Source organism: Hyphomonas johnsonii MHS-2, assembly GCF_000685275.1.
GTDB classification, from domain to species: Bacteria; Pseudomonadota; Alphaproteobacteria; order Caulobacterales; family Hyphomonadaceae; genus Hyphomonas; species Hyphomonas johnsonii.
This window is the reverse complement of the sequence record NZ_ARYK01000006.1, coordinates 169,242-226,181: the sequence shown is the minus strand read 5'-3', so window position 1 is coordinate 226,181 and position 56,940 is coordinate 169,242. Positions and strand designations below refer to the sequence as shown.

General features: G+C 63.4%; 53 protein-coding genes (2 of these 53 running past the window's edge). 26 read left to right on the top strand and 27 right to left on the bottom strand.

What is annotated here, in order from left to right:
• A protein-coding gene (glyS, locus tag HJO_RS13270) for a glycine--tRNA ligase subunit beta (RefSeq protein WP_035617613.1) crosses the window boundary here: on the bottom strand, positions 1-809 show its 5' portion. It extends 1,402 nt beyond the left edge of the window; only the first 809 of its 2,211 coding nucleotides appear in the window; the start codon lies at positions 807-809; the stop codon falls past the left edge of the window.
• A gap of 171 nt (positions 810-980) precedes the next feature.
• Between glyS and HJO_RS13265 the strand changes: the two genes are divergently transcribed.
• Complete coding sequence (locus HJO_RS13265) at positions 981-1,466, top strand: hypothetical protein (protein ID WP_035617611.1); 486 nt, start codon at positions 981-983, stop codon at positions 1,464-1,466.
• A 9-nt stretch (positions 1,467-1,475) separates the two neighbouring features.
• Here the strand turns inward: HJO_RS13265 and HJO_RS13260 are convergent, their stop codons facing one another.
• The 6 genes from HJO_RS13260 to HJO_RS13240 form a co-directional block, all read right to left on the bottom strand.
• Positions 1,476-1,718 (bottom strand): CDGSH iron-sulfur domain-containing protein, encoded by a 243-nt coding sequence (locus tag HJO_RS13260; protein ID WP_035617608.1) that lies wholly within the window; start codon positions 1,716-1,718, stop codon positions 1,476-1,478.
• Between the two features lie 164 nt (positions 1,719-1,882).
• Entirely contained in the window at positions 1,883-2,785 is a 903-nt protein-coding gene (locus HJO_RS13255; protein ID WP_035617606.1) for a glycine--tRNA ligase subunit alpha, read from the bottom strand.
• Between the two features lie 62 nt (positions 2,786-2,847).
• Complete coding sequence (locus tag HJO_RS18450; RefSeq protein ID WP_156945644.1) at positions 2,848-2,985, bottom strand: hypothetical protein; 138 nt, start codon at positions 2,983-2,985, stop codon at positions 2,848-2,850.
• Between the two features lie 120 nt (positions 2,986-3,105).
• The gene (locus tag HJO_RS13250; RefSeq protein ID WP_035617604.1) at positions 3,106-3,834 is read right to left on the bottom strand and encodes a tRNA1(Val) (adenine(37)-N6)-methyltransferase; all 729 of its coding nucleotides are present in this window, start codon (positions 3,832-3,834) and stop codon (positions 3,106-3,108) included.
• Positions 3,831-4,037 (bottom strand): putative signal transducing protein, encoded by a 207-nt coding sequence (locus HJO_RS13245; protein WP_035617602.1) that lies wholly within the window; start codon positions 4,035-4,037, stop codon positions 3,831-3,833. The genes HJO_RS13250 and HJO_RS13245 overlap by 4 nt, the downstream gene beginning before the upstream one ends.
• Positions 4,037-4,519 (bottom strand): CC0125/CC1285 family lipoprotein, encoded by a 483-nt coding sequence (locus HJO_RS13240; protein ID WP_035617600.1) that lies wholly within the window; start codon positions 4,517-4,519, stop codon positions 4,037-4,039. The genes HJO_RS13245 and HJO_RS13240 overlap by 1 nt, the downstream gene beginning before the upstream one ends.
• A 229-nt stretch (positions 4,520-4,748) precedes the next feature.
• Between HJO_RS13240 and HJO_RS13235 the strand changes: the two genes are divergently transcribed.
• Positions 4,749-5,705, top strand: a complete 957-nt coding sequence (locus HJO_RS13235; protein WP_164473941.1) for a polyprenyl synthetase family protein — start codon at positions 4,749-4,751, stop codon at positions 5,703-5,705.
• On the opposite strand, the gene HJO_RS13230 is transcribed toward HJO_RS13235, so the two are convergent.
• The 4 genes from HJO_RS13230 to HJO_RS17865 form a co-directional block, all read right to left on the bottom strand.
• Positions 5,702-6,748, bottom strand: coding sequence for a glycosyltransferase family 4 protein (locus tag HJO_RS13230; protein WP_035617595.1), 1,047 nt, complete (start codon positions 6,746-6,748; stop codon positions 5,702-5,704). The genes HJO_RS13235 and HJO_RS13230 overlap by 4 nt on opposite strands.
• The gene (locus tag HJO_RS13225) at positions 6,745-7,614 is read right to left on the bottom strand and encodes a 4-(cytidine 5'-diphospho)-2-C-methyl-D-erythritol kinase (protein WP_035617804.1); all 870 of its coding nucleotides are present in this window, start codon (positions 7,612-7,614) and stop codon (positions 6,745-6,747) included. Before HJO_RS13225 ends, HJO_RS13230 begins: the two co-directional genes overlap by 4 nt.
• A 15-nt stretch (positions 7,615-7,629) precedes the next feature.
• Positions 7,630-9,390, bottom strand: coding sequence for a tetratricopeptide repeat protein (locus HJO_RS13220; protein ID WP_035617593.1), 1,761 nt, complete (start codon positions 9,388-9,390; stop codon positions 7,630-7,632).
• A 62-nt stretch (positions 9,391-9,452) separates the two neighbouring features.
• Positions 9,453-10,655 carry an N-acetylmuramoyl-L-alanine amidase family protein gene (locus tag HJO_RS17865; protein ID WP_051618603.1) on the bottom strand — a complete coding sequence of 401 codons (1,203 nt, stop codon included), beginning with the start codon at positions 10,653-10,655 and terminating at the stop codon, positions 9,453-9,455.
• Between the two features lie 429 nt (positions 10,656-11,084).
• Here HJO_RS17865 and HJO_RS13210 point away from each other — a divergent pair, with 429 nt between their 5' ends.
• Positions 11,085-13,685: an Rne/Rng family ribonuclease gene (locus tag HJO_RS13210; protein ID WP_084141999.1), complete on the top strand. Its 2,601-nt coding sequence runs from the start codon at positions 11,085-11,087 to the stop codon at positions 13,683-13,685.
• A 76-nt stretch (positions 13,686-13,761) separates the two neighbouring features.
• Here the strand turns inward: HJO_RS13210 and HJO_RS13205 are convergent, their stop codons facing one another.
• The 5 genes from HJO_RS13205 to HJO_RS13185 all read right to left on the bottom strand — a co-directional run bounded on the left by HJO_RS13205 (position 13,762) and on the right by HJO_RS13185 (position 19,360).
• Positions 13,762-14,001: a hypothetical protein gene (locus HJO_RS13205; RefSeq protein WP_162173832.1), complete on the bottom strand. Its 240-nt coding sequence runs from the start codon at positions 13,999-14,001 to the stop codon at positions 13,762-13,764.
• 262 nt (positions 14,002-14,263) lie between these two features.
• Positions 14,264-16,498, bottom strand: a complete 2,235-nt coding sequence (locus HJO_RS13200) for a 3-hydroxyacyl-CoA dehydrogenase NAD-binding domain-containing protein (protein ID WP_035617588.1) — start codon at positions 16,496-16,498, stop codon at positions 14,264-14,266.
• A 28-nt stretch (positions 16,499-16,526) separates the two neighbouring features.
• Entirely contained in the window at positions 16,527-17,732 is a 1,206-nt protein-coding gene (locus HJO_RS13195; protein WP_035617585.1) for an acetyl-CoA C-acetyltransferase, read from the bottom strand.
• Positions 17,733-17,758: 26 nt separating this feature from the next.
• Positions 17,759-18,187 (bottom strand): PaaI family thioesterase, encoded by a 429-nt coding sequence (locus HJO_RS13190; protein ID WP_051618600.1) that lies wholly within the window; start codon positions 18,185-18,187, stop codon positions 17,759-17,761.
• A gap of 6 nt (positions 18,188-18,193) precedes the next feature.
• Complete coding sequence (locus tag HJO_RS13185; RefSeq protein WP_035617583.1) at positions 18,194-19,360, bottom strand: acyl-CoA dehydrogenase family protein; 1,167 nt, start codon at positions 19,358-19,360, stop codon at positions 18,194-18,196.
• 184 nt (positions 19,361-19,544) lie between these two features.
• Between HJO_RS13185 and HJO_RS13180 the strand changes: the two genes are divergently transcribed.
• Positions 19,545-20,141: a hypothetical protein gene (locus tag HJO_RS13180; protein WP_035617580.1), complete on the top strand. Its 597-nt coding sequence runs from the start codon at positions 19,545-19,547 to the stop codon at positions 20,139-20,141.
• A gap of 7 nt (positions 20,142-20,148) precedes the next feature.
• Here the strand turns inward: HJO_RS13180 and HJO_RS13175 are convergent, their stop codons facing one another.
• Positions 20,149-21,933, bottom strand: coding sequence for an acyl-CoA dehydrogenase C-terminal domain-containing protein (locus tag HJO_RS13175; protein ID WP_035617577.1), 1,785 nt, complete (start codon positions 21,931-21,933; stop codon positions 20,149-20,151).
• Between the two features lie 101 nt (positions 21,934-22,034).
• On the bottom strand, positions 22,035-22,514 hold the full coding sequence (locus HJO_RS13170; protein ID WP_051618599.1) for a MerR family transcriptional regulator: 480 nt from the start codon (positions 22,512-22,514) through the stop codon (positions 22,035-22,037).
• 227 nt (positions 22,515-22,741) lie between these two features.
• On the opposite strand from HJO_RS13170, the gene HJO_RS13165 reads away from it, so the two are divergent.
• The 6 genes from HJO_RS13165 (at position 22,742) to truA (ending at position 30,637) form a co-directional block, all read left to right on the top strand.
• A complete protein-coding gene (locus HJO_RS13165) occupies positions 22,742-26,296 on the top strand; it encodes a peptidoglycan-binding protein (RefSeq protein ID WP_035617576.1) in 3,555 nt (1,184 codons plus the stop codon).
• 77 nt (positions 26,297-26,373) lie between these two features.
• A complete protein-coding gene (locus HJO_RS13160; RefSeq protein WP_035617574.1) occupies positions 26,374-27,705 on the top strand; it encodes a DNA recombination protein RmuC in 1,332 nt (443 codons plus the stop codon).
• A 45-nt stretch (positions 27,706-27,750) separates the two neighbouring features.
• Positions 27,751-28,281: a peptide deformylase gene (gene def, locus HJO_RS13155; protein WP_035617572.1), complete on the top strand. Its 531-nt coding sequence runs from the start codon at positions 27,751-27,753 to the stop codon at positions 28,279-28,281.
• A 170-nt stretch (positions 28,282-28,451) separates the two neighbouring features.
• Positions 28,452-29,408, top strand: coding sequence for a methionyl-tRNA formyltransferase (fmt, locus tag HJO_RS13150; RefSeq protein ID WP_035617570.1), 957 nt, complete (start codon positions 28,452-28,454; stop codon positions 29,406-29,408).
• Entirely contained in the window at positions 29,405-29,890 is a 486-nt protein-coding gene (locus HJO_RS13145; protein ID WP_035617568.1) for a GNAT family N-acetyltransferase, read from the top strand. The genes fmt and HJO_RS13145 overlap by 4 nt, the downstream gene beginning before the upstream one ends.
• Positions 29,891-29,899: 9 nt before the next feature.
• Entirely contained in the window at positions 29,900-30,637 is a 738-nt protein-coding gene (gene truA, locus HJO_RS13140; RefSeq protein WP_035617566.1) for a tRNA pseudouridine(38-40) synthase TruA, read from the top strand.
• 68 nt (positions 30,638-30,705) lie between these two features.
• Here the strand turns inward: truA and HJO_RS13135 are convergent, their stop codons facing one another.
• Positions 30,706-31,059 carry a hypothetical protein gene (locus HJO_RS13135; RefSeq protein WP_035617564.1) on the bottom strand — a complete coding sequence of 118 codons (354 nt, stop codon included), beginning with the start codon at positions 31,057-31,059 and terminating at the stop codon, positions 30,706-30,708.
• Between the two features lie 137 nt (positions 31,060-31,196).
• Between HJO_RS13135 and HJO_RS18445 the strand changes: the two genes are divergently transcribed.
• Positions 31,197-32,786: a hypothetical protein gene (locus HJO_RS18445; RefSeq protein ID WP_156945641.1), complete on the top strand. Its 1,590-nt coding sequence runs from the start codon at positions 31,197-31,199 to the stop codon at positions 32,784-32,786.
• A gap of 103 nt (positions 32,787-32,889) precedes the next feature.
• Here HJO_RS18445 and HJO_RS13125 read toward each other — a convergent pair whose 3' ends face one another.
• Positions 32,890-33,384 (bottom strand): SRPBCC family protein, encoded by a 495-nt coding sequence (locus tag HJO_RS13125; protein WP_035617560.1) that lies wholly within the window; start codon positions 33,382-33,384, stop codon positions 32,890-32,892.
• A gap of 173 nt (positions 33,385-33,557) precedes the next feature.
• On the opposite strand from HJO_RS13125, the gene HJO_RS13120 reads away from it, so the two are divergent.
• Positions 33,558-34,793, top strand: a complete 1,236-nt coding sequence (locus HJO_RS13120; RefSeq protein ID WP_035617558.1) for an acyl-CoA dehydrogenase family protein — start codon at positions 33,558-33,560, stop codon at positions 34,791-34,793.
• Between the two features lie 3 nt (positions 34,794-34,796).
• Here the strand turns inward: HJO_RS13120 and HJO_RS17860 are convergent, their stop codons facing one another.
• Together HJO_RS17860 and HJO_RS13110 are read right to left on the bottom strand one after the other, a co-directional pair.
• Positions 34,797-36,647 carry a hypothetical protein gene (locus HJO_RS17860; protein ID WP_156945638.1) on the bottom strand — a complete coding sequence of 617 codons (1,851 nt, stop codon included), beginning with the start codon at positions 36,645-36,647 and terminating at the stop codon, positions 34,797-34,799.
• A 72-nt stretch (positions 36,648-36,719) separates the two neighbouring features.
• Positions 36,720-37,922 carry a methionine gamma-lyase gene (locus tag HJO_RS13110; protein WP_035617556.1) on the bottom strand — a complete coding sequence of 401 codons (1,203 nt, stop codon included), beginning with the start codon at positions 37,920-37,922 and terminating at the stop codon, positions 36,720-36,722.
• A gap of 110 nt (positions 37,923-38,032) precedes the next feature.
• On the opposite strand from HJO_RS13110, the gene HJO_RS13105 reads away from it, so the two are divergent.
• The 11 genes from HJO_RS13105 to HJO_RS13055 all read left to right on the top strand — a co-directional run bounded on the left by HJO_RS13105 (position 38,033) and on the right by HJO_RS13055 (position 48,687).
• Positions 38,033-38,503 carry an Lrp/AsnC family transcriptional regulator gene (locus tag HJO_RS13105; protein ID WP_035617554.1) on the top strand — a complete coding sequence of 157 codons (471 nt, stop codon included), beginning with the start codon at positions 38,033-38,035 and terminating at the stop codon, positions 38,501-38,503.
• A gap of 31 nt (positions 38,504-38,534) precedes the next feature.
• A complete protein-coding gene (locus tag HJO_RS13100) occupies positions 38,535-41,384 on the top strand; it encodes a [protein-PII] uridylyltransferase (protein WP_084141997.1) in 2,850 nt (949 codons plus the stop codon).
• A gap of 22 nt (positions 41,385-41,406) precedes the next feature.
• Entirely contained in the window at positions 41,407-42,963 is a 1,557-nt protein-coding gene (gene murJ, locus HJO_RS13095) for a murein biosynthesis integral membrane protein MurJ (protein WP_035617550.1), read from the top strand.
• A gap of 24 nt (positions 42,964-42,987) precedes the next feature.
• Positions 42,988-44,025, top strand: a complete 1,038-nt coding sequence (gene trpS / locus HJO_RS13090) for a tryptophan--tRNA ligase (RefSeq protein ID WP_035617548.1) — start codon at positions 42,988-42,990, stop codon at positions 44,023-44,025.
• Positions 44,026-44,116: 91 nt separating this feature from the next.
• A complete protein-coding gene (locus tag HJO_RS17855; protein WP_051618596.1) occupies positions 44,117-44,584 on the top strand; it encodes a copper chaperone PCu(A)C in 468 nt (155 codons plus the stop codon).
• Between the two features lie 173 nt (positions 44,585-44,757).
• Positions 44,758-45,816 carry a hypothetical protein gene (locus tag HJO_RS13080; protein WP_035617546.1) on the top strand — a complete coding sequence of 353 codons (1,059 nt, stop codon included), beginning with the start codon at positions 44,758-44,760 and terminating at the stop codon, positions 45,814-45,816.
• An 83-nt stretch (positions 45,817-45,899) separates the two neighbouring features.
• The gene (locus HJO_RS18865) at positions 45,900-46,481 is read left to right on the top strand and encodes a NifU family protein (protein ID WP_035617544.1); all 582 of its coding nucleotides are present in this window, start codon (positions 45,900-45,902) and stop codon (positions 46,479-46,481) included.
• Positions 46,482-46,517: 36 nt separating this feature from the next.
• Positions 46,518-47,117 (top strand): malonic semialdehyde reductase, encoded by a 600-nt coding sequence (locus HJO_RS13070; RefSeq protein WP_035617542.1) that lies wholly within the window; start codon positions 46,518-46,520, stop codon positions 47,115-47,117.
• The gene (gene tsaB, locus HJO_RS17850; protein WP_162173831.1) at positions 47,092-47,772 is read left to right on the top strand and encodes a tRNA (adenosine(37)-N6)-threonylcarbamoyltransferase complex dimerization subunit type 1 TsaB; all 681 of its coding nucleotides are present in this window, start codon (positions 47,092-47,094) and stop codon (positions 47,770-47,772) included. The genes HJO_RS13070 and tsaB overlap by 26 nt, the downstream gene beginning before the upstream one ends.
• On the top strand, positions 47,769-48,224 hold the full coding sequence (gene rimI, locus HJO_RS13060; RefSeq protein ID WP_051618594.1) for a ribosomal protein S18-alanine N-acetyltransferase: 456 nt from the start codon (positions 47,769-47,771) through the stop codon (positions 48,222-48,224). Before tsaB ends, rimI begins: the two co-directional genes overlap by 4 nt.
• A 49-nt stretch (positions 48,225-48,273) precedes the next feature.
• Positions 48,274-48,687 carry a Fur family transcriptional regulator gene (locus HJO_RS13055; protein ID WP_035617540.1) on the top strand — a complete coding sequence of 138 codons (414 nt, stop codon included), beginning with the start codon at positions 48,274-48,276 and terminating at the stop codon, positions 48,685-48,687.
• A gap of 60 nt (positions 48,688-48,747) precedes the next feature.
• Here HJO_RS13055 and HJO_RS13050 read toward each other — a convergent pair whose 3' ends face one another.
• Positions 48,748-49,725 (bottom strand): NAD(P)H-dependent flavin oxidoreductase, encoded by a 978-nt coding sequence (locus HJO_RS13050; RefSeq protein ID WP_035617537.1) that lies wholly within the window; start codon positions 49,723-49,725, stop codon positions 48,748-48,750.
• 95 nt (positions 49,726-49,820) lie between these two features.
• Positions 49,821-51,236, bottom strand: coding sequence for a DEAD/DEAH box helicase (locus tag HJO_RS13045; protein ID WP_051618593.1), 1,416 nt, complete (start codon positions 51,234-51,236; stop codon positions 49,821-49,823).
• A 379-nt stretch (positions 51,237-51,615) separates the two neighbouring features.
• Here HJO_RS13045 and HJO_RS13040 point away from each other — a divergent pair, with 379 nt between their 5' ends.
• A complete protein-coding gene (locus HJO_RS13040; RefSeq protein ID WP_035617534.1) occupies positions 51,616-53,121 on the top strand; it encodes a flavin-containing monooxygenase in 1,506 nt (501 codons plus the stop codon).
• 18 nt (positions 53,122-53,139) lie between these two features.
• On the opposite strand, the gene HJO_RS17845 is transcribed toward HJO_RS13040, so the two are convergent.
• Together HJO_RS17845 and HJO_RS13030 are read right to left on the bottom strand one after the other, a co-directional pair.
• The gene (locus tag HJO_RS17845; RefSeq protein ID WP_051618592.1) at positions 53,140-53,580 is read right to left on the bottom strand and encodes a c-type cytochrome; all 441 of its coding nucleotides are present in this window, start codon (positions 53,578-53,580) and stop codon (positions 53,140-53,142) included.
• 59 nt (positions 53,581-53,639) lie between these two features.
• Entirely contained in the window at positions 53,640-54,557 is a 918-nt protein-coding gene (locus tag HJO_RS13030; protein ID WP_035617780.1) for a fatty acid desaturase family protein, read from the bottom strand.
• A 72-nt stretch (positions 54,558-54,629) separates the two neighbouring features.
• Here HJO_RS13030 and HJO_RS13025 point away from each other — a divergent pair, with 72 nt between their 5' ends.
• Both HJO_RS13025 and HJO_RS13020 read left to right on the top strand, forming a co-directional pair.
• Complete coding sequence (locus tag HJO_RS13025; protein ID WP_035617533.1) at positions 54,630-55,439, top strand: hypothetical protein; 810 nt, start codon at positions 54,630-54,632, stop codon at positions 55,437-55,439.
• A gap of 144 nt (positions 55,440-55,583) precedes the next feature.
• On the top strand, positions 55,584-56,327 hold the full coding sequence (locus tag HJO_RS13020; RefSeq protein WP_035617531.1) for an alpha/beta fold hydrolase: 744 nt from the start codon (positions 55,584-55,586) through the stop codon (positions 56,325-56,327).
• A gap of 6 nt (positions 56,328-56,333) precedes the next feature.
• On the opposite strand, the gene HJO_RS13015 is transcribed toward HJO_RS13020, so the two are convergent.
• Positions 56,334-56,940: the 3' end of a response regulator gene (locus HJO_RS13015; RefSeq protein ID WP_084141990.1), read on the bottom strand. Its footprint extends 1,985 nt past the window's final position; 607 of the gene's 2,592 nt are visible here — the last part of the coding sequence; its start codon lies off the right edge, out of view — the gene reads right to left on this strand; the stop codon is at positions 56,334-56,336.

Sequence of the window (56,940 nt, the reverse complement as noted above, 5' to 3'; positions counted from 1 at the left end):
ATCACTTCCGGCGGCAGGTCCAGGAAGGCCGGGTCCATGTCACCCAGCACCACGACCGGCCATTCGGCGAGGCCCGTAACCTCTTCCAGCAGGCCTGCGTCTTCCACCCATTCCAGGCCCGCCCTGGCGCACACGTCCGCAATGCCCTTGGCAATCACGTCGCGCCGCGCAGCGCGCGTCAGCCGCACATGGCCCTTGCCTTCCAGCTGCTTTGAATAATCGGCCCAGCCCGTCACCGTGAACGGCCCGCGCCCGTGCACCCGGTGCCCCTCGGTCTGGTTGCCGCTGGCAAGGCCATCGACCTCGAACGGCACGACCTTGCCGTCCAGGACGCACACAATCCCCTGCAGCGGACGCACCCAGTGCAGCTCGCCCGTGCCCCAGCGCATGCTCTTCGGCCAATGGAACCCGCGAATGATCGCCGGCACGGCCTCGGCCACCACGTCCGCCGTCAGGCGGCCAGGCTTGTCCAGCATGGCAACGTAGAAGTCGCCCTTCTTCGGGTCCGTGCGCACTTCGGCCTGGTCAATCGATGTCAGCCCGGCGCCCTTCAGGAAGCCTGCAATCGCCTGCTCCGGCGAGCCGACCTTCGGGCCCTTGCGTTCTTCCGACACGTCCGCCGATTTCACCGGCAGGCCCGTCACGTTGACCGACAGGCGGCGCGGCCCGCTGGCCGTTTCCAGCGCATCAAAGGCCAGGCCCGCCCCGGTCAGCGCATCGCCCAGCGCCTTGCCGAGATCGGCCTCGGCCTTGGCCTGCATGCGTGCAGGGATTTCCTCGGAAAATATCTCGAGCAGTAGGTCAGCCATAGGGAGTCCAGCCGTTGGGAATTGAACCTGCACGGCATAGACGCGCCTGCGCCGGGGTCAAGTCTGGGGCGCCCATCGGCCCTGCCGGCAAAACCCATTGATCGCGCCAAGGCTTGGCAAAGCCAGCAGGAATCCTGCAAGGTCCGGGCGATACTCAGGGGAAACATCACCATGCTCGAACAGATCGCCTACGCGGCTCAAATCGTTGGCGTCGTCGCAGTCGTCGCGACACTTATTTATGTCGCCATTCAGGTCAGGCAGGGCACCGCGCTGTTGCGCTCGGAATCGCGGCAGGCCCAGTTGGCGAACGACCAGAGCGGCGTCTACAAATTCGTCGAACACCCCGACTTGGGGCGCATCTTCTCGCAGACGGAAACGCCCAGTTTTGAAGAGAAGACCAGGCTGATCTTCTGGATGATCGGCCAGATGCGCGCCCGCGAATTCGAATGGCTCCAGTACAAGAGCGGCGCCATGGACAAGGAAGCCTGGGAATCCTATCGCGGCGTCATCTATTTTGTACTCGGCACCGAGCGCGCCCGGAACCTATGGGCCCTGTGTCGCTCTTACTTCAATGTCGGCTTCGTGCAGATGGTCAACGACATGATGGAAGGCGTCCCCCCCACCGATTATTGGGATAATCTGGCAAAAATCGATTAAGCGCGCAGCCTAGAGGCCGTTATGCGTTCCGTCGCAGAGCGGCACCTTCCCTGTGCGCTTGCAGGCACAGAAGAACGCGTTGCCCGATTTTTCGGCTGTCCAGCTGACCGGCTCGAACGCGGTGCCCTTGTGGCTGCCGTCGCAAAAAGGCTGGTTCTTGGACTGGCCGCACGCACACCACCAATAGGTCTTGCCTGCCACCACCGCGACCGGAATCGGTTGCTTGCCAGCGATTTTGGGTTGTTCGGCCATTCATCAGTCCTCCGCAGCTTTCGCATCGACTGTGCATCCGATCGCCTTCTACTGCAACAGGATCGGGGTCATATCACCAAAACGTCAATTAGCATGAAGGCCGGGAAATTCGCCCCCTCGTGGTCATTCAGCAGGTGAACGGCCCGCTCCGGCATGGCACTGCCTCAGCTTGCTGCCCGCGCCTCTTCCTGTTCCGCCCACTGGGCGGCCGCGCCGCGGGCGAGGTCGCGCACACGGGCAATATAGGCCTGGCGTTCAGTCGGGCTGATCGCGCCGCGCGCGTCGATCAGGTTGAACGTGTGGCTGGCCTTGAGGGCGTAGTCATAGGCCGGCAGCGGCTTGCCCGCATCGCGCAGCGCGTTCGACTGGCTCTCGCAATCGGCAAACCAGCGTTTCAGCATCTCGACATCAGAGTGTTCGAAATTGAAGGCCGATTGCTGGCGCTCGTTCTCGAGGAACACATCGCCATAGGTCAGCGGCACGGCAGAGTCCGGGTCGTTGAAGGGCAGGTCGTAGACATTGTCCACGCCGAAGACATACATGGCGAGGCGTTCCAGCCCGTAGGTCAGTTCGCCCGAAACCGGGAACACGTCGAGCCCGCCGACCTGCTGGAAATAGGTGTACTGGCTGACTTCCATCCCGTCGCACCAGACTTCCCAGCCAAGGCCCCATGCGCCGACGGTCGGGTTTTCCCAATCGTCTTCCACGAAGCGGATATCGTGCACCATCGGATCGATGCCGATCTTGTAAAGGCTTGTCAGGTACAGGTCCTGCAGGTTCGCCGGGTTCGGCTTCAGGATCACCTGGAACTGGTAATAGTGGCCCAGCCGGTTCGGGTTTTCGCCATACCGCGCATCCTTGGGTCGCCGCGACGGCTGCACATAGGCCGCCCGCCAGTTCTTCGGCCCCAGCGCCCGCAGCACGGTGCCCGGGTGCAGCGTCCCGGCGCCGACTTCCATGTCGTAGGGCTGCAGGATCGCGCAGCCCTGATCGGCCCAATAGGCCTGCAGGATCAGGATCAGGTCCTGGAAGGATTTCGGTTTCGGCTGGGCTTTGGGCGCAGGCATGGGAAATGTCCGGAAATTGACGTCCGGCCCGGACTACAAGGCAGCGCCGTGCGGCGCAAGCACTAGAGGCCCTTGGAGTCGGGGTGGTCGGCAGACCCGCTCTTGCGCCCGGTCAGCGCGCGGTAGAATGCCGGATGCCCGAGCAAGGCAATGGCCAGCCCGAAAATGGCAAATCCGAAGAAGACGACACCGAATACCACGTAACAGGTCCTCCTGAAGATTCCTGTCGTCGGTTTGAGGTGGGTGGCCCGTGAATGAATTCAAGGCAGAACCGGGTCCGGCCCCACCTCACCCACACCTCACCCATGCCGCGCCCTGCCCTACCATTGCAGTGCCCGTCCCGCCGCCACATCATGCCCTACGGTCGACCGCTCCCCGCCCCTGTCATGCGTGTAGATCGGTGCCAGCAACCTGACCGGCCCCCGCTTCAAGCCCTTGCGCCCCCTTACCAGCACCCGCCGCGCCTCCTCGCCAGGCTTGGAGGCAACCGGCAGGACGGTGATGTCCCCGGTCTGCCTGTCCATCGCCGTCAGGATGCGCGCCAGTTCGGCCGCCCGGTGGACAAGCACCACGGGCGCGCGCGGCCTGGCGGCGAACACCATGGCCTTCACCCAGCCGGAAACATCAAGCGATTCAAGGTAGGCCGTCTCCTTTCCCTCGCCCGGTGGCGAGATCCGGCCCGGCTCGAAATAGGGAGGATTGGCGAACACGGTGTCGAACCGGTTCTCATGTGCCTTGACCCAGTCGGACGCCTCGCCCGCCTGCACGGACACACGGGTCTCGAACCCGTTCGCCACCGTACCGGCCTGCGCCAGCGCCACCATGTCCGCATCGATCTCCACGCCGGTGAACCGCACCTCCGGCAATCGGAACGCCGCCGGCAACAGCGCGCCGCCACACCCGCATCCAAGCTCGAGGAACGCGCCATTTTCCCGGCTTTCCAGGGCAGCGGCCAGCAGCAGGGAATCGCTTCCCGCGCGGAATCCCTTCAATGGCTGCAACAGTTTCACGCGGCCCTGGTAAACCGTGTCTTCGCTGTGGGTGATCACCCCGGCTCGACCTCGGACAGCGCCGTAACGGCTCTCGCGGCGAGGTCTTCGCGAACCATCACCCGGCGCGGAAACGCACCGATATTGCCTTCAACGGCCGAGATGTGCTGGTCGGCGACGAAGTAAGCGATGCCCGCCTCCCGCAGCAAATGCTCGACATAGGACAGCTTCACCGGATCATTGGTACGGAATATCTCTTCCATCAGGGCGCATTGCCACGCAGGTTGATGTCGACAGAGCGCGCGTCATAGACGGTCGGCCGGTCCGGCTTGGCCCCTTCGCCGATGACGAAATCCAGCACTTCAGTCACTTTTCCGCTACTGCCGCCGATCGGAAAGCCGATGCCGACCCCGACGCCAACGCCGCTATAGCCGCGCGACCCGGACGACCCGCCGACACTGACAGACGTTCCGCCGCCGCGTCCCGCCGGGCTGGCGTCGGTATATCCGCCTGTCACCTCGAACCAGTCGTTGCCTTCCTGAAGCGTGATCTCGGCTGCGCGAAGCAGCGCCATGTCCCGTGCACGCTGGGGATCCTTGTCTGTGTAGGATACCCGGTAGCGGCCGGTTTCGATTTTCTGTGAGGTATATCCCGCTGCCGAGCTGGACGCGGCCGGTCCGTAAGGAACGTGGCTTGCGCAGGCAGAAACGAGACCAAGGGCGGCGACGGCGATGAGTGTTTTCATACTGTGTATAAACCCCAAAACACGGAGGCGTTCCAGCCCCTGAATATGGACGCTCTAGCATCGGCGCCAGACTTGGCCCATATAGCTGCGGCCCGGTGCCGCGTCGTTCTTTGGACTCTCGTGGCATAAACATAGATAATAAGCATTGCCGCACCCAACAGGAGTTCGCTTCTTGACCCTCGCGCCAAGACCCAAGACCAAGGCGGCCATCGAGTCGGTTGTCGAGCGGATGCAGGACCTCGTTGCCGACGATTTGGCAGCCGTGGAAGTCCTCCTCGCCACACGGGCGGCAAGCCCCGTCGCGATCATTCCCGACCTGTCCGGCTATATCGTTTCTGCTGGCGGCAAGCGCCTCCGGCCAATGATCACGCTGATTGCAGCTGCCGCTGTGGGCAAGGCGAACGAACAGACTCACGCGCTGGCTGCGGCCGTCGAATTCATCCACACCGCCACCTTGCTGCACGACGATGTCGTCGATGAAAGCGACCTGCGGCGCGGCAAGCCCGCGGCCAAGGCGATATGGGGCAACAAGGCTTCGATCCTGGTTGGCGATTTCCTGTTTGCCCGTGCGTTCAACCTGCTGGTCGAGACCAACAATCTCGAAATCCTGAACCGCCTTGCCACTGCATCCACGACGATTGCCGAGGGCGAAGTCCGCCAGCTCGCCGCCATGCAGAAGCGCGACCTGCCCACCGAAGACTACCTGGCCATCGTCGAGGCCAAGACGGGTGCACTGTTCGAAGCCGCCGCCGAAACCGGCGCCATGTCGGCCGATGGGGCCGAACACGCCGCTGCTCTGGCAACCTACGGCAAGAATCTCGGCCTCGCCTTCCAGATCATTGACGATGTGCTTGATTATGGCGGCACCACCACGGTCATCGGAAAGTCGGTCGGCGACGATTTCCGGGAATGCAAGATCACCCTGCCCGTGATCATCGCGCGTCGGCGCGGTTCTGATGAAGATCGCGAATTCTGGGAGACGGCGCTCGATCCCGAAACCCAGTCCGAACAGGACCTCGCGCACGCCGTTCACCTGATCCGGGCGACTGGCGCAGCCGAAGCCACCGTGCAGGAAGCGGAAGCCTATGCGGCACTCGCCAAGGGCGCCCTCCGCACGCTTCCGGCCAGCATCTATCGCGACGCTCTCGAAGACCTTGCGGATTTCTGCGTCAGTCGGGCCTACTAAAGGCCTTCGCGTTTCAGGCGCCCGCCGATTACGGCGCGTTGCCAGAACCACAGGGCAGAACCGGTCGTGCACAACGTGATGAATATCCAGAACGCCGTCGCGTCCGACGGTGTCGAGGCGTCGATTGCGACCACCGGCGCCACGCCGCACACGATGCAAAAGCCCCACCAGAGAAGTGCGACACACCAGTGCGGCCAGCCTGCCCGCAGGAACAGCTGGTAGGCATGGTCGCGGTGCGGGTGGAACAGGTTGCCGCCCTGCCGGGCACGCCAGGCCATCGTCAGCAGAATGTCCACCAGGAACGGCAGGGTCAGGGTCGCCGGCACCCAGACGGAATAGGTGCGCGCCAGGACGAGGCCGGATACCGCGATGACCGCACCGGCGCCGAGCGCCCCGACATCACCGGCATAGAGCTTGCCGCGCAGGTTCCAGAACAGGAACCCGAGAATGGCCTGCGCTGTCAGGACAGACAGCACGACCATCGTGCCAGGAAGGGCAGAATCGGCGCTGAACCAGGCATGAGGAAACAGCATCAGCGCGGTTGGATAGAGCATGCTGGCCGCGCTGCCCATGGCCAGGCCGTTCGCGCCGTCCATGAAATTCGTGCCGTTGATGATGACGAACAACCAGAGCGCTGCCCCGAGGATCGCGATCCAGGCAGGCAGGGGCCAGCCACCGTCCGGCCCGCCGGGAAGGTAGAAGGTTTCAAGGTGCGGGCCATAGGCCGCCGCCAGCACGCACATCAGGCCTGACAGGCCGAACTTGTAGCGCGCCTGCAAGCCCCGGACATCATCGACAAGGCCGACCAGGGCGGCCGCGGCGACGAGGAGGATGAGAGGCACGAAGCCGGCTACATTAGGGGACGCCAGGGCGAAGTAGAAGGCAAGTGCGGTGGCGAGGACGGCGAGGCCGCCCGCGCTGGGCACGGGCGCAGCCTGCGTCTTGCGGCCGCCATCGGGGGCATCCTTGATTCCCAGCCGCATGACCACAAGGCACAGGACGAATGACACCAGCGTCGGACCGAAAAGGGCGATGGAAATCACAGGACAGGCTCTCCGAGCAGGGTGGCACGCACCCACCAATCGGGATGGGTTTGCGACAGGCTGTGGCCCGCATCGCGGGCAGCCGCAAGCGTCGGAAACAGAACCCAGAACGTGGCGCCCGATCCACTCATGCGCGCCAGGCCGGCGGCGGGAAGGGCCGCCAGGGTTGCCGCCACGCCGGCCAGCGCCGGAAGAAGGCTGCACGCCGGGGCTTCAAGGTCATTGCGCTGCCCGGAAAGCCAGGCTGACAACTGGTTGACGGTGTCGAAAGTCGGCAAGGCCGTCTCGGCAAAGTGTTCGCCGCCGCCCGCGTCATCGAAGGCGGCAAAGACAGGACCGGTCGGGCACGGCAGGCCCGGATTGACCAGCAAGGCCGGCAAGGCGCCCGGCAGGGCCGCAGGCACCACACGCTCCCCTTCCCCGCGCATCAACGCCGATCCACCGTGCAGCGCGACCGGGACATCCCCGCCAAGCGCCGGTGCGACGGCCCGGGCGTGGAGCGGATCAAGGTTCCAGAGCCGGGTCAGCACGCGCAATGCTGCAGCTGCATCCGCCGAGCCGCCGCCAATACCGGCAGCAACCGGCAAATGCTTCTCAAGCGTAAGCGCCGCCCCGCTGGTGACGCCGGCGGCCTGCTGCAGCGCACGTGCGGCCTGCAGCACAAGATTATCCCCGCCGACGCCCAGCGTTGACGCTGCCGGGCCCGTGATGGTGAGGGAAAGGGTGTTGGCAGGGCGCGCGCTGACCTGGTCCGCAGCATCCGCGCCTGCAAACACGACCAGCGAGTCGAGCGGGTGCCGGCCGTTCGCCTTTGCACGCGCGACATGCAGGAACAGATTCACCTTGGCCGGGGCGGGCTCAGTCAGCATCAGGCCTGGCGATCAGGGCCGCTGGACGAGCGGCACGGGCGGAGCGGCGTCTGTCTCGGCCTTTTTCAGAACCAGCGTCTCCGGTCCTGCCTCCATCTTGGCCTCGATCCGTTCGCGCTCGCTGTCCGAGGGATCAAGCTTCAGCGCGCGTTGCCACTGGAAACGGGCTTCGGTCTTGCGGCCAACCTGCCAGTAGGCGTCGCCGAGGTGGTCGTTGAGCAGGGCTTCGCCAGGTGACAGCTCCACCGCACGTTCAAGGAAACGGGTGGCAAGTTCATAATGGCCCATCCGGTAGTGCGCCCAGCCGAGACTGTCGACGATATAGCCGGACTTGGGGTCCAGTTCGACGGCACGGCGGATCATCTCCAGCGCCGGTTCGAGATTCAGGCCCCGGTCAATGTAGGAATAGCCGAGATAATTGAGGACCGACGCATCATCCGGCTGCAGCGCGAGTGCCGCCTTGAGGTCTGATTCAGCTTCGGGCCACATGCCGAGCTGTTCGCGGGTGGCACCCCGCGCGAACAGGATCCGCCAGTCGGTTCGGCCGACCTTGGCGTCCTCCGCGATGACCTCACTGAGAAGCCGGTCGGCGTCGGCAAACTGGTCGAGCGAGCGGAACAGGTCCGCCAGCTGGACCTTCAGGCCCCGGTCAGGCGAATGGTCGAGCGCATCTCCCGCAATCGCGATGGCTTCCTGGTTGCGCCCTTCGCGGCGCAGGGCCCAGGCCATCTGGCCGCGGGCCGTGGCATAGAATTCGGAAGAATCCGGGATGCGCGACAGGACCGAGATCGCCTCCTGGCGGCGGTCAGCATTGTCGAGCGACTGGCCCCAGAGCGAGCGGGCGACCTGGAGGTGCGGATCGAGCGCCAGGGCCAGAACGAAATAGACGCCTGAGAGGTCGTCGTCTGTCTGCATCATCAGCGCCGCTGCGGGCACGTATACCGCCAATGCCGCGCCTTCACGTGTCGACAGGCGCTCCGGGCGGATCCTCTTGCCGGCAAGGATGTCGGCCCGCAAACCCTCAAGCGCGGCGTTCTGGCCGATTTCCTCACGGAATCCCTGCAGGATGTCCAAGGCCCGCTGTTTCTGGCCATTGGCCGCCAGAAGCTCGGCATGTGCGTGCACACCGACAGCCAGCCGGGCCCCTGAATCCCACAGCTGGTCGAAGGTTTCGAGCGCGGCAGCATCTTTCTTGTCGGCGGCCTGGATCAGGCCCAGCATGTAGAGCGTGGCGCTGTCGAGGCTCGGGTCACCGGTCAGGCCCGCGCGCAGGTAGGTTTCCGCCTTGTCGGCGCCATGCCGGTCTGCGATGCGCCAGGCCGACAGGCCCCGTGCGACCATGCGATTGAACGGGCCGTAATCGGTCTCGTCGAGATAAACGGCCGCTTCGTCCTCCCGCCCGCGCACCATGGCATCGACACCGAGCGTCAGGCGGACGAGCGTCGCTTCGCTGCCGACTTCATTCGCCCGGCGGGCAAGCCGGACGCCGGTGTCATAATCACCTGCCAGCAGCGCTGAAAAGACAGCCCGCTCGGCTATACCGGACTTTTCCGGTGCCGTGTCGATTGCCGCCGCATAATATTCCGCCGCCGTTTCCGGGTCGTTCGTCATCGCGGCAAAGCGCGCGACGAGGAAATCGCCGTAAGCGCGGGCATCCGGCGGGCGACCGTCGGCGAGCATGGCGTCGCGCAGGCCCTGGGTCGCATTCGAGTTCACGCACGAGCCCGCGAGCAGGACGGCAGCAAGCGCAGACAGGGACCGGACAATGTTCATCTTGGCAATCTCTCAGTAACCGTCGCCTGCGGCAAGCCCAATACACCCGTTATGACTGGCACTCAGTCGGATGCGACAATCACTTCCTGGCGGTCGAAGAACTTGTCGATGCCGCGCTTGACCGCCTGCATGGTTCTTGCCCGTCCTGCGGTGGACTGCAGGCGCTTGGCATCCGCGGTGTTGGTCAGGAATCCCATCTCGAGCAGCACGGCCGGCACATCCGGTGCCAGCAGCACGTAGAACCCGGCATTCCGGTGCGTCCCGCGCAGGACCGGGCCCGCCGCCGCCAGTTCCGGCAACAGGAGCTCGGCAAAGGCCGCCGAGTGCGACTTGGTCTCGCGTTTGACGAGATCGACCAGGATGCCGCTGATGGCCTTGGAGGCGCCGGTCTCGACCGGGATTTTCCAGTCGTTCTTGTCGGCTTCCTTGTCGATGCGGCGTTCACCGCGCTCGGAAATGGTGTAGACCGAAGCACCTGCCACGTCAGGCGATCCCGCCGCGTCGGCATGCAGTGAAATGAACAGGTCTGCACCCCAGTTGCGCGCCAGCGTGACGCGGTCCTCGAGTTCGATGAACGTGTCGTCGTCACGCGTCAGGCGGACCACATAACGATCATCCTTTTCCAGAATGTCCTTGAGATAGAGCGCCGCCTTCAAAGTGACGTCCCGCTCAAGCAGGCCGCGGGCAGACTGCGTACCCGGATCCTTGCCGCCATGGCCGGCATCAACCACGATGACGTACTTGTGGTCACCCTTGCGCTCGCTTGGCCGCAGCGGACCGGGCGGGGTGATTTCTGCCGCCGCAAGCGCGTAGGTGGCCTTGCGACTGTCGGATTCGGCCCGTGCCAGGCGCTGCATGTCGCGTTTTGCCGTGCTGGCGAACCGTGCAGGCGAAACTGTCTCGAGGTCGATGATGACCCGGTAGGATGTCGCGCTACCTGTCGGCGGAAGGTTGAGGACGCGCGAAACCATCAGCGGTCGATCGAGCGCAAAACTGAGGCGACCACTGGAAAGCGCCCAGGTTTCAACACCGCCCGCGCCCTTGCCGACGCGGGGTGAAATTTCACCCTCAAGTGGCACAATCAGGCTGCGCTGGCCGCCGGATTGTGCCAGGAAGGCACCCGCATCCTGGGCCGTATCGCTCCAGACGGTGATCCGGGTTGGCTCGCCATTCCCCACGATCCGGACGTCACTGATTTCAGCCTGTGCGAAAAAACCCGTACAAATACAGGCTAATGTCAGCAGAATCAGGCGAAACAGGGTCATCGGCTCAATGCGGCGGGGTCAAATTGGCAGGGGTCAGCATCATCACCCTCTTCCCCTAACAGGAGGAAGATTAACCCAGCATTGACCGGACTTATGCGAGTCAACTGTGCTGTAAAGAATTTCGCCCTTTCAATTCGCGGTGAAATTGGGCACTATCCACGCCGTAGCCGGAATAAAGGCTATCCAACAAGTTTCCTAATGACGCGTCAGCGATCGCGCTTCACCGAAAAGGCAAGCGGGCGCCGCGCTCCGGAAAGCAAAGCAATATGTGCACGGGTGCCGTGGCCATCGTCAGTATTCCATTATCGCCTCACGGCGCGTGGTACCGGCATGGCCGCACCCTCCCCCAACCAACACAGACCGGCCTGACCGCTCGCTCGAGGCGCACCGCGCCCGTGGCGGCGGCGCCGGATCATAAGGTCATGTTCCATGAGCAAACTCATGCTAATCGATGCCGCCCACCCGGAAGAGACCCGTGTGGCCATAGTCAATGGCGGCCAGGTCGATGATTTCGACTTCGAGACAACCGGCAACGAACAACTCCGCGGCAATATCTACCTCGCGAAGGTAACGCGGGTCGAGCCGTCGCTGCAGGCGGCATTTGTCGAGTATGGCGGCAACCGCCACGGATTCCTCGCCTTCAGCGAAATCCACCCCGATTATTACCAGCTTCCCGCCGAAGACCGCGAAGCCCTCCTCAAGGAAGCCGCCGAAGAGGCCGCTGCCGCGATCGAGGATGAAGACGACGACGAGCCGGACGAGGCCGATGAGGTCCACGCCGACGACGATTCCGACGATGATGACGAATCTTCGGACGACGATGATGATGACGACGACGATGACGAGACCGGTGACTCCAAGGCGGCTGCCAAGCCGGCCCGCGGTCGGCGCCCGGCACGCAAGGAATCACCCCGCTCGTCGATCTCCAAGCGCTACAAGATCCAGGAAGTGATCCGGCGCCGGCAAGTGATGCTGGTGCAGGTCGTCAAGGAAGAACGCGGCAACAAGGGCGCGGCCCTGACCACGTTCCTGTCGCTGGCCGGCCGGTATTCGGTCCTGATGCCGAACACGCCTCGCGGTGGCGGCATTTCCCGCAAGATTGCCAACGGTGCCGATCGCAAGCGCCTGAAATCGATCATCGGCGAACTGGATGTGCCGGACGGCATGGGCCTGATCGTGCGCACGGCCGGTGCCAAGCGCACCAAGGCCGAGATCAAGCGCGACTATGACTACCTCTCGAAACTCTGGGAAACCATTGTCGAGAAGACGCTGACCTCCGAAGCACCGATGCTGATCAATGCCGAAGGCGGCCTTGTACACCGCGCCATGCGCGACATGTTCGACAAGGACATCGAGGAAGTCTGGGTGCAGGGCGAAGAGGCTTACCGCGAGGCGAAAGACCTCGCCAAGCTGATCATGCCGAGCCAGTCGAAAAAGGTTCAGCAGTGGAAGGACGACGATCCGCTGTTCGTCGCCGAGGCTGTCGAAGGCCAGCTCGATTCGATCTACTCGCCGACCGTGCAGCTCAAGTCCGGCGGCTACCTGGTGATCAACCAGACCGAAGCCCTCGTCGCGATCGACGTGAACTCGGGCAAGTCGACCAAGGAACGCAATATCGAGCAGACCGCGGTGCGCACCAACCTGGAAGCGGCCGAAGAAGCCTGCCGCCAGATGCGTTTGCGTGATCTTGCCGGCCTCGTCGTGATCGACTTCATCGACATGGACGAGAACAAGAACAACCGCGCCGTCGAGAAAAAGCTGAAGGAATGCCTGAAGGTTGACCGCGCCCGCGTCCAGCATGGCCGCATCTCGCAGTTCGGCCTGATGGAAATCTCGCGCCAGCGGCGCCGTCAGGGCGTTCTGCAGGCAACGTCCGACCCGTGTGAAGCGTGCAATGGCACAGGCCGTCGCCGTTCCATTCCGTCGGCTGCACTGCAGCTGATCCGGGCAATCGAGGCCCGCGCCTCGACCGGCGGGCTGAAAAGCATTTCCGTCAAGGCGCCGACAGATGTCGCGCTGTATATCCTCAACAACAAGCGCGAGGCGCTGATCGAGATCGAGCGGCTCGCAGGCTTTGCCGTGTCGATCCATTCCTCGGAAGACCTGTTGCCCGGCGACTTCATGATCGACGCCGAACGCGACCCGAACCAGAAGCCGAAGAAAAAGTCGCCGCCACGGTCGCTGTCCAAGGCATCGAAGCCGGCTGTCTCCGATGACGACGACGAGGACATTGACGACGAGGACGACGACGAGGAAATCGCCGCTGAATCCGACGACTCTTCCGACGCCAGGTCGGACGATAGCCAGGACAAGCCGCGCAAGCGCCGGCGTCGCCGGGGCGGACGCGGACGCAACCGCGACGGCCGCGATACCGGATTGGAAGTCATCGATGGCGACACCGCACCCACAGAGGCGGATGCCGGTGCCAACGCCGAAGACGATAATGGCGATGACGCGGACGAACCGGGCGGTGCCCCTGAGACCAGCGCCGATGACAGCGAAGACGGTGCCCGCAAGCGCCGCCGGCGTGGTCGTAGAGGCGGACGTCGCCGGCGGCGGCCTGCAGGTGAAGAGCGTGCCGAAGGTGCGGACGAGAACGCCCCGACCGATGGCGGCGCCTATCTCGACGGCCTGTCGGCCAGTGCACCGGAAATGCTCGATGATGTTCCGCCTAGCGAAGCGGCCGCAGAATCCGAACCGGAGCCTGTTGCAGCTGTCGTCGCAACCGAAGCGGACGCAGACGCCGAAGCGCCGGTTGAGAAGCCGAAACGCGCGCGTCGGTCTCGTGCCAAGCCGAAGGCGGACGCTGCAGTCACAGACGCGCCGGTCGAAACCAGGGCCGAACCTGAAGCCGAGCCGGTCGCCGAAGCGGCGCCTGAACCGAAACCGGAGCCTGAGGCCAAGCCTGCCAAAGAGCCGGCCATGGCCGCCGCCCCCGAACCGAAGCCAGAGCCCAAGCCGGAACCGGCCAAGACCGCAGACACCGGTGCGAAGCGCAAGGGCTGGTGGGCCCGCGCCCGCGGCGAATAGACCGCTGACCAGACAAGAAAAAGGCCGGAGCAGAAATGCCCCGGCCTTTTTGTTTGGACCTGCGCTGCGCGCCAGCCTACCCGGCTGTAACAGCCGCGCCGTCGCAGTTCTTGTCCTCGTAAATCCCCATCAGGTGAGTGCGCCGCTTGTCCACCAGGTCCTGCGCCTTGTCGGCATCCATGTAGTTGCCGACGGCTGCTGGCCAGAAGAGAACAACCGCCGCGACATTGGCGGTGTTCACCCCCTTGTTGTCGTCAGCCTCGTTCATGACATTATCAAGAGCCACGAACTCGCTCTCGAGTTGTGAGCAGGACATCTTCTGATCTCCCGGCTGCATTGTACTGACTTTCGTTGTCGACGTGCAGGCCGACGCAAGCAAAGCGGCAATTGCCGCCCCGAAGAGCGCAACATTCTTCATAATTTTTCCTTTTGTCCCCACGATCAAAATCGATCGATGCACAGACAAATCCACTAACGGGGGAAGGCCGTCAAGCCCAAACGAAAGTGGCCGGAGCAATCGCCCCGGCCACAAAACAGCATGTATTCAAGCGTTCCGCCCGAAATTATCAGCAGGCTGATCAGGCAGCAGCCTTCGCTTTCACGTCAGCTGGCGGGAAGCGATCATAGAAGCCTTCACCCTTGGCGGCCATGTCACGGAGCAGCTTGCCCGGCCGGAAGCGATCGCCATATTTGTCGGCGAGGCGGTCAGCCTCTTCGACGAAAGGCTTGATGCCCCAGATCAGGTCGACATAGCTGGCGCAGCCGCCGGTATAGGGTGCAAAGCCCCAAGCAAGGATCGAGCCGATGTCGGCATCGCGCGCATCAGTGATGACGCCTTCCTCAAAGCAGCGGGCGACTTCAATCGCCTGGCGCACGAGGAAGCGACTGGTCAGCTCCTTCTTCATGGCGGGTGGGCACTCGTCGACCTTGACGTCGATCTGGGTGTTCAGCTCAGGCCACAGGCGCTCCGGCTTGCCCTTCTCATTGTAGTCGTAGAAGCCTTTGCCAGCCTTGCGGCCAACGCGGCCCTGGTCTTCGACCAGCCAGGCCATCATCTGGCCCCGGGCGTCATTGGTGTAGTCCACGCCCATGGCCTGGGCCATCTGACGCCCCACCTTGAGCGCGGTATCGAGGCCGACGCTGTCAGACACTTCCAGCGGCCCCATCGGCATGCCGGACTGGCGCCCGACATTCTCGATGATTGCCGGCTTGATGCCTTCGCCGAGCATTTCGAGCCCTTCCTGCGTATAGGTGCCGAAGCAGCGCGAGGTGTAGAAGCCGCGGCTGTCATTGACCACGATGGGCGTCTTGCGGATCTTCAGGACATAGTCGATCGCCTTGGCGAGCGTCTCTTCACTGGTCTTCTTGCCGCTGATGATTTCCACCAGTCCCATCCGCTCGACCGGCGAGAAGAAGTGGATGCCAATGAAGTTTTCCGGACGGACCGATGCTTCGGCAAGGCCGGTGATCGGCAGTGTGGACGTGTTGGAACCCATCACGGCCGTTTCAGACAGCTGTGCCTCGGCCTGCTTGGTGATCTGCGCCTTGAGTTCCGGATTTTCGAACACGGCTTCGACGACGAGGTCAGCCCCCTTGAAGTCATCATAGTTGGCTGTCGGCTTGATCAGGGCGAGCAGTGCGTCGCCCTTCTCCTGGGTCATCTTTCCGCGCGACACGTTCTTCTCGACGAGCTTGCGGGAATAGTCTTTCCCCTTCTCGGCATTCTCGACCGAGACGTCGACGAGGATCGTCTCGATTCCGGCACGGGCCTGTTCATAGGCAATGCCGGCGCCCATCAGGCCAGCGCCGATGACGGCGACCTTGTTGAGCTCGTACTTCGGATAGCCAGCCGGACGGTTGGCACCCTTGGACAGGGCCTGCGTCGACAGGAACAGCGAACGGATCATCGCTTTTGCTTCCGGGCGCTGCTGGGTGTTGATGAAGTAGCGCGTCTCGATGCGCAGGCCGGCATCGATTGGCACCATGATGCCTTCATAGATGCAGGACAGGATATTCTTCTGGGCCGGATAGTTGCCATAGGTCTTGGCGTGCAACATGGCGTTCGCCATCGTCATGACCTGGCCGGCGCCCGGACTGCGGTGCGGTACGCCGCCGGGAACCTTGAAGCCTTTGACATCCCAAGGGGCCTTGGCGGTCGGGTTGGCCTTGACCCATGCGGTGGCTTTCGCCTCGGTTTCGGATGATGGGGCGAGTTCGTTGACGACGCCCATGGCAAGGGCTTTCTCGGCGTTGAAGCTTTCCCCCTGGAGGATCAGCGGCAAGGCTGCCTGGACGCCGATCAGGCGTGGCAGGCGCTGCGTGCCGCCTGCGCCGGGCAGGAGGCCGATCTTGGCTTCCGGCAGGCCGAACTGAAGCTTGGGATTGTCATTGGCCGCAACGCGGTAATGGCCGGCGAGCGCCACTTCGAGGCCGCCGCCAAGGGCGAGGCCGTTAAGCGCGACTGCGACTGGCTTGCCGCAGGTTTCGAGCTGGCGAAGCGTCTTGTTCAGCGAGAAGCCCGCATCGAACTGCTCCTGCTTGAGTTCCGCTTCGGTCTTCTTCGCCTTGTCGCCTGCACTGCCTGCGCGGCTGCCCATCTCGCCAAGGTCTGCCCCGGCGCAAAAGCCGCTCGGTTTGCCGGACGAGAGCACGAGGCCCTTGATCTTGTCGTTGGTGGCGACTTCCTTGGTGATCGCAATGATGTCAGCGACGGCCTTGCCGGTCAGCGTGTTCATGCTGCGGCCGGGCACGTCGAACACGGCATGGGCGATGCCGTCCGCGTCGATGTCGAATGAGAATGTGTCGAGTTTCATGGTCGTATTCCAGTAATTCGTATGATGATTAAACGCGTTCGATGATCGTCGCCGTGCCCATGCCGGCACCGACGCAGAGCGTGATCAGCGCGGTTTCCTTGCCGGACCGCTCAAGCTCGTCGATCATGGTGCCCATCAGCATGCCGCCCGTGGCGCCCAGCGGGTGGCCCATGGCGATGGCGCCGCCGTTCACGTTCATCTTCTCGTGCGGGATGTTGAGGTTCTGCATCATCAGGAGGACGACCGAGGCGAAGGCTTCGTTCAGTTCATAGAGGTCGATGTCTTCGGGGTTCATGCCGGCCTTTTTCAGCGCCTTGCGCGATACATCGGTCGGGCCGGTCAGCATGATGCCGGGCTCTGAGCCGATCGAGGCCATGGCGCGGATACGGGCACGGGGTTTCATGCCGAAACGCTCGCCCATTTCCTTCGTGCCGAAGAGAACCGCCGATGCCCCATCGACAATGCCCGACGAGTTGCCAGCATGGTGGACGTGGTTGATCTTCTCGACTTCCGGATACCGCTGCTTGATGACTTCATCAAAGCCCATGGCGCCAAGGCCAAGGAAGGATGGCTGCAGCGCGGCAAGCGACTGCATGTTGGCGTCCGGGCGCATATGCTCGTCATGGTCGAGGCGGATGCCGCCCATCTGGTCTTTCACCGGAACGATGGATTTGGCGAAACGGCCTTCTTTCCAGGCGCGTGCAGCACGCTTCTGGCTTTCGACCGCGAAAGCGTCGACGTCATCGCGCGAGAAGCCCCACTTGGTGGCAATCGTGTCGGCACCCACGCCTTGTGGCGAGAAGTAGGACTTGATGGCGATCTGCGGGTCGGTCGACCAGGCACCGCCGGCCGCACCCATGGGCACGCGGCTCATGGATTCGACGCCGCCACCAATGGCCATGTCGGCCTCGCCGGTCATGACTTTCGAGACAGCCATGTTGCAGGCTTCGAGGCCCGAAGCGCAGAAGCGGTCGACCTGGACGCCGGCGGTGGTGTCGGCATAGTCGGCGTTGAGCACCGCGATGCGGGCAATGTCGCCGCCCTGCTCGCCGACCGGTGAGACACAGCCGAAAACGACATCATCCACGCAGGCCGTGTCGATATTATTCCGGTCACGGATCGCCTGCAGCACTTGCGTGCCAAGGCTGAGCGCGGTGATTTCGTGCAGGGAGCCGGACGACTTCCCCTTGCCGCGCGGCGTGCGGACGGCGTCATACAGATAGGCTTCATTCATGGGAGGACTCCTTTGGGACTTTATGATCAGGTTGCCGGTGAATTCACCGGATTGAGGGTCAGGCTCGCGGTGGAACGGGCAGCTTCCTTGCCGCGGGAATCGTAGAGTTCGGCCTCGGCAAAAACCATCGCGCGGCCAATATTGCGCAGGCGGGCCACCACTTCGATGGCGCCCTTGCGGACGGGGCGCAGGAAATGTGTGTGCAGGTCCACCGTGGAGGGCAGCTTTGACTTGCCCGCCTTCATCCCGGCGAGCATGCCAATCGTATCATCCATCATGGCGACGAGATAGCCGCCCTGGATCACACCTGCGGGATTGCAGAATTCCGGACGGCCATCGAACCGCACCCGCGTCTCCCACTTCTTCAGGTCGAGCGACATAAGCTCGAAGCCGAGCGACGTCGAGGACGGGCTGGGGCTGGGGAAGACTTCAAGGATGCGCTTGCTGTCGGGCATGCCTGCTTAAAGCGTCCTTGCGATGAGCATTTTCATCACCTCGTTGGCGCCGCCATAGATGCGCTGGACGCGGGCGTCGGCATACATCTGGGCGATGGGATATTCATCCATATAACCAAAGCCGCCATGCAGCTGAAGGCACTCGTCGATGATCTTGCATTGCAGATCGGAGATCCAGTATTTCGACATGGAGGCCGTTGCCGCATCAAGTTCGCCCTTCAGCAGCAATTCCGTACAGTGATCTGCAAACACTTTTGCGACAGTCGCCTCGGTCTTGGCTTCGGCAAGCTTGAACTGGGTATTCTGGAAATCGAAGATCGTCTTGCCGAACGCCTTGCGGCCTTTGACATATTCGACCGTCTCGTGGATTGCGCGCTCGATCATGCCAACGCCCTGCAGGCCGATGACGTGGCGTTCCTGCGGCAGTTTCTGCATCAGCTGGATAAAGCCCTTGCCGGCCTCACCGCCGAGCAGGGCCGAGGCAGGCACCTTCACGTCATTGAAGAACAGCTCTGACGTATCGGCGGCGTGCTGGCCGACCTTTTCGAGGTTGCGGCCGCGCTCGAAGCCGTCAACTTCCTCGGTTTCGACGCAGAGGATCGAGATGCCCTTGGCGCCCTGGCTCGGGTCTGTCTTGGCGCAGACAAGGACCAGGTTGGCTGTCTGGCCGTTGGAGATGAAGGTCTTCGACCCGTTGATGACGTAACCATCGCCATCCTTGATCGCGGTCGTCTTGATGTTCTGGAGGTCGGAACCGGCGCCCGGCTCGGTCATCGCGATGGCGGTGACAAGTTCGCCCGACGCCATGCGCGGCAGCCAGCGGCGCTTCTGCTCCTCGGTGCCGAAGGCGGTAATGTAGGGCGCGATGATCGCATTGTGCAGCGTGATGCCGAACCCGTCGACGCCCTTCCACTGCTGCTGCTCGATGATGATGGCCTCGTGGCGGAAGTCGCCCCCTGCCCCGCCATATTCTTCCGGAACGGACGCACAGAGCAGGCCCATCTCGCCGGCCTTGGACCATATCTCGCGCGGCACGATGCCTGCCTTGCGCCAGGCCGGGACATGCGGCGCGCATTCCTTTTCGAAGAACTGACCCACAGCATCGGAGAAGATGTCCATCTCCTCGTCATTGCGCCAATTGGATTTCGGTACGTTCAACGGGCTCTCGCGCATGGGCGGGTCTCTCCTGTCCTGTCTGGCGGCAATTGCCGCTTACGTTCACGTAAACACATATAGGATGGGGGCATCTGCATGTCTCCCTCTGTCGTTGCGTCACGCTGACCTTTCAGCAGCCCTTTTTGCGCCTGTACCTGTATCGGATCGCATTCGCGCGGCACGACACCAAAGGGGATGCGCCATGAAGACCATACTCACCATGCTAACCGCCTGCCTGATGCCGCTTGTGGCCCAGGCGGAAGCGATCAGCTGGGCCGACCTCACTCTGCCCGTTCGTGCCAACCAATGGCACCAGATCGATGAAGACGGCCGCATCGGTTACGTCATCGGGGCGTTGCAGGCTGCCGCCTACCTCAACGCCAAGGGCGATGAGCAGATCGGCTGCGTCGTCGGACTCGCTGAAAACCTGACCGCGGAGATGTCAGCTCCCGCGTTTTCCGACATGGTCGTGACGACCATAGCCGACCGTGCGCTGACTGAATGCGCCGAGGGGGCGTCCGGCACGGGCGTCCTGATCAGTTCCCGGCAACTCTCGGAAGCGTTCACCGCCAGCGATACCAACAATGCCAGGATCGGCTTTGTCGTCGGAATGACCGAATTCTTCTACTTCCAGACCTATGCCAAGCTGGACGACGAGACGGCCGATTGCGTGCAGTCCGAGGCGCTGGGCCTGCTGACTCTCAAGGATGCCGACTTCATCACCTGGACCGAGACGCCGGACGATCCGTTCGTCGAGGACGCGCTGATGCTTGTCCTCGACAATTGCGACGTGAGCTGACGCCTGATCAGAACGCGTCGGCGGGCAACGCCATCATCGCCTTGGCGCCGGTCTTGACCTTGGCCAGGTGTGCGCCGGCATCCGGCAGCATCCGGTCGAGGAAATACTGCCCGGTGATCAGCTTCTGGTCATAGAACGGGTCGCCTGCGCCGCGTTTCTCGACCGCCACCTTGGCCATCCGCGCCCACATGTAGGCGAGCGCCGTCAGGCCGAACAGGTGCAGGTAGTCATGGCTGGAGGCGCCGGCATTGTTGAAGTCGGACATGCCGTTCTGCATCAGCCAGGTCGTGCCTTCCTGCAGCTGGTTCTTGGCCGTCTTCAGGCCCTCGACGAAAGGCTGCAATGCGGGGTCGTCGCCGGCCGTGCCGATGAAATCGTCGAGTTCGGCAAAGAAGCTGAACACGGCGCGGCCGCCATTGCTGGCCAGCTTGCGGCCAACCAGGTCGAGCGCCTGGATGCCGTTCGTGCCTTCATAGATCAGCGTGATGCGCACATCGCGCACGTATTGTTCCAGGCCCCACTCGCGGGTGAAGCCCGAGCCGCCATGCACCTGCAGGCCGAGATTGGCGCTCTCGAACCCCTTGTGGGTGAGATAGGCTTTCACGACCGGCGTCAGCAGCGCCATGTAGTCACCGGCGCGTTCGCGCACCTTTTCGTCGGCCGACTTGTGCTGCAGGTCGCCATGGAAGGCGGTCCAGTAGGCAAATGCCCGGGCGCCTTCGATGAAGGCTTTCTGGTCGAGCAGCATGCGCCGGACGTCGGGATGCACGATGATCGGGTCAGCGACTTTTTCCGGTGCCTTGGCGCCGTTGAGCGAGCGGCCCTGCACGCGGTCATGCGCGAAGTCGACGGCGTTCTGGTAGGCGATCTCTGCCTGGGCCAGGCCCTGCAGGCCGACACCGAGGCGCGCCTCGTTCATCATCACGAACATGGTGCGCATGCCCTTGTGCTCTTCGCCGACAAGCCAGCCGGTTGCGCCGTCATAGTTCATGACGCAGGTCGCGTTGCCGTGGATGCCCATCTTTTCTTCGAGGCCGCCGCAGGAACAGGCATTGCGCTCGCCGAGCGAACCATCTTCATTGACGATGTATTTCGGCACAACGAACAGGGAGATGCCCTTGATACCTTCCGGGCCGCCCTCGATCCGGGCAAGCACAAGGTGAATGATGTTTTCGGTGAGGTCCTGCTCGCCGCCCGAAATCCAGATCTTCTGGCCGGTGATCTTGTAGCTGCCGTCAGCCTGCGGCACGGCCTTGGTCTTGATCAGGCCAAGGTCGGTGCCGCATTGCGGCTCGGTCAGGTTCATCGTGCCGGCCCATTCGGCGCGGGCCATCTTCGGACCATACATCTGCTTCTGCTCTTCAGAGCCACCCGCCATCAGCGCCTCGTAGGCACCAGAGGTCAGGCCCGGATACATGCCGAACGCCATGTTCGAGGACGAAATCATCTCGCCCCAGGCCAGGTTCACGACCGCAGGCAGTCCCTGGCCGCCCATCGCAGGATCCTTGGCCAGCAGCGGCCAGCCATTCTCGACCAGCTTGTTGTAGGCTTCCGGGAACCCGTCAGGGGTCTTCACGCTGGCATCGTCATTCCGCTTGCAGCCCTGCACATCGCCAACATGGTTCAGCGGAAACAGGACTTCCTTGGCAAACTTGCCGCCCTCTTCCAGGATCGCATCGATCAGGTCAGGCGTCGCTTCCTCGAATCCGGGAAGGTTCGAATAGTTCTGCAGTTGCAGCACTTCGTGCAGGATGAACTTCATGTCGCGAACCGGGGCGTCGTAACGGGGCATTTCAGACCTCTTCCTTCAGGGATGGATTACGACTGCCACGCCGCCCAGAGACTATCTCCAGAACGGGCGCTCCAGTCGCGGATTTTTCGGCGAATGCCGGTTCAGACTTCGTCGAGTTGGCGGCGCGCAACCGCTTCATAGGCCGCGACCTGGCGCTTGCCTTCTTCGTTCGGGCCGACTTTCTGGATCAGTTCCTCGAGCCAGATGATGCCCTTGCGCAGTTCGGTCAGCGCCGTGTCGATGTCTTCGCGCTGGACTTCCAGCTCTTTGACCTGCTTGCGGAACTTGTCGAGCATCATGTATTTCTGTGCCCGTTCGCCGTCATCCAGCACGTAGAGGTCAAGAATTTCACGAATGTCCGCCAGTGGCAGGCCGAGGCGCTTCAGGCGGACAATGATCGTGAGGCGTGCACGATCCCGGTTCGAATAGACCCGGGTCATGCCGTCGCGCGCCGGGTGGAGCATGTCCTTGTCCTCGTAAAAACGGAGGGCACGGGGCGTCACGCCAAATTCCCGGGCGAGCTCGGAAATCGTGAACGTGCGGCTGTCGGCGGCGGAAATGTGTGATGTCTTGTGATGCATGGGGGAATATTAGACCAAGCTTTCCGCGAACGTCAACGTCAAGTTTCCCCTGACGTTCGCGGAAACTTCCCCCTTGGTAAACGCGGTACTTCACGAAGTTACCAAAACTGACGAAAAAATTTACCTTTAACTTCGCTTTAAGACCACGCCTGCCATCAAGTAAGCAGAACGTGAACGATTCTGGCTGCAGCGTTAATATTTTGCGAGCCGTGTGAGGAGAATCCGGGATGAACCAGACAGGGCCCTGGAGCGTCAAAGGCATTGACCAGCGGGCGCGCGATGCCGCCCGTGAAGCCGCAAGTGCGGAAGGCCTGACGCTGGGCGAATACCTGAACCGTCTCCTCATGTCCGAGGATGGTCCGCAGCACAACGAGATCTCGTCGCTGTTCCAGCCCCACCACCGGCCCCAGCCCGACGCCGCCTCGAACGCGCTCGACCGCCTGACGCGCCGCATCGAGGCTGCCGAAGCCCGGTCGACGCTCGCCATTACGGGCATGGACCATACTGTTCTCGGCCTGGTTGCCCGGCTCGAGAGCGCCGAACAGGGCAGCGCCGCCATTGGCGGCCATGTCGAAGGCCTGATCGAGGAATTGCGCGAGACCCACGAAGCGCTGCAGGCCAAGGTCCGCAGGCTTGAACAGGATGAATCGGCCAAGCAGAACCTCGAGGCCCTGAAATCGCTGGAGCATGCGCTCGGCAAGCTGGCCAGCCACGTCTACGAGGAAAGCGAACTCGCCCAGAACGACACCCAGGCCATCAAGGGCCGCGTCGAATCCGGGTTTTCCGAGCTGACCGAACGCGTCGACGGCATGGAAGCCAAGGTCGAGACGACCCTGTCGGATGCCGCCGCCCGGGTCGAACGCGCCGTTGAACAGGCCGAGCTGCGCGCGGAAGGCACGGCGCGCCACCTGTCGACACGCATGTCGACGCTCGAAAGCCATGTCCACGAACGCCTTGCCAGCGTCGGCGACACCGATGAGCGCCTCAATGCCGTCGAAGCCGATGTGTCCGGCGCGCTGGAATCCATGGAAAGCACGCTCCTGCGCATCCAGGACCGCCTGAACCGCGCTGAAAACACCACCGACGCGGCCCTGCAGGGCCTCGAAACCACGTTCAGCAATCTCGACAGCCGCATCGAAGCGGTCGCCAGCAGCATCGATCCCCTGCTGGCCAACCGGCTGCGCGCCGAATTCGAGGCCCGGTTCGAGGACATGAGCCGTTCGGTGCGCGAAACCGTCGACCATGCCCGGCTTGAACTGGCTGACGAGATCACCCGCGCCGCCACCGGCCAGGACAGCACGCTGGTCAGCACGTTGAAATCCGACATCAGCGAGGTCCAGCAACGGCTTGAGGCAGCCGAAATGCGCCAGTCCCAGGCCATCGAAACGGTGTCTGGCCAGGTCAGTGACATGTCCGCCAGTTTCCTGGAGCGCATCAGCCAGGTCGAAGCACGCGACGGCGCTGCCGCCAGCGAGGCCATGCGCGAGGAAATGGAGCGGCTCGGCGAAACCGTCGGGGCGCGCATCGATACGCTGGCCGACCAGATCGACCAGCGGGTCAGCGAAAGCGAAAACCGCAATGCCGGGGCGATTGAACAGATCGGCGACCAGGTCGCGACGGTCGCGACCCGCCTGCAACGCCGCCAGGAAGAGGCCCTGAAGGCCATCGCGGTACATGTCGAGGAAACCCGCAAGCGCACCGATACGCGCCTGTCGGACGCCCTCGCAAACGTGTCCGATCGCCTCGAACAGATGCGGGCGCAGTCAACCGCGTCGCTGTCGCCCGTGCAGCGCGCCATCGCCTCGCTGGCGACACGGCTGGAAAGCCTGGAAGAATTCAATGCACCGCCCTTCACCGCGCCGGGTGGCGATACCCCCGATGCACACGAATCTGACGCCGGGCACGCCGAGCAGACAGAAGCCTCGGCTGTCGACACGGACGTTCCGTTCGAACCCGGCCTGACGCCAGAAATGCTCGAAACCGACTTCGTCCCCGGGATCGAAACCGGTACCGACCCGTTCGGTGACGCCGCCGAAGACCGTGAGTTCTTCGAAGCCGGGATTGCCGGCTGGGATGCCGTCCTGGACAAGAAGGGCACCCCCTATGAATCCGACTTCGAAACCTCGCCGGAGCTGGACGAGGACAGGCCCGCACAGCCGCAGGCAGACCCGGCCGGTTTCACGGCCGTGAGCGACGCACCGGGCACCGAGGCCTATTTTGATCCGCTCTCCGAACTCGAAGGCATAGACGGGCCGCACGACAGTCATACAGAAGCACGGGAGTCGGACATTTTCGACGAGAGCGACGAGGACGATTACCTGGAGGCCCGCTTGCGCGATGACGTGTTTCCGGATCTGCCGGACGACTTTGCCGACGATGGTGTCCTTGCTGCCGATGAAAAACCGATTGCGATCCGGGAAGGCGACACGAGTGACTATATCGCCCGCGCCCGCCGCGCTGCGATCGCCGCGGCGGGGCCGACACCCGAGAATGCACGCCGTGACCGCCGCCGCACCGACAAGGCGCCCCACGTGGCACACAGGAGCCAGTCCGGCGTCGGCAAGATCCCGCTCTATGCTGCGGCCTCTGCGGTCGTGATCACTGGCGCTGCAGTCGGCGGCTACCTCTATATTCGCGGCAAGCAGTCCCCACCGGTCGTCACCTCGGCCATCGACACCTATGTCGACCCGGGCCTGTCGTCCGAGGCGCTGGCATCGACAACAGGCGAACCCGCCCTGACACTTGCAGCAGCCGAGAGCGACTTGTTCGAGACACCAGCAGCGACGCAGGATGCAGCCCTGAACGAGACCGCACCCGAATTGCCGGCGGAGCCGGTCGCCGCCGCCCCCGTTATGCCGGAACCTGCCGCCGTTGCGGCGCCCGTGCCTACACCGGCCGCAGCCCCTGCCCCCACGCCTGCCCCGGCACCGCAGCAAATCGCTGCGACTGCAAGCTTCCCGCCGATCTCGCCGTTTGTGTCGATCGAGAGCGCCGCCGCATCGGGCAATCACATCGCGCAATTCCAGCTAGCGCAGGATCGCATCGCTGCCGGCGATTTCCAGAACGGCGCGGCGCTGATGCGCAAGTCGGCTGCCAAGGGCCTGCCGATCGCCCAGTATGGCCTCGCCAAGCTGCATGAACGCGGAACGGGCGTGCCGAAAGACCTGGCACTGGCGCGCGAGTGGACGGAAAAGGCGGCTGAAGGCGGCAATGTCAAAGCCATGCACGATCTTGCCGTGTTCATGGCCGAAGGCGATGGCGGCCCGCAGACCTATGCCGGCGCCGTCGAATGGTTTCGCAAGGCGGCCGAATTCGGCATCGTCGACAGCCAGTACAATCTCGGCGTGCTCTATGAACAGGGCCTCGGCATCAGCCCCAACCTGACCGAAGCGCTGTTCTGGTTCGAAGTCGCCGCCCGCAATGGCGATGCCGGCGCCCCCGCCCGTATCGCGGACCTGAAGACCCGCGTGTCGCCGACGGCTGCCGCACAGGCCGCCACCCGCGCCGCCAGCTGGGAAGCGGCCCGCGACAATGCGATCAGCAATGGCCGGTTCGGGGCGCAGACCTGGAACACGGGCAATCCGTTGCAGGTCCAGGGCATCCAGGTGGCGCTGTCTGCGCTTGGCTACCAGATCGGCGTGCCCGACGGCGTGGTCGGCCCCTCGACGACGGCTGCGATCCGCGCCTACGAGAAGGCAAACGGGCTGGAGGTCACCGGCACGATTACCGAAGACCTCATCGACAGCCTGAATTCCCGGTCGGACAGCACTGCGAACGGCTGACCTGCGGCGCATCGGCGGCGTGGACACGCCTGCCCGTTCTAGATATGTTCCGATGAGAATCGTGGCAGGATCAGCGCATGAAACCTATTGTGACCATTGGAGACGCCGGACTTGACGGCGTGCACCTTGCCTTGCTGGCCGGCGTCATCCTGTTGGCGGGGCTGGGCTGGTGGCTGTACAGCCGTGCCGGGCTGGTGCGACGCGATCTGGCGCGGGCAGAGCAGGACCTCAGCGAGACCAAACAGGCATTGCGGACCCAGCAGGAAGTGGCCCGGCAGGCCGAAATCAAGCTGGCCGAAGCACAGGCGCGCAGCGCCGAGGATGAACGCAAGTTCGCCGAGATGGCGCAGGGCGTGCTGCAACGGGCGAATACGCAGTTCCTCCAGTTGGCGAACGAGACCTTCGAGAAGCACAAGGAAGGCGCCAAGGGCCAGTTGCAGGAACTGATGAAGCCGATCGGCGACAATTTCGATGCGTTCAAGAAGCGCGTTGATGACCTCGAAAAGGTCCGTACCGAGGACAAGTCGCTGCTGTCGGAACAGGTCAAGGCCATCAGCGAGAGCCTGCACCGCAACACCGCCGAGACCGGCAAGCTGGTCAATGCCCTGACCGCGCCAAAGGGCGGCGGGCGCTGGGGCGAGATGACCCTGCGCAACGTGATGGAGCAGGCAGGCCTGTCGGCCCATTGCGACTTCAGCGAACAGGTCCATGACGCAACCGAGGAAGGGCGCCAGCGCCCGGATGCGATCATCCGCCTGCCGGGTGACCGACAGATCGTGATCGATTCCAAGGTTTCGCTCGCCTCCTACATGGCGGCAGTGGAGACTGAAGACCCGGCCCAGAAGATCCTTCACCTGAAGGCGCACGCGACCAGCGTGCAGCGGCACGTGAACACGCTGGCCTCCAAGGACTACCAGTCGAACCTCGGCAACCGGTTCGATTATATCGCCATGTTCATACCGGGGGAGAACTTCTTCGCCGCTGCGCTGCAGGAAGCGCCCGATCTGATCGAAAGGGCGATGTCAAAGCAGGTGATTGTCACCACGCCGACGACATTGATCGCCCTGGCCAAGACGGTGGCGCACCTTTGGCGCCAGCATCACCAGAACGAAAACGCCATGGCGGCGGCGGAACTCGGCGCCGAGCTGTATGGCCGGATGGGTGTCATGCTCGGGCATATCGAGAAGCTCGGAAAGTCGCTGAATGGCTCGGTCGACCATTTCAATTCGGCCATGGGATCGTTCGACAAGCGCGTGTTGCCTACCCTGCGCAAGTTCGAGGACATGGAAATCGCGCCGCCGAACAAACCGTTGGCAGAGCCCAAACAGATCGAAAACCGGACCAATGCGCCAGAACCGATGGGCGAACTGGATTTCGGTGACAGGAAGAAAGCGCTTCCGGCGGAATGAGCCGCAGCAGTTGACCAAACGCCCTTCCCTTCATATCTGACGCTTATGGCTATTCGCGAGATCCTCACCGTACCCGACCCGCGCCTCAAGGAGGTGTCGAAACCTGTTGAAGGTGGCGTCACCGACGAGATCCGCGCGCTGATGGATGACATGCTGGAAACCATGTATGACGCGCCGGGCATTGGCCTTGCCGCAATACAGATCGGCGTGCCCTTGCGGGTGATCGTGATGGACCTGGCGCGCGAAGGCGAAGAGCCCCAGCCGCGCTATTTCGTGAACCCGGAAATCCTCGAAACGGTCGAGGAAACCCAGCCCTATGAAGAGGGCTGCCTGTCAGTCCCGGATATTTACGACGAGATCGAACGCCCGGTCCGCTGCCGGATCCGCTACCTGGACTATCACGGCAAGCCGGTCGAGGAATGGACCGATGACCTCTACGCGGTCTGCATCCAGCACGAGATGGACCATCTCGAAGGTACGCTGTTCATCGACTATCTCTCGCGCCTGAAACGCCAGCGCGCCGTCGACAAGGTGAAGAAGGCCAAGCTGCGCAACTTGCGCGAGGACGCCGCCTGATGTTCCGCAAGGCCTGGATGCGGTGGCTGGTCGCCATCCTTCTGGCCGGCGCATTGGCAATCTGGCTCGGTTATTACGGCGTGGGCGGTATCGGCGGACGCCTTTTGCGATAGCCGAACGCACCATCCTTTGCCTTTCTTCCACAGCAGCATCAGGCTAGAGCCGAGTCCATGACTGATCGCCTCCGCATTGCCTTCATGGGCAGCCCTCAAATTGCCGTTGACGTGCTCGCCGCACTGGTTGCGGCCGGCCACGAGATTGCCGGTGTCTATTCCCAGCCGCCGCGCCCGTCGGGCCGGGGAAAGAAGCTGACCCCGACGCCGGTGCAGGCCTGGGCGGAAGCCCACGGGCTGAAGGTGCGCACGCCGAAATCGCTGAAGAAGGCGCCGGAGCAGGAGGCGTTTGCTGCCCTCGGGCTGGATGCGGCGGTTGTCGTCGCCTACGGGCTGATCCTGCCGCAGGCCATTCTCGATGCGCCGCGCCTTGGCTGTCTCAACATGCATGCCTCGATCCTGCCGCGCTGGCGGGGCGCCGCACCGATCCAGCGGGCGATCATGGCGGGCGACCATGAGACCGGGGTCGACGCGATGCTGATGGATGCGGGCCTCGATACCGGACCCGTGCTGATGTCGGCGCGCACGCCGATCACGCTGGCGACGACAGCCGGCACGTTGCACGACCGGCTGGCGGAACTCGCCGCCGACCTCGCGCCGGTTGCATTGGCGCGCTGGGCCGAAGGGGCGATCGCACCACAGGCCCAACCGGAAGACGGCATTACATATGCCCACAAGCTCAGCGCCGACGACCAGCCGGTCGACTGGTCGAAACCCGCCGCCGAGGTGGATTGCCAGATCAGGGGCCTCGCCCCCTTCCCTGGCGCCATCTGTCATTGGACGCCGGACGGCGAAGACACGCCTGTGCGCCTGAAACTGCTGATGAGCGAAGTGGCCGGACCCTCTGGCGGGGCCGCGCCGGGCACCGTTCTGGACGACAAGCTGCTGGTCGCCTGCGGCGATGGCGGCGCAGTGCGGATCACCACCTTGCAGCGGCCGGGCAAGGGGCCGATGACCGCGAACGTCTTTCTCAATGGCACACCGATTGCGCCCGGCACGCGGCTGACATCATGAGCACCTGGATCCGGCCTGCCCATGCCGAAGACATTGACGAGATTGCCAAGCTGAATGACGCCGCTTTCGGGCAGTCGGGGGAAGGCAAGATCGTCCGCAAGCTGAAGCGGGATGGCGACAGCCTCCTGTCGCTAATTGCACATGATGACAGCCGGATTGTCGGACATATCGAATTCTTTCGTATCCTCGTGGACGGCACGCCGCGGGCGGTGGGGCTCGGGCCAGTATCGGCCCTACCGGGACGGCAAAGACAAGGGATTGGCAGCGGCTTGATCCGCACCGGCCTTCTGGCCCTCGAAGGCGCAGGCGAAAGCCTTGTCTTCGTTCTGGGGCATGCAGACTATTATCCGCGATTCGGCTTTTCGGCTGAAACGGCCGCGCCGTTCCGGGCGCCGTGGAGCGGGCCAGCCTTCATGGCGAGGGTGATAAATACCGGCGCGCCTGAAGCGGGCGAATTGACGTATCCGCCCGCCTTCGGCTAGGGCGCTGCCATGGCCCGTTACAAACTGCTGATCGAATACCATGGCGGGCCCTATCAGGGCTGGATGCGGTTGCCGGACACGCCGACGGTGCAGGGCGCACTGGAGGAAGCGGCGGCAGCGCTGGATGGCGCGCCGGTCGAGGTCTACGGCGCGGGGCGCACCGACAGCGGCGTGCATGCGATGGGCCAGGTGGCGCACCTGGACCTTGCGATCGACCGGCCCGGCAAGGTGGCCGACGCCCTCAACGCACACCTGAGGCCGCACCCGATTGCCGTGCTGAAGGCGGAAAGGGTGGACGCGGATTTCCATGCCCGTTTCAGCGCCAAGGCGCGCCACTATCGCTTTGTCATCATCAACCGGCGCGCCGACCTGACCGTCGAGCGGGGCCTGGCCTGGCGGATTTCGCCGAAGCTGGATGCACGCAAGATGCACGAAGCCGCGCAGGGCCTGCTTGGCACGCACGACTTCACCACGTTCCGCGATGTCGAGTGCCAGGCAAAAAGCCCGGTCAAGACGCTCGATAAGTTCGACATTGCCCGCTATGGCGACCGGATCGAATGCACGCTGTCGGCGCAGAGCTTCCTGCACCGACAGGTGCGCTCGATGGTCGGCTCGCTGGTGGAGGTCGGCCGGGGCAAGCGCGATGCCCGCTGGCTGATGGATATCCTGGCGGCGACGGACCGCACGGCCTGTGGCCCGGTCTCACCGCCGGACGGCCTGTTCCTGGAAAAAGTGGACTACGACTGAGCCTGCACGTGCGGCGCCTGTGAGGGCGCTTGGGGGTGGGTTTGAGGGTGTCTGTGGCTGGGCGCGGGTCACGTGTCCGGCAGGGGCAGCGCACACATGTGAGCGCGGTCCTGGCACAGGCCGGCAGGCCGCGCGGAGAGGCCGGACAGGCTGGCGGGCGGCCCCGGCCTGCGCCAGGGACACGGAGCGGGGCACACGGCGAGCGCCAGCCGGGCCGAGACGGGCGCGCGGAAGGCCTGTGCCCCCTGCCCCGGCGCATCGGACATGCAGCGGATATAGATATTGCCCCGCCGGTCGACACTGACCAGCAGGCGCCGCCCGGTCGCCTTCATCCAGCGGTTCAGGTTCCACAATTGCAGCCACAGCCATGGCCAGAACAGGACATGGACGTGCGCGTAGAGATGGGCGTGCCGCGGGTTCATGGCGCGCAGTATACCGGCGGTGCGGTGGGGGTTGGATAAGTGCGGGTGTTCCGTTCATAGCGCTCCGCGAAATTTAACTTTGCGCGCTTCGATTGGAATTCCGATATAAAGGATCAACCAAATGAGGAGCAGCTGACTTGGTCAGAAAACCACGAGGGGCCCAAGAAGGAGCTACGCCTCTTCGCGCCGCGGTCATCCGTGGCAAAGGAATCACGGCCACGGAGCAGGAACTTGTTGTACTAGCAGAACGAAGTTTCTTGGACCTTTGGTCATATCCAAACCCCTATCGTGATCAAAAGGTCGGCGGAACCGGAGATGGCAAAGAACTCTGCGATCTGCTTGTTGTGTGTGACCCTTATGTTTTGATTTTCAGCGAAAGAAATGCGGCATGGCCGAATCGGCCGCTCGAAATATCTTGGTCGCAATGGTTCAATAACGCTGTCTTTCATTCAGCTAAACAAACCAAAGGAGCTGAGCGCTGGCTCGCTGATTATCCCGATCGTGTATTTTTAGATCGACAATGCACTCGCACATTGCCGATAGACTTACCTCCTCTCGATCGGCGAGTAGTGCATCGCATAGTAGTCGCCCGTGGAGCAGGAAATGCCTGCCGAGAGTACTTCAATGGCGGAACTGGCAGCTTGGTAGTGCGCCCGGACATTATAGGTGATCGACATTGGAATCGATTTAAGTACGGAACAGTGGAGCCATTTTGCGTCGGGGATATCGACCCCGAAGGATCGTTTGTACACGTATTCGACGATGGATCGCTAAGCTTTGTAATGTCGGAACTGGACACGATCACCGACTTCACGGCATATCTTGATCGAAAGTCCGAATTCGTTCGGTCAGGCAAGCTGGCTGTAGCAGAAAGCGAAGAAGACCTCGTAGCTTACTATGCCGTGAGAATCAACGAATACGGCGACCACGATTTCACGCATCCCGACGAGCGCCCATGGAGCGAAGGTGAGCGCATTGCCATATCCAAAACCTTCATCAACTTCATTCAAAACCCTCAGTATACTGCCAAAAAACGGGCGGATGAAATTTCCTATGTTTGGGACGAATTAATCAAAAAATTTTCGGGTCATATGCTGGATGGCACTTCACTAGTGCCAGACGGTCATTCGTATGACCTAAAACAGAGCGAGACCGCGCTTCGTTACATGGCGAAAGAAAATCGCTTTCAAAGACGAATTCATGGCCAAGCCGTCGTGGGGGCAATAAACATTGGTCGTAGCGCAGAGCATTTTTTCTTCCGAAGCATGATTGGAGCGCCCGGATCCAAGGGCAATGAGACCGGATTCTTTGTGCTGGTGTTTCCCTATTTGGACTGGATGGAAGACCAAGGAGGATATCAGCATTATCGAAAAAAACGGGCGGAGATAGCCGTCACGTACGGCGAAGCAATGCTCTTACAATGCAGCCATTTGAAGCGGATGGTAGGCGTATCGTTGGAGCCACCCAGCAAAGACCGGGGCAGCTCCGAGGACTTACTTCAAATTGAGCAGCGAGATTGGACACCAGAAGAGCAACGCGAAATCAAAGATGCCTGCAAAGCAATGGGCATAGCCCAAAATTTTACGGAGAACCAAATCTCTGACCAAGAATTTCCTGAACTTGAATACGCCCCTGATGCTACCAAACAGCGGGAATTGGGGCCGAACAGGAAAGAGCGACGCAAAGCCAAGGCTCAATCGCTCAAGCGAAACCAAAAAAAGCGCTAAGCTCGTTACACGCGCATCTTGATTTCACATTCCGCAATGCAGAGTGCTCCCGTCTGGAGTGCGGCGCTCGCAATCAAACACGCCAAGGCGACGATGCCCCCCCCTAGAGGCCGAAGCGGGCCGGGTCGCTGGCGATCAGGGCTTCGAGCTTGGGCAGGCCTGACTTGATGCCGGACGCGAGCTGGCGGTTGACCAGCCAGCCGAGCGGGAACGGGGCGCTGGCCCGGGCTGTCCACTGCAGTTCGCAGCCGCCGGGCGCATCAACAATCACATAATCCTCGACACCGGCCCGGAGCGGCAGGTTGGACTTGTCGAAGCGGAACGCCATGCGACGGCCTTCCTGCCAGGCGAAGAAGACTTCCTCGATGCCGCGCGAGCCGACCTCGACCGTGCGTGTGGTGCCGATGCGGAACGGCTGGGGACTGGTCCATGTGACCTTGGTGATGGGCAGCCATTCGGTCCAGGCGTCGGCATCGAGCAGCGCGGCCCAGACGGCGCTGGCCGGGAACGGGAACGTGTGGCGGGCGGCAGGCCGGGGTTTCGCGGCGGAGAGATAGGGCTCGCCGACTTCATCATGCTTCTTCAGTGCTTTGGCCATGGCCGGTCAGTCCCTCTTGAAATGTGCCCAGCGGGGTTATGGCGGCGTTGCGCGGCCCCTGTCAAAGGAATGCGGGGGTGACGCGGCGAGAGGGGCGCCCTGCCCCCGATCCGCTCTGGGCAAGCGGGGCCATCGGCCATAGGCTGGGCGCCAGAAAATGGGAGCAAACGCCAATGGCCATCGATTTCACAATTCCGGATGATGCAAAAGAAGTGCGCGAGCGCGTGCGCCAGTGGGTGCAGGACGAATGCCTGCCCGCGGAAAAGGAAATGGAGGCCGGCAAGGCCTACAAGACCGTGCTGGCCGAGCTGCGCAAGAAGGCGCGGGCGCAGGGCCTGTGGCTGCCGTTCATTCCGGTCGAGCATGGCGGCATGGGCCTTGGCCCGCTGGCCAATGCGCTGGTGCAGATGGAACTGGGGCAGAGCCATCTGGGCGCCCTGTCGATGAACTCGCAGGGGCCGGATGACGCGACCATGCTGACCCTGCTGGCGCACGGTACGGACTTCCAGAAGGAGAAATACCTGAAGCCCCTGCTGAATGGCGACAAGCGCATCTGCTATTCGATGACCGAGAAGGCCGCCGGCGCCGACGCGACGGGCATGCAGACCGCCGCCGTGAAGGACGGCAAGGGCAATTACGTGCTGAACGGCGAGAAATGGTTCTCCAGCGCCGCCAGCGCCGCCGACATTGCGGTCGTCATGGCCAAGACCAATCCGGACGCGCCGCGCCACCAGCAATATTCCACCTTCATCGTCGAACTGCCCAATCCCGGCTACCGGATCATCCGCGATATCCCGACCATGGCCGTGCACGGCGCACATTATGAAGAGATGGGCGGCGGCCATGCCGAAGTGCGCATCGAGAACCTGGTCGTACCGGAAGAAAACCTGCTCGGCGGCGAAGGCGGCGGATTCTCGATGGGGCAGCACCGGCTGGCCTATGGGCGCCTGCGCCACGGCATGCACAATGTGTCGATGGCCCAGCGGGCGCTGGACCTTGCCACCGAGCATGTCACCAAGCGCACGACGTTCGGCAAGGGTCTGGAAGACCGCCAGGGCGTGCAGTTCATGCTGGCCGAGTGTGCCAGCGAACTCTACATCGCGCGCCTGATGCTGATGCATATCGCCTACAAGGCGGAGAACGGCCTGGACCTGCGCCAGGAGAACGGCATCGCGAAAGTGTACCTGGCCAACATGGTGCACAAGGTGGTCGACACCGCGATCCAGCTGCACGGCGCGCTGGGCTACAGCCTCGATACGCCGCTGGCGGCCTGGTACACGCACATCCGCTCGCAGCGCCTGGTGGACGGGCCGGACGAGGTGCACAAGTGGATCACCGGCAAGAACGTGATCCGCGCGTTCAAGAAGGATGGCACGACGGCGGCAGCGGCGGGCGGCGACCTGCTCTAGGCGTCAGCCGCGCGTGCACTCGAAATCGTCGGCACCCACTGGCTTGCACCAGCTGGGAAAACCGCGTGACTTCCAGAGGGCGAGGATGCCTTGCTTTCGGACCTCCTCCTTCCAGCGCGGGTGCTGGTAGACTTCGTTCGAGCCGAGCAGGAAGAGGGCGGGTTCCACCTGGTAGTCCTGTTTCCAGACGGGTTCGAGGCTGGCAATCGTCAGGTCGGCGTCTTGCAACAGCATGTTGATCGCCAGCGAGACCTGCGCACCGGACTTTGGCAACAGGGCGCGAAGGGCCGGCTTGCCCTGCCGGGCTGCCGCGATCATTTCGTCCACTTTCTCCATGGCCTGTTGCGGTATAAGGCCTGCGTCGATGGCGGCCTTGAACATGGCCCGCGCCTCGTCGAGTTTGCCGGCCCTCAGATAGGCCAGATAGGCATTGGTGTAGCCGTACTGCAGGTCGGGGCCATATTCCCGTGCCTTCGCGAGTTCCTCAAGGGCCGCGGCCTGCGCATCAGCCATCCCGACAAGTTCGCCGCTGTCGTCGGTCGTGTAGCCGAGCGTATTGTGGTAGATCGCGACCAGCGGGTCAGCCGCGACAGCGCGGCGCGCCAGCATGATCGCTTCATCACCATACCCCATGGTGACGAGTTCCTGCGCTGCCGCGTCGAGGACATTCGGGTTCTCCGGTGCGAGTTCGACGGCCTTGTCGATGGCGGCGACCCCCGCAATCAGATCGCCTTCAAAGACCAGCAATGCGCCAAGATAGACATGTGCCTCGGCATTGTCCGGATCGAGCACGATGGCACGCCTTGCCGCCGCCTGCCCGGTCGCGCGCCATTGATGGTAGTTGCCCTGGGGCGGATAGACCGGCTGGTAGGACTCGTAGACGGTATAGATTCCGGCGATCGTTGACCAGCCTGGCGCAAAATCCGGATCGCGCGCCGTCACTTCGTACAACAGCAACAGGGCGGTATCGAGATTGTCGAGGCCGCGGGCAAAATAGAGCTGGCGGGCTTTCAGGTATTTCTCGTAGGCGACGACATCGTCGGTGCGCTCCCTGACCAGGGTCTCGCCGGATTTCAGGCCGAGCGAGAGGGCCAGCTCGCTGGCGACGGATTTGGCGATGTCATCCTGGATGTTGAAGATGTCGGTCAATTCGCGGTCATAGGTTTCCGACCATATGTGGAAACCGTCATCGGACCGGATGAGCTGGGCGGTGATACGCAGCTTGGTGCCGGACTTGCGCACGCTGCCTTCGAGGACGTGATCGACGCCGAGTGCCGTGCCGATATCGCGCAGGTCGTCATTCTTGCCCTTGAAGGAAAAGCTGGACGTGCGCCCTGCCACTTTCAGCTGCGGGATACGGACGAGGACATTGAGAATCTCCTCGGAAATGCCGTCGGAGAAATATTCCTGGTCGCCATCGGGCGAGAGGTCGATGAAGGGCAGGACGGCGACAGACGCGCCGCCGGGGGCGTGAGTTTCGCTGCGCGCGACGCCCTGGCCGGGTTTTTCCGGCATCAGGCGGTCTCCGATGATCATCACGGCGACGAGGGCGAGGCCGGCGAGGATGACCATGTCGAGCTTGCGGCCGGTCTGGGGCGCAATGCTCTCGCCCTCGGCAACCTTCGCGGTCGGCCGCATGCCTTCGGGTGTCACCTCGAACGCCCAGGCGAAGACGATGGCAATCGCGAAGCCGGCAAAAATGAGCGCGATGAAGACCTTGAGCACCCAGCCGGGCGCCTCGAAGGTCGGCAATACAGCGACGCCGACCTGGATCAGCAGCCAGCCGACGACGGCATAGACCGCCGCCACGCGGAAGACGTTACGGCGCCTGAGTTCCCGGAATATCTCGTTCAAGCCCTGCCCCCGCACGCTGTCCCGACAAGGCGTAGCATGGGAGGGAGTGAATGCAAATCTGGGGGCGGCGGCCTAGCGCGCATTCACTCCGAGCGCCTGGCCGAGGTCTTCGATCAGGTCTGCCACATCTTCGAGGCCAACCGACAGGCGCACGAGGCCATTGCTGATGCCATGTTCGAGACGCTCCTCTTCCGTATAGGTCGAGTGGGTCATGCTGGCCGGGTGCTGGATCAGGGTTTCGGCGTCGCCGAGGCTGACGGCACGGCGGATCAGCACCAGGCGATTCATCATGGCGATGCCTGCATCGTAACCGCTTTCCAGTTCGAACGCGATCATGCCGCCGAAGCCGTCCATCTGGCGGTTGGCGAGGGCGTGCTGGGGGTGGCTGGCAAGGCCCGGATAGTAGACGGCAGACACACCGGGCTGGGCCTCGAGCCATTCGGCAACCTTCATCCCGCTCTCGCAATGGCGGGCCATGCGCAGCTGCAGGGTCTTCAGGCCGCGCATCACCAGCATGGCGTTGAACGGCGCCATGACCGAGCCAGTCATGTCCTTGACGCCGACCATGCGGATCTCGTGGATCGCCTCGGCCGGGCCGCAGACGGCACCGGCGACAAGGTCACCATGGCCGCCGAGGTATTTGGTGGCCGAGTGGAGCACGAAATCAGCGCCAAGCGTGATCGGCCGGGTCAGCATGGGCGAGGCATAGGTGTTGTCGACAACGACAAGGGCGCCGGCGGCATGGGCGATGTCCGACACAGCACGGATGTCGACGAGGCGCATGTTGGGGTTTGCGGGGGTCTCGAAATAGACGATCCGCGTCGTGTCGCTGATCGCGGCTTCCAGGTTCGCCGGGTCGCTGAGGTCGACATGGGTGATCTTGACACCGAAGCGGGCGAGGCCGTCACGCATGTAGGAGAAGGTACAGCCATACAGCGTCTTGTCGGTGATCACTTCGTCGCCGGGCTTGAGCAGCGTCCACATGGTCGCCGAGATGGCGCCCATGCCCGAGGCGGTGCACAGGCCCGCTTCGGCGCCTTCAAGTTCGGCGATGCGGGATTCCAGCAGCGCGACGGTCGGGTTCGAAATGCGGGAATAGATGTGGCCTTCGGCCTCGCCGGCGAACAGGGCGCCACCGGTCTGGGCGTCAGGGAAGGCGAAGGTGGAGGTGAGGTGCAGCGGCGGGGTCAGCGCGTTGGCATTGTCGGCGGGGTTGTAGCCGTGATGGATGGCGCGGGTGGCAAAGCCAAGCGGGCGCGAGGAATCATAGGCCATGGGCGTATCTCCTGTGTTTGCGCCAGTATAGCACTGCGCGACCAGCAGGTTTCGCCTATTATTGCCACCCACTGCTTGCATTTTGGCAGAATCTGCCAATAGATGACCAAATGGATGCGACGGATGCCAAGATACTGAAAGTGCTGCAGCGTGACGGGCGGCTGACCAACCAGGAATTGTCGGCCGAGGTGGGCCTGTCGCCCTCCCCCTGCCTGCGACGTGTCCGGAACCTTGAAGCCGCCGGTATCATCACGGGCTATACGGCGCTGGTCGACCAGAAGCTGTGCGGATTCCCGGTGACCGGTTTCGTTCGCATCCGCCTGGCCAATCATTCCGACGAGACGGTGCGCGGGTTCGAGGCCCGGATCGCCGAGATCGAGCATGTGCTCGACTGCTACCTGATGGCGGGGGGCGAGGACTACCAGATGAAGGTGATCGCGCGCAGCCTGGATGACTACGAGCAGCTGGTGCGCAAGACGATCCAGAAGATCCCGGGGATCGCCTCGATCGAGACCAGTTTTGCCTATGGCGTGGTCAAGCATGCGCGCGGCCTGCCCGTGAGCGCGGAAATGCGGCCATAGGCGCGGGCGCCTGACCTGCTATACGTCTTGCATGACAGATACGTCGAACCCGCCGCCGTCCGGCCCGAGCCTTGTCGAAACCCGCAGCCCGGCGGTGCGCCGCCCCGGCCGGTGGCGCATATCCAACATCATCGACGGGCGCGCCCTCAGGGTGAAGCTGACAACGGCGGCGCAGAACAATCTCGGCGACCAGCCAGCCGCCCGCAAGGCGGCGCTCAACCACCTTCACGCCGCCCTCTTCCGGGGCCGCATGATCGCCCAGGAGCGATTGCAGCAGGGCGCCGACGGGCTGGACACTGCACGCCTGCTGGCAGCGGTGCAGGACGAGGTCATCTCGGCACTCTATGACTTTACCACGACGCACGTCTTCCGGGCCCGCAACCCCACCGAGGCTGAACGCCTGGCAGTGCTGGCGACCGGCGGCTATGGCCGCGGCGTGATGGCCCCCTCTTCCGATACCGACCTGCTGTTCCTGCGCGCCTACAAGGTCAGCCCGCATACTGAGAGCGTGATCGAGTACATGCTGTATGCGATGTGGGACATGGGGCTGAAGGTGGGCCACGCCTTCCGCACGCCGAACGAATGCGTCAAGCTGGCCGCCGAGGACGTCACCATCAAGACGTCAATGCTGGACGCCCGGTTCATCTGCGGCGACGAGGTGCTGGCCGACGACATGTTCGACCTGTTCCAGAAGGAGGCGGTGAAGGGCAAGGACGCCCAGTTCATCGCCGACAAGCTGGCCGAGCGCGATGCGCGCCACACACGGCATGGCGATGCGCGCTATGTGGTCGAGCCCAACATCAAGGAAGGCAAGGGCGGCCTGCGCGACCTGCAGACGCTCTACTGGATCACCAAGCACATGTATGGCGGCGTCACGCTGGAAGACGTGATGAAGAAAGGCCCGTTCACCGATCATGAATATGCGGTGTTCATCCGCGCCGCGAAATTCCTGTGGACCGTGCGCTGCCACCTGCATTTCGTGACCGGGCGGCCGGAGGAGCGACTGGGCTTTGACCTGCAGCCGGAGATTGCCTCGCGTATGGGCTATCGTGACCGCGGCGAGCAGCAGGGCGTCGAGCGTTTCATGAAGCGCTATTTCCTGATCGCCAAGGATGTCGGCGGGCTGACGCGGATCCTGGCGGCAAAACTGGAAGCCGATCACAAGAAGAAGCCGGAAGGCCTGCGCCGGTTCCTGCCGGTCCGCGCGCCGCAGGCCCTGAAGGACAAGGGCTTCACCATCGACAATGGCCGTATCAATGTCGCGAACGAAACCGTGATGGAAACCGATCCGCTGAACATGCTGCGCCTGTTCACGATCGCCCGGCGGGAAGGCAAGGATATCCACCCCGAGGCCCTGACGGCGCTGACGCGCAACCTGCACGGCATGAATGACACTGTCCGCGAGCTGCCCGAGGCGCGCCGTCTTGTCCTGGAATCGATCATGGGCGGGGAGCGGCCAGGCCAGGTGCTGCGCTGGATGAACGAGTCCGGCCTGCTGGGCCGTGTGATGCCGGAATTCGGCGGCATCGTCGCGCAGACCCAGTTCAACATGTATCATCACTACACGGTGGATGAGCACACGATCCGCGCCGTCGAGTTCATCGCCGAAATGGAGCATGGGCGCGGCGACAGGGTTGCGCTTGTGTCGGAGATATTCCCGCAGCTGGAAAACCGGCGGGCGCTGTATCTCGCGATGCTGCTGCATGATACCGGCAAGGGCAAGGGCGACCAGCAGATCGAGGGCACCAAGACGTCCTACCGGGCGTGCCAGCGCCTCGGCATACCGGAAGCGGAATCGGAACTGGTGGCGTGGCTGGTCGGGCATCATCTCGAGATGAGTGAGACGGCCCAGAAGCGGGACATTTCCGATCCCCGCACGGTGGCGACATTCGCGGACCTGGTCGGCTCGCTGGAACGCCTGCAGCTGCTCTACATTCTCACGGTCGCCGATATCAAGGCGGTGGGTCCGGCGGTGTGGAACGCCTGGAAAGGCCAGCTGCTGGCCGACCTCTACAACAATACGGCCGCTGCCCTCCGCGGCGGGCGGACGGACGAGGCCAGCGTTGTGGCCGAACTGGAAGCCCGTGCCGAACGGCGCCGCGAGGCGCTGGTCGAGCGCATGAGCACGGTGCCGGCGATCATGCTGGAAATGGAAACTGCCTACTGGACGGGCTTCGATCTCGACGACCTCGCCTGGCAGGCTGATGTGCTGGCCGCTGGCGCGGACACGGTGGCGCATCGCTACCTGCCGGATGGTGGCGCCGTGGCGATGATCGTGTCGGGCCAGGACCGGACCGGCCTGTTCGCCGACCTGGCCGGCACGCTTGCCCGGCTGGGCGCGAATGTCGCCTCGGCGCAGGTGTTCACGAGCGTCAGCGGGCGGATCGTCGACATCTTCATGCTGCAGGACGGCCACAAGGGCGCGTTCGCAGCCGGGGATCCGGGCCGCATCGAGCGGCTGGAAGCGGCAATGCGGGACGCGCTGGCCGGGAACCCGATCACCGGCGAGGTCAAGACACGCACCGGGCGCCGCGAGGCGGCCTTCCTGGTGCAGCCTTCCGTGCAGATCCGCGATGACCAGTCAGCCGACTATTCGGTGATCGACATTGCCGGGCGCAACCGGCCGGGCCTGCTGCATGAAGTGGCCGATGTGCTGGCCGACATGAAGCTGTCGATCCACTCGGCGCATGTCGGTTCCTATGGCGAGCGGGTGTTCGATGCCTTCTATGTGCAGAATGCGCGCGGCCAGAAAATCAGCACGAAAGCCCGCAAAGAGACGCTCCGGGAACGTCTTCTCGCCGTACTTGGGCGCGAAGAACCGGATGCGCCCCACACGCCCGCCCGTAAACTGAAACGGTCGCGCGCCGTGGACAGTTTCTGAGAACTCGCCCAAGGGAATTTGCATGAGTGTCGCGCGCAACACGATGGTGCAATCGTCCCTGACTCTGGCCAGCCGGATGTTGGGTTTCGTGCGCGACATCCTCCTGGTGGCAAAGCTCGGCGCCGGGCCGGTGAACGATGCCTGGGTCACAGCGCAGCAATTCCCCAACCTGTTCCGCCGGGTGTTTGCCGAGGGCGCGTTCGCCTCGGCCTTCGTGCCGACCTATGCCCGCACGCTGGAGGCTGAAGGCCCGGAGGCCGCCGAAGCGGTGGCGCAGGAGGCGATGCGCGTGCTGTTTGCGGCAACCGCGGCGCTGACGATCCTGTTCCAGGTCTTCATGCCCTGGGTGCTGCTGGTGATCCATGGCGGCCAGGCCGATGATGCGGTCCACTACGACCTTGCGGTGCTGCTGACCCGGATCACCATGCCCTACCTGACCTTCATGGCCCTGGCGGCGCTGATGTCGGGCGTGCTGAATTCGTCCGAACGCTTCATCCTGTCGGCCGGCGCGCCGACCCTTCTCAATCTCTGCCTGATCCCGGCGGCGCTTGTCAGCCCGGATTCAGTGGTGACGGCCCAGGCGGCGGCAGTTGCGTATTTCGTGGCCGGCCTGCTGCAGGCCGGCGTGCTGTGGTGGGGGGTCAAGCGGCAGAAGGTGCATCTCAGCCTGATCGGCTGGCCGCGCCTGACCCCGGCGGTGAAAAAAGTGCTGGTGCTGGCCGTGCCGGGAACGATCGCCGCCTCGGGCACGCAGATCAACATCCTGGTCAGCCAGTCGCTGGCGAGTTTCGAAGTTGGCGCCAAGAGCTGGCTCTATGCCGCCGACCGCCTCTACCAGCTGCCACTGGGCCTGGTCGGCGTGGCCGTGGGTGTCGCGATCCTGCCGCGCTTGTCCAAGGCCGCGCGCGCCGACGATCATGGCTCCAGCCGGGCCACGATGGACGAGGGTATCGGCCTTGCCATGGCGCTGACCCTGCCGGCGGCGGCGTCGCTGATGATCGCCCCGGTCTTCCTGATCGGCGCCTTCTTTGCGCGGGGCAATTTTACCGATCTCGACGCGCTCTATTCCGGCAACGCGCTGTTCCATTTCGCCTGGGGCGTGCCCGCCTTCGTGCTGATCAAGGTGCTGGCGCCGGCCTTCTTCGCGCGCGAGGATACGAAGACGCCGATGCGCTACGCGCTCGTTTCGGTATTCATCAATACGGTGCTCGGGGCGGGCCTGTTCTTCTGGATGAAGTCACACGGCATGCAGGGCTTTGTCGGCCTCGCCATCGCCACCAGCGTGGCGGCCTGGGTGAATGTCGGCCTGCTGTGGTCAACGCTGGCCCGCCGCAACTGGTACCGGCCGGGACCGCGCCTCGCGTCCGGCCTGATCCGGGCGCTGCTGGCCACGCTGATCATGTCGGTCGTGGTCTACCTGATGCTGGCAAACCTCGAGACGCTGAAAGGACACGTGCTGAACAGCCGGGCCCTTGCAGCTGCCGTGATCGTGCTGGCAGGCGGCGTTACCTATGGCATCGCGGCCCTGCTGACCGGCGCCATCCGGATCAGCGACATCCGCCGCACTATGCGGCGCTGATCAAACGCGCTATTGGCCCTGCCCATGACTGATACGCCCCCTTCCTATACCGGCCCTGAACGTGTGTTCTCGGGCATCCAGCCGACCGGCAACCTGCATCTTGGCAACTATCTTGGCGCCCTGAAGAAATTCGTCGCCTTGCAGGAGGCCGGGCGCGAGTGCCTGTTCTGCGTCGTCAACCTGCACGCCATGACCATGCCTGTGGCCCCGGCGGACCTGCTGGACCAGACGCGCCAGATCGCGGCGGCCTTCCTGGCCTGTGGCATCGATCCGAAGAAATCGGCCGTGTTCGCCCAGTCGTCCGTCTCGGCGCATGCCGAACTCGCCTGGATCTTCAATTGTGTCGCGCGGATGGGCTGGGTCGAGCGGATGACCCAGTTCAAGGACAAGGCCGGCAAGGACGCCGAGCGCGCGTCAGTGGGCCTGTTCACCTACCCGATCCTGATGGCCGCCGACATTCTCGCCTACAAGGCCACGCATGTGCCGGTTGGCGACGACCAGAAGCAGCACCTGGAACTGACCCGCGACATCGCCGAGCGGTTCAACCGCGACTATGACGCGCCGGGCTTCTTCCCCCTGCCCGAGCCGCTGATCCAGGGGCCTGGTGCGCGCATCATGAGCCTGAAGGACGGCACGAAGAAAATGTCGAAGTCCGATCCGTCGGAACTGTCGCGCATCAACCTGGTCGATACGTCCGAAGAGATCGCGAAGAAGATCAAGAAGGCAAAGACCGACCTGCTGGGCGACATGCCGAGTGATGTCGACGGGCTGAAGGGCCGTCCGGAAGTCGAGAACCTTGTCGGCATCTACAGCGCCGTGACCGGCGAGTCCGTCGAAGCGGTTCTGCGCCAGTTCGGCGGACAGGGATTCGGCGCGTTCAAGCCCGCGCTCGCCGATGCGACCGTGGCCCACCTGGCCCCGATTACCCAGCGGTATCGCGACATCCTCGCCGACCCGGCGGAAATTGACCGCACGCTGGCTGCAGGCGCTGAACGGGCGGAGGCGATCGCAGCCCCGATCCTGTCCGATATACGCCGCACGGTCGGAATCTGGCAGGCCTGACAGTGTGCCGCGTGCGGCTTTCAGCGCGCTTTGCACGGACCCACAGACGCTCTAGTCTGCGCCTGTCGACCCTGACATGGAAGGATACCCCTTGAGACTGTCACTATTCACGCCGGCACTGGCCGGTCTCGCCCTTATCGCCGCCTGTTCCAATCCGGTACCGGACGGCGCGAGTGTCATCGAGGTCAAGGGTGCCTACATCGTCGAACCGGCTGCCGGCCAGGATATCGCCAGCGGCGGCATGGTTGTGTCCGTGCGCGGCGAGGCGATGTCCCTCACCGAGGTGTCCACGCAGGCGGCAGACCATGTCGAGCTGCACACGATGTCGATGGAGAATGACCGGATGAGCATGCAGAAGGTCGACAGCCTGCCGGTGACGCCGGCCGCGCCGCTGGTGATGGCACGCGGCGGCAACCACATGATGCTGTTCGGGTTCGATTCCAGCCTCAAGGTTGGCGATTCGGTCGACCTGATTCTGACCTTCGATGATGGTCAGGACAAGGAACAGATACTGGTCACGACGGCCGAAATCATCGGCCAGGGCGACACCGCGCCTTAAGTAAACGAAAATTGATGTTTGAAAAAATGGAAGCCTGCCAAGGCACTTGGCAGGCCAATTGCAACTTGTTTCCAGGGTTGCGGAGATTTAACAGTTAATGCACTGTTAATGGCGCCGATTACCTCGCATAGTGTCGCAACAGCAACAGTTTTAGCGTATGCAAAGGTAGATTGATGGCATTTGATAGTCGCCTGCCAGCGGCCTACTTGGAGGAAGGTCCCGTCGTGACCCGGGTCGGCACCGATCATCTCGTGACATTCGACTATGCTGAGCCGAGCCCGATCATGCTGTTCTTCCAGCGTTGGTGGCGCCGGTCGATCACGATGCTCAAGGTCGGAGTCGTGGTAGGGGCCGTTGTCGCCTATCCCGTGATGACCGTCATGTCGCACCGCATCGATGACAGTGATGTCGTCCTGCCGCCCAGCCAGAACTGGGCGTCCGCTGAATCCGGCGTTGCCATCAACAAGATTGCCCGCGAACTGGAAGGGACCGGCTGGGCCGGAGACCGCGCCAGCTGGCACCCGCAGGCCCGCCTGACCGCCATGCCGGCCTGGCAGAAGGCCACCGCCGACGCGCTGGCCGAACATGCCCGCCTGATGTCTGTCATCGCCGCCACCGGCGAAACGCCTGACCCCGACCTGACCGCCGCATCCCGCCTGCTGCACGGCATGCCGGGCGACGACATGCGCCCACGCCTCACCTCTGCCGCCGAGGCGCTGAACCGGTTCGACACGCGCGCCGCCCGGGGCCTTGCCGTCCTGCCGTCACGTCCTGACCTGCTGAAGGCCGAATCGCGCCTCTTTGCCGGCTGGGCCGAGACGGACCTCACCGACCTGACAACCCAGATCAATCGTGACGTGGTCGAGTGGCCTGCCAGCCGGTCCGACATCATCGCCTTCTACGGCGCCAAGGCCCGCGCCCATGTCGCGCGTGAAATGCTGATGGTGGCCGAACGCAACGCCCCCCGGCTGACCCGCGACCCCGCCGTGCAGGACGCCCTGACCAAGGCCAGGGACGCCTGGGGCCGCGCCGCACGCATGAAGCCGCTGATCGTGTCCAACCAGCCGGGTGACGGCATGTTGATGGCAAATCACCTGGCCAGCATGGGATTCTACCTGACCGAAGCCAATCGCGCATCGCTCGCCCTGGCCGACGCGCTGGACACCCTGCCGGCTGAAGACCTTGAATCGGTTGCCGCACTGGACGCCGACCTCGTGCCGACGGCCCCCTGAGAACACGCCTGCACCCTTGAACCTGTCGTCACTTCGGACCATTTGAGCATGGTAGCAGCCATGCGAAAGGGGCGAAGCCTCAGATGTTCATCCAAACCGAACCCACGCCAAACCCCGATACCGTGAAATTCCTGCCCGGCCAGCCCGTTGCCGGCGACCGCGGGCCATTCGACTTTCCCGATCTCGACAGCGCCCGAAACAGCCTTCTGGCCCGTACCCTGTTCCAGGTCGACGGAGTCGAGCGCGTATTCCTCGGCAGTGATTTTGTCTCCATCAACAAAGCGCCCGAGCGCGAGTGGAAGCACGTGAAACCGATGGTGCTGGCCGCGATCATGGACCATTTCATGGCAGGCTTGGCAGTGGTCGAGGATGAAGCCGTTGCCGCCGAAGACACCAGCGGCGACGACACGGTGTATGAAGGCGAAACGGCAGAAATCGTGGAGGAAATCCGCGAGTTGATCGAGACGCGCGTCCGCCCGGCCGTGGCCCAGGATGGCGGCGACATCATCTTCCACCGGTTCGAGCCCGAGACAGGTATCGTGCACCTGTCGATGCGCGGCGCCTGTGCTGGTTGCCCGTCCTCGACAATGACCCTGAAGCAGGGCATTGAAAACATGCTGAAAACCTATGTTCCGGAAGTGACAGCTGTCGAGGCCGTGCTGTAGGTTCAACCTAGAACAATCAAGAAGGAACCGACGCGCATGGCCCATCCCGTGAACGACCACGCCCTTGACGTCATCTTCCGGGATGCCCGCACCCAGAACGGCTTTACCGACAAGGCCGTACCCGAAATCCTCGTGCGCGCGGTCTACGACCTTGCGAAGATGGGGCCGACCAGCGCCAATTGCTCGCCGGCCCGGTTCGTCTGGGTGACGACCGAAGACGGCAAGAAGCGCCTCGCCCCGCACATGTCGGGCACCAATGTCGACAAGACGATGGCGGCGCCCTGGACCTGCATCATCGCCTACGACCTCCACTTCAAGGAAAAGATCCCGAAGCTCTTCCCGCATGCCCCCGGTGCCAAGGACTGGTTTGACAAGAACCGCGACGAAACGGCCTTCCGGAACGGCTCGCTGCAGGGCGCCTACCTGATGATCGCCGCCCGCGCGCTGGGCCTGGATTGCGGCCCGATGTCGGGGTTTGACCCAGCCGGCGTGAACAAGGAATTCTTCGAGAGCCAGGACGGCGAAATGCAGAACTGGCGCGTCAATTTCATCTGCAATATCGGCCATGGCGACAAGTCCAAACTGTTCGACCGCAGCCCGCGGCTGGACTTTGACGAAGCCTGCCGGATCGTCTGACAGGCCCGAGATGCTCGTCCTCGCCCTCAACACGGCCTTCACCGCGATGGAGGCAGCGCTGGTGCGTGACGGAGAGATTCTGGCTGATGCCCGCGAGACGATGGCACGCGGCCAGGACAGGCTGTTGCCCGACTTCGTTGAGCGCCTGCTTGCCACGGCAGGCGTGACCCTGGCCGAGGTGGACCGGTTCGCGGTCGTCACCGGGCCGGGCAGTTTCACCGGCATCCGGATCGGCGTTGCCTATGCCCGCGGCCTCAGCCTCGTCACAGGGGCCCCCTGCATCGGCGTCACCAGCCTGGAAGCAGCGATACCGGCCGGCATGGCTGGCAACACGCTGGGCGCCCTGCTGGCCCAGAAACGCCCGCCCGACCAGACATGGTGGGTGCAGGGCCTTGAGGGCGACGCCGGGATCGCACCGCCGATCGAAGTGACGCTCGGCGAGTTGAAGGCGATGCTGGACGGGTTCAGTGTTCCGGTCTTCATCGACGGTGCCGACGCGCTGGGCGAGGCCGGGTCGGGCCTAGACCTGCGGCCGATGCGCCCGTCTGCCATCACCGCCGCGCTGAAGGCACCCGGCTTTGACCCGGGCGCGCATCCCCCTTCCCCGGTCTATGCCCGCGCGCCGGATGCCACATTGCCGGGGACAGGCGCATGACGACAGGGCTCATCGTGCTGCAGCCCGATGACGCCTGGCAGGTCGCCATGCTGCACGCTGCCGCCTTTCCGGACCCCTGGAGCGCCGCAGCTTTTCGTGACCTCCTGTCGGAGAGCACCAGCCTCGGACTCGGCCTTGAACAGCACGGCGCGCTCGCCGGGTTCATCCTGATCCAGACGGTGGTCGGCGAAGCTGACATCCTGTCCGTCGCCACCCGGCCGGACCTGCGCCGGACCGGCATCGCCAGCCGCCTGCTGCACGCCCTGCTCGCGCGCCTCGGCGAACGCGGTGTCGCCCGCATCACGCTGGATGTCGCGGAAGACAATCCCGGTGCGCGGCGGCTCTATGAAAGCTTCGGATTCAGCGTCGACGGGCGCAGGCCGGGCTATTACACGTCAGGCCGCGATGTGCCGGTCGCCGCGATCCTGATGTCGAAGTCGCTGTCGCTTTGACGCGGCTCGCATATGGACTTCCAGCGCCGCCAAGGGCAGAACTGCACTCATGGACAGACTTGAACAACTCTGCGCCGACAAGGGCCTTCGGATGACGGAACCGCGCCGCGTGATCGCGCGCATCCTGTCCTCGTCGATCGACCACCCGGATGCGGAGGAGTTGCACCGGCGTGCCAACTCCCTGGATTCCTCGATTTCGCTTGCGACCGTCTACAGGACCGTCAAACTGTTCGAGGATGCCGGCATCATCGAGCGCCACGATTTCCGCGACGGACGGGCCCGGTACGAGGAAGTGCCGGACGAGCATCACGACCACCTGATCGACATAAAATCAGGCAGCGTGGTGGAATTCCATTCCCAGGAAATCGAAGAGCTGCAGATCCAGATCGCACGCAAGCTTGGTTACAAGCTGGTCGACCATCGGCTGGAGCTTTATGGCGTTCCGCTGAAAGACGGCGAGTAGGGCTTACCCCTGCCCGGCTGGCGCCCTTGCAGGCAGGCACCGGGCAGGAGCCCCTTCAAATTACGCTTTCAGGAAACCACCAAGACGCTTGGTGATGATCTCTTCGGCCTCGGCCATGATCCGGTCGATCAGTTCCTTGCAGGTCGGGATATCGTGGATCAAGCCGGCAACCATGCCGCAGCTCCACGCGCCCGCATCCATGTCGCCTTCTTTCATGATGCGCGGATAGACGCCTGCCACTTCCTCGATGATGTCCTTGAATTCCAGCTTGTCGCCGAGCGCCTTCTCTTTCTCGATCAGGCGTTCCACGGCGGCATTGTTGAGCACGCGCTCGGTGTTGCGCAGCGAGCGCATGACGAGGCGGGTGTCGAGTTCTGACGCGGCGACGATGGCGTCCTTCACGTTCTGGTGCACAGGCGCTTCCTTCGTGGCGATGAAGCGCGTGCCCATGTTCATGCCGTCGGCGCCCATGGCGAGCGAGGCAACGAGGCTGCGTCCGTCAGCCTGACCACCCGACGAGACGAACGGAATATCCAGTTCGTCAGCGGCGCGCGGCAGCAGGATCATGTTGGGAATATCGTCTTCGCCGGGATGGCCGCCGCATTCGAAGCCGTCGACGCTGACCGCATCGCAGCCGATCGACTGGGCCTTCAGGGCGTGCCGCACGGCGGTACACTTGTGGATGACCTTGATGCCATGCTCCTTGAGCACCGGCAGGACCTGGACCGGGTTGTTGCCGGCTGTCTCAACGGCTTTCACGCCGCCTTCGATGATCGCTTTCACATAGCCAGGGTAGTCAGGCGCATTGACCACGGGAAGGAAGGTGAGGTTCACGCCGATCGGCTTGTCGGTCATGTCGCGGCAGCGGGCGATCTCGTTGGCGAGATCAGCCGGCGTGCGCTGGGTGAGCGCCGTGATGATGCCGAGACCACCGGCATTCGATACGGCGGCGGCCATTTCGGCAAAGCCGACAAAGTGCATGCCACCCTGGATGATCGGGTGCTGGATACCGAACATTTCGGTGATACGGGTTTTCATGGGGCATCTCCTCAAACGAATTCGCGCCATCCTTGAACAAGGACGGCGCGGGTCGCAAGGTTGACGATGGGGAAAGTTTGTCCCCGATCGATGTTCTAGCTGGAGGCAGGTGACCAGGAACCGCGGCTGCGGACGCCGGCCGGGGCATTGCCGCCGCCGGAATTTCCAGTCCGGTGACCACCGGGCTTGCCGCTGCGTTTCTTGCCGCCACCGGAATGGCTGCCGGAACCGGCCTGTCCACCCTGGCTGCGGGCATGTCCGCCGCCACTGCGCGACGGGGCACCGCGACGATTGCCACCACCACCGCCTGGACGGCTGCGGCCACCGTTGCGCTGTTGCTTGTGCGGGCCCTCTTCCTCGGGCAGCGACAGGTCAAGTGCCGTGCCGGCTGGCGGGTCGAGGCGCGCAATGGCCTTGCCGGTCAGCTTTTCGATGTCGCGCAAGTAGGCGCGCTCGTCATTGCCGACGAGGGAGATCGCAATCCCGGTCTTGCCGGCGCGGGCCGTGCGGCCAATGCGGTGGACATAGGATTCCGAAATGTTCGGCATGTCGTAGTTGATGACATGGCTGACGCCGTCGACATCAATGCCGCGCGCGGCGATATCTGTCGCGACGAGGACAGGTGCCTTGCCGCTCTTGAAGGCGTCGAGGGCGCGGATGCGCTGGTTCTGGCTCTTGTTGCCGTGGATCGCCTCGGCATAAAGGCCGTTATTGGCAAGGTGTTTCACAACCTTGTCGGCGCCATGCTTGGTGCGGGTAAAGACAATCGCGCGGTCCATGTCGTCAGCGCCAAGAAGCTCGGCCAGGAAGTCCGGCTTGGCATTGCCCTTGATCATGTAGACAGCCTGCTCGATGCGCTCGACAGGCCGGGACTGCGGGGTCACCGAAATCTCGACCGGCTCACGCAGGAAGTCGTTCGCGAGGGCGCGGATCGGCTTCGGCATCGTGGCCGAAAAAAGCAGCGTCTGGCGCTTGTTCGGCACGGCGGCCATGACCTTGCGGATGGCCGGCATGAAGCCAAGGTCCATCATCTGGTCAGCTTCGTCGAGGACAACAGCGGTCGTGTCAGCCAGGCTGACGGCGCGGGTGTCCATGTGGTCGAGCAGGCGGCCGGGTGTGGCGATCAGGAAATCGACGCCCTTGGAAAGGACCTTGATTTGCGGGCCGGGCTTCACACCGCCGACGACAACCGCAACCGACGGCCGCATATGGCTGCCATAGGTGCGCACGCTGTCAGCGATCTGCGCAGCAAGTTCGCGTGTGGGGGCCAGGATCAGGACGCGCGCTGTGCGCGGGGCCGGACGTGAAGGACGGGTGGCCAGAAGGCTGAGCAGGGGCAGCACGAAGGCCGCGGTCTTGCCGGTACCGGTCTGGGCTATGCCGACAACGTCCTGGCCTTTGAGCAGGGCCGGAATGGCCTGCGCCTGGATCGGAGTAGGTGTGGTATAGCCCTCGGCGATGATTGCCTTGAGGACGGGCTCGGCGAGGCCGAGTTCGGAAAATTGGGTCAAAATGACTCTTTCATGTTCGTGCGCGCAAAGCGGGGCACAATGCCCCGGCGCGCGGATGGCTCTATATTTTAGGAAGCCTGTTGTGATCGGCATCCCGGTTCTGGTGCGCACTCGACGCGAAACCGGAAAGGTCTACGATCAATGCGAGAGCAGCGGCACGCCTTTTTGGGGCGCTGTCCCTGCTGGATTGAGGCTATGACACGCTTTGCTGCGCTGCACAAACGTTTTTCGCTGTGGGAGTGTTAACGTCGCGGCAGTGCGACTCATTGTTCAGATAGGGGATTTTCCGGAGTGTACGGGCCAGCTGTGATAAGCTTCTATCACGCGAAACAGCACTGCCAGATGAATGGCAGGCACCCCAGGGACGGAGAAAACAGACATGGCCAATACGCAAACGCTTGAGCGCAAATCCGCCAGCACCGACACCGAGCATTTCGATGTTCTGGTCGCGGGCGCCGGGATTTCGGGCATCGGGGCCGCCTATCACCTCAAGACTCAGACACCGGACAAGACCTTCGTCATCCTTGAATCGCAGGAAAGCTTTGGTGGCACATGGCTGACCCACAAGTATCCCGGCATTCGGTCTGACAGCGACCTCTACACGTTCGGCTATCGCTTCAAGCCGTGGACCGGCCAACCCATAGCGGCGGCCGACAAGATCCTGACCTACATGAACGAGGTCATCGACGACAACGATATCGCGCGGCACATCCGCTACAATCACAAGATCCTGTCGGCGAGCTGGTCATCGGCAGACAAGCGCTGGACGGTGGAGGTGAAGCGGTCCGACACTGGCGAGACCGTGCGCATCACGGCGAACTTCCTCTGGATGTGCCAAGGGTACTATGACCACTCGAAGGGATACACGCCCGAATGGGACGGGATGGAGGATTTCAAGGGCGAGATCGTGCATCCGCAGACGTGGCCGGAAGACCTCGACTACAAGGGCAAGCGCGTCATCGTCATCGGGTCTGGCGCGACTGCCGCGACGCTGGTGCCGGCGATCGCGAGCGATTGCGCCCATGTCACCCTGCTGCAGCGCTCGCCGACCTATTTCATCCCTGGCCGGAACGAGAACGAACTTGCCGACGAATTGCGCAAGCTGGAAATCGACGAGACATGGATTCACGAGATCGTCCGCCGCAAGGTTCTGTTCGACCAGAACGAATTCACCCGCCGCGCGGTGGAGGAATCCGACGCCGTGAAGGAAGAACTGCTGGCTGGCGTGCGCGAATTCCTCGGGCCGGACTTCGATATCGACAAGCATTTCACGCCGTCATACCGCCCGTGGCAGCAGCGCATCGCCTTCGTGCCTGATGGCGACCTGTTCCAGGGCATCGCCAGCGGCAAGGCCAGCGTCGTCACCGATCATATCAACCGCTTCACCGAAAAAGGCATCCTGCTGAAATCCGGTGAGGAGCTTGAGGCCGACATCATTGTCACGGCAACCGGCTTCAACCTGTCCGTCCTGGGCGGCATTCCGTTCACGGTGGACAACAAGCCGGTCAATTTTGCCGACACGATCACCTATCGTGGCATGATGTTCACAGGCGTACCGAACATGGCCTGGGTGTTTGGCTATTTCCGCGCCAGCTGGACTCTGCGGGTCGACCTGATGGGCGATTTCGTCTGCCAGCTGCTCAAGCACATGGATGAAAAGGGTGTTCGCCAGGTCGAGGTCGCCCTGCGGCCCGAGGACAAGGACATGGACATCCTGCCCTGGATCGATGCCGGCAATTTCAATCCGAACTACCTGATGCGGTCGATCGACCAGATGCCGAAGCGCGGATCACACCCGGAATGGCAGCACAATCAGGACTATTGGGCTGAAAAGGACATCATCCCCACCATCGATCTCGACTCATCGGAATTCGTCTATTCCTGACGCTGCGCGCCGGCGTCCTTACAGCTCGTGCGGTGTCTGGATGCTCTCGATATAGGCGATCAGCGAATCGATATGGTCCGGCTCGAACGCGAAGACCGGCATGTCCGGATGGCCGACCATGATGCCTTCGGCGAGCGGTTCGGCAAGGTCCTCGATCGGGTAATGTTTCGACAGGTCACGGAACGGGATCGCGTCAGGATGCGGGCTGGGCCCCTCCAGGCCGATCGCGTGGCAGGTCGAACAGATATTCTCGGCAATTGCGCGCCCCTGCCCCAGGCTTTCCTCGCTGGTGTTCTCGAACGGCCCGTCAGGCCGCTCGGCCGGTGGCGGGACAGACAGGGTCGGCTCGGCTGCAGCTGACACGTCCGGTGCAGGTGCAGGTGCGGGTTTCGAACAGGCAACGAGCAATAGGCCGGCCAGCATGATGCCGGCAAACTGGATGGGGCGAATCGAAACCATGGCCTGAACTCCTGTGTGGCGTGCCGATCATAGACCGGCCCGCACTCAAGGAACAGCGCTCAGGCTGCGGCGGCGGTTTCGGTCTCGTCGTGGCGCACGGCGCGGCGCAGGACATCGAGATAGCCATGCGAAATGCAGTCATGGTCACGATAATAGCCCCGTGAGGCCAGCAGGCGGTGCAGCTTCGGCAGGTTGTAGCCGGGCACGGCCGCAAAATGGTGGTGCTCGAGATGGAAATTCACGTCATTGGGCGCGATCAGCAGGCGTTCCCACCATGAGGCAAGCGTGGTGCTCGTATTGTCGCGCGGGTCGAGGCTGTCGCGATTGCGCGCGACGCCGTGTTCGCCGATCTGGCGCACGCGGGTCAGGACCGGATAGATGAAGATCTCGGCGGCCCACCACATCAGGTAGGCCCACGGCGCACCAACAGCCGTCAGCACGGACAGCAGGCCGACATGGAAGACAAGCCAGGGATAGTGCTTCTGCAGCTTGAATTTCTTCAGCTTCATCAATGTGTCGCGGTAACCGGTGCGGCCGGTCAGGTCGCGCATCAGCTTGCGCTTCAGGCTGTCACGCGTGACGGGGTAATTCTTGACAAAGCCCCGGTCGGGATCCTGCAGCGTGCCGGCGTATTTATGGTGCTTCAGGTGGTAGGCGCGGTAGGCGTGGACCGAGATGTTCATCGGCGCACCGCACAGCCAGTGGCCGACGAAATCGTTCACTGCCTTGTTCTTGAAGAAGGCGTAGTGGGCACAGTCATGGTTGAGGATGCCGAGGCCGAGCTGGCGCCCGCCGAGAAAGACAATCGCGGCCAGGATGGTCAGCGGATTGGTCCAGATGATCGGCACCGCAAAGGCGGCCACAATAAGGGCCCAGTTGATGGTGAGTGAGACGGCGGCCTTCAGGTCGGACGGGGTCGAAAGTTCGCGCAATTCGTCCTTCGACAAGGCGTCTGAAAGGCGTACAGGTTCACTCATGGGCGGGGCCTTCTTCTTCGCGGGTGTATCGGCTGGTTTGCGTTTGTAACACGAATATGCACAATAAGTCAAATGTCGTTACAATTTAACCTGATCAGCCCTGAGGCCGTGTCGGCGCGCACACTGGTGCTGTCGCTGATGAGCGTGCGCGGCCGGCGTGCGCATGGCCTGGCCTACCTGACGCGCGCCGGCGCGCTGTTCGGCCTGGAGCCCACGGCGATCCGCATGGCCGTGACGCGCCTGGCCAGGGACGGCATGCTGGAAAGCGTCGAGCGGGGCGTCTACGCGCCCGGGCCGAAGGCTGCGGCCCTGACAGCAGAGATCAGCGACTGGCGAACGGCGCCGGACCGGACGCGGGCCTGGGAGGGCGGCTGGACCGGTGTGCTGACCAACCATCTCGGCCGCACCGACCGAAAGGACCTGAATGCGCGCATGCGGGCGCTCAGGCTGTTCGGGTTCGCGCAGGCTGAAACGGGCCTGTGGGTGCGTCCCGACAACCTGCGCCTGTCGCTCGGCGAACTGCGCGCCACGCTGACCGGGATTGGCCTGCAGGACGATGCGCTGCTGGTGAAGATTACCGAGACGGCGATGCCGGCAAGCGTCAACTGGCGCGACCTCTGGTCGACCGATGACCTGAAGACGGCCTACCGCGCCGCCATTCGCGCCATGGACGCAAGCCGCGAGTCGGCGGCCCGCATGTCGGTGGACGAGGCTGCCCGCGAGACCCTGCTGGTCGGGCAATCGGTGATCCGCACGATCAACCTCGACCCGCTGCTGCCTGAAGAGATCGGCGATGCGGACCTGTTCCGGCAGATGGTGTCCGGCATGGATTCCTATGACCGATTCGGGCGGGCCTGCTGGGATGCGTTTTCGCGCCTCTGAGACGGCAAAGTCTGCGCGACCTGCGCGTTTGAGCGACACAACCTTCCGCGCGCGCGGAATAAAGTCGGTATTTCTTGCCTCGCGGCCCGGCATGTGGCTCAATCCAAATTAGAAATGGTCACAAGGGCTCGGGGGAGCAATTCGATGATCCTGTTCGTACATGGTGTGCCCGACACACCGAAACTCTGGGAACCGGCGATCCAGGCACTCGGCCTGAAGGCGGGTGAATGGCACGCCCCGGCGCTGCCTGGCTTCGGATGCCCCGTCCCGCCGGGCTTCAGCCGCACCAAGGACGCCTATGCCGACTGGCTGATCGGCGAGATGGAAGCGATCGGCCGGCCGGTCAATATTGTCGGGCATGACTGGGGGGCATTGCTGACACTCAGGGCCTGTTCGCTGCGCCCTGACCTGGTCGAGAGCTGGTGTGTCACCAACGCGGTGATCGACAGTCAGTACAGTGGCCACCGCATGGCCCGCCTGTGGGCCACGCCCCTGCTCGGCGAACTGGTGATGCGCGGCATGCGCGACACCGCAAAGCTGGAAACCGCCCTGATCGCCGGCGGCATGCCGGCCCCGCTGGCGGCCCACGAGGCCCCCCTGGTCGACAAGACCATGCGCCAGGCGATCCTGAAGCTCTATCGTTCGGCCCGCGGCCTGCGCTTTCGGGGTGACTGGGAAGACGATCTCGCGCAACTACCCACCAAGGGCCAGGTGTTCTGGGGCGAGACAGACCCGTTCGTGAACCTCAGCGTGGCCCAGCGCTTCTGCCAGCGCTGGAAGTTTCCCCTGCATGTCGAAGAGGGCGCCGGCCACTGGGCGTGCGCCGAGCGGGCCGGCAGTTTTGCGCTGGTACTGAAGGAATTCTGGGCGACGAAACGAAGGATGTGACGCCGCTCAGGCGGCTTCCATTTTCGGATTGCCGAGTTCCATCTTCACGCGCTCGGCGAGCTGGCGGGAGGTGAAGGGCTTGGCCAGGAACGACACGGCGCGGTCGTCGTCAAGCTGCTTGGCGAGGTCGCGCTCGGCATAGCCCGAGATGAAGATGATGCGCGCATGGCCGAGCAGTTCCTTGGCCTCGCGGATCAGCGTCGGCCCGTCCATGCCCGGCATGACAACGTCAGAGATGACGAGGTCGAAACTGCCAGGGACATCTTCAAGGATTTCCAGCGCCTCTTCACCGTCGCGGGCCTCCGACACTTCGTAACCGCGCTTGCGCAGCTGCGTGGCCGTGATGGCGCGCACGCCGTCTTCGTCCTCGATCAGCAGGATGCGACCGCGGCCGGAAATATCCACCGGGCGGTTGGCCTGGCGTTCGGCCTGGGTCAGTTCGACCGGTGCCGGGATGTCTTCGGCCTTCAGGGCCGGCAGGTAGATCTGGAATGTCGTGCCCTTGCCGACGGAGGATAGCGGGCAGATATAGCCGCCCGACTGCTTGATGATACCGTAGACCGTGGCCAGGCCGAGACCCGTGCCGACGCCGGCTTCCTTGGTCGTGAAGAAG

What these genes read in the sequence shown, in the direction of transcription:
- HJO_RS13265 (WP_035617611.1), top strand. Translation starts at nt 981, where the DNA reads ATGCTCGAACAGATCGCCTACGCGGCTCAAATCGTTGGCGTCGTCGCA.
- HJO_RS13260 (WP_035617608.1), bottom strand. Translation starts at nt 1,718, where the DNA reads ATGGCCGAACAACCCAAAATCGCTGGCAAGCAACCGATTCCGGTCGCG.
- HJO_RS13255 (WP_035617606.1), bottom strand. Translation starts at nt 2,785, where the DNA reads ATGCCTGCGCCCAAAGCCCAGCCGAAACCGAAATCCTTCCAGGACCTG.
- HJO_RS13245 (WP_035617602.1), bottom strand. Translation starts at nt 4,037, where the DNA reads ATGGAAGAGATATTCCGTACCAATGATCCGGTGAAGCTGTCCTATGTC.
- HJO_RS13240 (WP_035617600.1), bottom strand. Translation starts at nt 4,519, where the DNA reads ATGAAAACACTCATCGCCGTCGCCGCCCTTGGTCTCGTTTCTGCCTGC.
- HJO_RS13235 (WP_164473941.1), top strand. Translation starts at nt 4,749, where the DNA reads ATGCAGGACCTCGTTGCCGACGATTTGGCAGCCGTGGAAGTCCTCCTC.
- HJO_RS13220 (WP_035617593.1), bottom strand. Translation starts at nt 9,390, where the DNA reads ATGAACATTGTCCGGTCCCTGTCTGCGCTTGCTGCCGTCCTGCTCGCG.
- HJO_RS17865 (WP_051618603.1), bottom strand. Translation starts at nt 10,655, where the DNA reads ATGACCCTGTTTCGCCTGATTCTGCTGACATTAGCCTGTATTTGTACG.
- HJO_RS13210 (WP_084141999.1), top strand. Translation starts at nt 11,085, where the DNA reads ATGAGCAAACTCATGCTAATCGATGCCGCCCACCCGGAAGAGACCCGT.
- HJO_RS13205 (WP_162173832.1), bottom strand. Translation starts at nt 14,001, where the DNA reads ATGTCCTGCTCACAACTCGAGAGCGAGTTCGTGGCTCTTGATAATGTC.
- HJO_RS13200 (WP_035617588.1), bottom strand. Translation starts at nt 16,498, where the DNA reads ATGAAACTCGACACATTCTCATTCGACATCGACGCGGACGGCATCGCC.
- HJO_RS13195 (WP_035617585.1), bottom strand. Translation starts at nt 17,732, where the DNA reads ATGAATGAAGCCTATCTGTATGACGCCGTCCGCACGCCGCGCGGCAAG.
- HJO_RS13190 (WP_051618600.1), bottom strand. Translation starts at nt 18,187, where the DNA reads ATGCCCGACAGCAAGCGCATCCTTGAAGTCTTCCCCAGCCCCAGCCCG.
- HJO_RS13185 (WP_035617583.1), bottom strand. Translation starts at nt 19,360, where the DNA reads ATGCGCGAGAGCCCGTTGAACGTACCGAAATCCAATTGGCGCAATGAC.
- HJO_RS13180 (WP_035617580.1), top strand. Translation starts at nt 19,545, where the DNA reads ATGAAGACCATACTCACCATGCTAACCGCCTGCCTGATGCCGCTTGTG.
- HJO_RS13175 (WP_035617577.1), bottom strand. Translation starts at nt 21,933, where the DNA reads ATGCCCCGTTACGACGCCCCGGTTCGCGACATGAAGTTCATCCTGCAC.
- HJO_RS13170 (WP_051618599.1), bottom strand. Translation starts at nt 22,514, where the DNA reads ATGCATCACAAGACATCACACATTTCCGCCGCCGACAGCCGCACGTTC.
- HJO_RS13165 (WP_035617576.1), top strand. Translation starts at nt 22,742, where the DNA reads ATGAACCAGACAGGGCCCTGGAGCGTCAAAGGCATTGACCAGCGGGCG.
- HJO_RS13160 (WP_035617574.1), top strand. Translation starts at nt 26,374, where the DNA reads ATGAAACCTATTGTGACCATTGGAGACGCCGGACTTGACGGCGTGCAC.
- def (WP_035617572.1), top strand. Translation starts at nt 27,751, where the DNA reads ATGGCTATTCGCGAGATCCTCACCGTACCCGACCCGCGCCTCAAGGAG.
- fmt (WP_035617570.1), top strand. Translation starts at nt 28,452, where the DNA reads ATGACTGATCGCCTCCGCATTGCCTTCATGGGCAGCCCTCAAATTGCC.
- HJO_RS13145 (WP_035617568.1), top strand. Translation starts at nt 29,405, where the DNA reads ATGAGCACCTGGATCCGGCCTGCCCATGCCGAAGACATTGACGAGATT.
- truA (WP_035617566.1), top strand. Translation starts at nt 29,900, where the DNA reads ATGGCCCGTTACAAACTGCTGATCGAATACCATGGCGGGCCCTATCAG.
- HJO_RS13135 (WP_035617564.1), bottom strand. Translation starts at nt 31,059, where the DNA reads ATGAACCCGCGGCACGCCCATCTCTACGCGCACGTCCATGTCCTGTTC.
- HJO_RS13125 (WP_035617560.1), bottom strand. Translation starts at nt 33,384, where the DNA reads ATGGCCAAAGCACTGAAGAAGCATGATGAAGTCGGCGAGCCCTATCTC.
- HJO_RS13120 (WP_035617558.1), top strand. Translation starts at nt 33,558, where the DNA reads ATGGCCATCGATTTCACAATTCCGGATGATGCAAAAGAAGTGCGCGAG.
- HJO_RS13110 (WP_035617556.1), bottom strand. Translation starts at nt 37,922, where the DNA reads ATGGCCTATGATTCCTCGCGCCCGCTTGGCTTTGCCACCCGCGCCATC.
- HJO_RS13105 (WP_035617554.1), top strand. Translation starts at nt 38,033, where the DNA reads ATGGATGCGACGGATGCCAAGATACTGAAAGTGCTGCAGCGTGACGGG.
- HJO_RS13100 (WP_084141997.1), top strand. Translation starts at nt 38,535, where the DNA reads ATGACAGATACGTCGAACCCGCCGCCGTCCGGCCCGAGCCTTGTCGAA.
- murJ (WP_035617550.1), top strand. Translation starts at nt 41,407, where the DNA reads ATGAGTGTCGCGCGCAACACGATGGTGCAATCGTCCCTGACTCTGGCC.
- trpS (WP_035617548.1), top strand. Translation starts at nt 42,988, where the DNA reads ATGACTGATACGCCCCCTTCCTATACCGGCCCTGAACGTGTGTTCTCG.
- HJO_RS13080 (WP_035617546.1), top strand. Translation starts at nt 44,758, where the DNA reads ATGGCATTTGATAGTCGCCTGCCAGCGGCCTACTTGGAGGAAGGTCCC.
- HJO_RS18865 (WP_035617544.1), top strand. Translation starts at nt 45,900, where the DNA reads ATGTTCATCCAAACCGAACCCACGCCAAACCCCGATACCGTGAAATTC.
- HJO_RS13070 (WP_035617542.1), top strand. Translation starts at nt 46,518, where the DNA reads ATGGCCCATCCCGTGAACGACCACGCCCTTGACGTCATCTTCCGGGAT.
- rimI (WP_051618594.1), top strand. Translation starts at nt 47,769, where the DNA reads ATGACGACAGGGCTCATCGTGCTGCAGCCCGATGACGCCTGGCAGGTC.
- HJO_RS13055 (WP_035617540.1), top strand. Translation starts at nt 48,274, where the DNA reads ATGGACAGACTTGAACAACTCTGCGCCGACAAGGGCCTTCGGATGACG.
- HJO_RS13050 (WP_035617537.1), bottom strand. Translation starts at nt 49,725, where the DNA reads ATGAAAACCCGTATCACCGAAATGTTCGGTATCCAGCACCCGATCATC.
- HJO_RS13040 (WP_035617534.1), top strand. Translation starts at nt 51,616, where the DNA reads ATGGCCAATACGCAAACGCTTGAGCGCAAATCCGCCAGCACCGACACC.
- HJO_RS17845 (WP_051618592.1), bottom strand. Translation starts at nt 53,580, where the DNA reads ATGGTTTCGATTCGCCCCATCCAGTTTGCCGGCATCATGCTGGCCGGC.
- HJO_RS13030 (WP_035617780.1), bottom strand. Translation starts at nt 54,557, where the DNA reads ATGAGTGAACCTGTACGCCTTTCAGACGCCTTGTCGAAGGACGAATTG.
- HJO_RS13025 (WP_035617533.1), top strand. Translation starts at nt 54,630, where the DNA reads ATGTCGTTACAATTTAACCTGATCAGCCCTGAGGCCGTGTCGGCGCGC.
- HJO_RS13020 (WP_035617531.1), top strand. Translation starts at nt 55,584, where the DNA reads ATGATCCTGTTCGTACATGGTGTGCCCGACACACCGAAACTCTGGGAA.